52 protein-coding genes and 1 tRNA gene (1 of these 53 running past the window's edge) are annotated in these 57,671 nt (G+C 60.9%); 40 read left to right on the top strand and 13 right to left on the bottom strand.

Features of this window, described 5'->3' with window-relative positions:
- Positions 1 to 27: 27 nt before the first annotated feature.
- The 25 genes from MOV61_RS07050 to MOV61_RS07170 all read left to right on the top strand — a co-directional run bounded on the left by MOV61_RS07050 (position 28) and on the right by MOV61_RS07170 (position 24,187).
- Positions 28 to 585 carry a transglycosylase SLT domain-containing protein gene (locus tag MOV61_RS07050; protein WP_038548716.1) on the top strand — a complete coding sequence of 186 codons (558 nt, stop codon included), beginning with the start codon at positions 28 to 30 and terminating at the stop codon, positions 583 to 585.
- Positions 586 to 865: 280 nt separating this feature from the next.
- Positions 866 to 1,537 (top strand): transcriptional activator Rem, encoded by a 672-nt coding sequence (gene rem / locus MOV61_RS07055; RefSeq protein WP_037085198.1) that lies wholly within the window; start codon positions 866 to 868, stop codon positions 1,535 to 1,537.
- Between the two features lie 106 nt (positions 1,538 to 1,643).
- Positions 1,644 to 2,966, top strand: coding sequence for a flagellar hook protein FlgE (locus MOV61_RS07060; RefSeq protein ID WP_038539787.1), 1,323 nt, complete (start codon positions 1,644 to 1,646; stop codon positions 2,964 to 2,966).
- Between the two features lie 45 nt (positions 2,967 to 3,011).
- The gene (gene flgK, locus MOV61_RS07065; RefSeq protein WP_247136086.1) at positions 3,012 to 4,481 is read left to right on the top strand and encodes a flagellar hook-associated protein FlgK; all 1,470 of its coding nucleotides are present in this window, start codon (positions 3,012 to 3,014) and stop codon (positions 4,479 to 4,481) included.
- A gap of 2 nt (positions 4,482 to 4,483) precedes the next feature.
- Complete coding sequence (locus MOV61_RS07070; RefSeq protein WP_247136087.1) at positions 4,484 to 5,587, top strand: flagellar hook-associated family protein; 1,104 nt, start codon at positions 4,484 to 4,486, stop codon at positions 5,585 to 5,587.
- A gap of 35 nt (positions 5,588 to 5,622) precedes the next feature.
- Entirely contained in the window at positions 5,623 to 5,970 is a 348-nt protein-coding gene (gene flaF, locus MOV61_RS07075) for a flagellar biosynthesis regulator FlaF (RefSeq protein ID WP_038539795.1), read from the top strand.
- Positions 5,967 to 6,416: a flagellar biosynthesis repressor FlbT gene (gene flbT, locus MOV61_RS07080; RefSeq protein WP_038539798.1), complete on the top strand. Its 450-nt coding sequence runs from the start codon at positions 5,967 to 5,969 to the stop codon at positions 6,414 to 6,416. The genes flaF and flbT overlap by 4 nt, the downstream gene beginning before the upstream one ends.
- Complete coding sequence (flgD, locus tag MOV61_RS07085; protein WP_038539801.1) at positions 6,407 to 6,838, top strand: flagellar hook assembly protein FlgD; 432 nt, start codon at positions 6,407 to 6,409, stop codon at positions 6,836 to 6,838. Before flbT ends, flgD begins: the two co-directional genes overlap by 10 nt.
- Before the next feature lie 55 nt (positions 6,839 to 6,893).
- Positions 6,894 to 7,160, top strand: a complete 267-nt coding sequence (fliQ, locus tag MOV61_RS07090; protein WP_038539804.1) for a flagellar biosynthesis protein FliQ — start codon at positions 6,894 to 6,896, stop codon at positions 7,158 to 7,160.
- Between the two features lie 122 nt (positions 7,161 to 7,282).
- Entirely contained in the window at positions 7,283 to 9,370 is a 2,088-nt protein-coding gene (gene flhA / locus MOV61_RS07095; RefSeq protein WP_038539807.1) for a flagellar biosynthesis protein FlhA, read from the top strand.
- Between the two features lie 28 nt (positions 9,371 to 9,398).
- On the top strand, positions 9,399 to 10,151 hold the full coding sequence (fliR, locus tag MOV61_RS07100; protein WP_038539809.1) for a flagellar biosynthetic protein FliR: 753 nt from the start codon (positions 9,399 to 9,401) through the stop codon (positions 10,149 to 10,151).
- Positions 10,152 to 10,160: 9 nt separating this feature from the next.
- The gene (locus MOV61_RS07105) at positions 10,161 to 10,562 is read left to right on the top strand and encodes a hypothetical protein (RefSeq protein ID WP_247136088.1); all 402 of its coding nucleotides are present in this window, start codon (positions 10,161 to 10,163) and stop codon (positions 10,560 to 10,562) included.
- A gap of 158 nt (positions 10,563 to 10,720) precedes the next feature.
- Positions 10,721 to 11,272 carry a rod-binding protein gene (locus MOV61_RS07110; RefSeq protein WP_247136089.1) on the top strand — a complete coding sequence of 184 codons (552 nt, stop codon included), beginning with the start codon at positions 10,721 to 10,723 and terminating at the stop codon, positions 11,270 to 11,272.
- A gap of 25 nt (positions 11,273 to 11,297) precedes the next feature.
- On the top strand, positions 11,298 to 11,663 hold the full coding sequence (locus MOV61_RS07115) for a hypothetical protein (protein ID WP_038592804.1): 366 nt from the start codon (positions 11,298 to 11,300) through the stop codon (positions 11,661 to 11,663).
- The gene (locus MOV61_RS07120) at positions 11,663 to 12,208 is read left to right on the top strand and encodes a hypothetical protein (RefSeq protein WP_247136090.1); all 546 of its coding nucleotides are present in this window, start codon (positions 11,663 to 11,665) and stop codon (positions 12,206 to 12,208) included. Before MOV61_RS07115 ends, MOV61_RS07120 begins: the two co-directional genes overlap by 1 nt.
- Before the next feature lie 270 nt (positions 12,209 to 12,478).
- On the top strand, positions 12,479 to 13,432 hold the full coding sequence (locus MOV61_RS07125) for an IS110 family transposase (protein WP_247136091.1): 954 nt from the start codon (positions 12,479 to 12,481) through the stop codon (positions 13,430 to 13,432).
- A 134-nt stretch (positions 13,433 to 13,566) separates the two neighbouring features.
- Positions 13,567 to 14,211: a hypothetical protein gene (locus tag MOV61_RS07130; RefSeq protein ID WP_247136092.1), complete on the top strand. Its 645-nt coding sequence runs from the start codon at positions 13,567 to 13,569 to the stop codon at positions 14,209 to 14,211.
- A 62-nt stretch (positions 14,212 to 14,273) separates the two neighbouring features.
- Positions 14,274 to 16,073, top strand: a complete 1,800-nt coding sequence (locus MOV61_RS07135; RefSeq protein WP_247136093.1) for a hypothetical protein — start codon at positions 14,274 to 14,276, stop codon at positions 16,071 to 16,073.
- A gap of 118 nt (positions 16,074 to 16,191) precedes the next feature.
- Positions 16,192 to 17,091 (top strand): bifunctional methylenetetrahydrofolate dehydrogenase/methenyltetrahydrofolate cyclohydrolase FolD, encoded by a 900-nt coding sequence (gene folD, locus MOV61_RS07140; RefSeq protein ID WP_247136094.1) that lies wholly within the window; start codon positions 16,192 to 16,194, stop codon positions 17,089 to 17,091.
- 137 nt (positions 17,092 to 17,228) lie between these two features.
- Positions 17,229 to 18,590, top strand: a complete 1,362-nt coding sequence (locus MOV61_RS07145; protein ID WP_038539824.1) for an ABC transporter substrate-binding protein — start codon at positions 17,229 to 17,231, stop codon at positions 18,588 to 18,590.
- 91 nt (positions 18,591 to 18,681) lie between these two features.
- The gene (locus MOV61_RS07150; protein WP_247136095.1) at positions 18,682 to 19,695 is read left to right on the top strand and encodes a carbohydrate ABC transporter permease; all 1,014 of its coding nucleotides are present in this window, start codon (positions 18,682 to 18,684) and stop codon (positions 19,693 to 19,695) included.
- Position 19,696: 1 nt separating this feature from the next.
- Complete coding sequence (locus MOV61_RS07155) at positions 19,697 to 20,857, top strand: carbohydrate ABC transporter permease (protein WP_038539829.1); 1,161 nt, start codon at positions 19,697 to 19,699, stop codon at positions 20,855 to 20,857.
- A 29-nt stretch (positions 20,858 to 20,886) separates the two neighbouring features.
- Positions 20,887 to 22,542 (top strand): alpha-glucosidase family protein, encoded by a 1,656-nt coding sequence (locus MOV61_RS07160; RefSeq protein ID WP_247136096.1) that lies wholly within the window; start codon positions 20,887 to 20,889, stop codon positions 22,540 to 22,542.
- A gap of 22 nt (positions 22,543 to 22,564) precedes the next feature.
- Positions 22,565 to 23,653, top strand: coding sequence for an ABC transporter ATP-binding protein (locus MOV61_RS07165; protein ID WP_247136097.1), 1,089 nt, complete (start codon positions 22,565 to 22,567; stop codon positions 23,651 to 23,653).
- Between the two features lie 177 nt (positions 23,654 to 23,830).
- Positions 23,831 to 24,187, top strand: coding sequence for a hypothetical protein (locus MOV61_RS07170; RefSeq protein ID WP_038539838.1), 357 nt, complete (start codon positions 23,831 to 23,833; stop codon positions 24,185 to 24,187).
- A gap of 73 nt (positions 24,188 to 24,260) precedes the next feature.
- On the opposite strand, the gene edd is transcribed toward MOV61_RS07170, so the two are convergent.
- The 5 genes from edd to MOV61_RS07195 all read right to left on the bottom strand — a co-directional run bounded on the left by edd (position 24,261) and on the right by MOV61_RS07195 (position 31,205).
- The gene (gene edd, locus MOV61_RS07175) at positions 24,261 to 26,078 is read right to left on the bottom strand and encodes a phosphogluconate dehydratase (RefSeq protein WP_247136098.1); all 1,818 of its coding nucleotides are present in this window, start codon (positions 26,076 to 26,078) and stop codon (positions 24,261 to 24,263) included.
- A 97-nt stretch (positions 26,079 to 26,175) separates the two neighbouring features.
- The gene (gene pgl, locus MOV61_RS07180) at positions 26,176 to 26,874 is read right to left on the bottom strand and encodes a 6-phosphogluconolactonase (RefSeq protein WP_247136099.1); all 699 of its coding nucleotides are present in this window, start codon (positions 26,872 to 26,874) and stop codon (positions 26,176 to 26,178) included.
- A 5-nt stretch (positions 26,875 to 26,879) separates the two neighbouring features.
- A complete protein-coding gene (zwf, locus tag MOV61_RS07185) occupies positions 26,880 to 28,352 on the bottom strand; it encodes a glucose-6-phosphate dehydrogenase (RefSeq protein WP_038539846.1) in 1,473 nt (490 codons plus the stop codon).
- Between the two features lie 101 nt (positions 28,353 to 28,453).
- A complete protein-coding gene (locus MOV61_RS07190; RefSeq protein WP_247136100.1) occupies positions 28,454 to 29,755 on the bottom strand; it encodes an FAD-binding oxidoreductase in 1,302 nt (433 codons plus the stop codon).
- A gap of 10 nt (positions 29,756 to 29,765) precedes the next feature.
- On the bottom strand, positions 29,766 to 31,205 hold the full coding sequence (locus tag MOV61_RS07195) for a glutamine synthetase family protein (protein WP_038539852.1): 1,440 nt from the start codon (positions 31,203 to 31,205) through the stop codon (positions 29,766 to 29,768).
- 126 nt (positions 31,206 to 31,331) lie between these two features.
- Here MOV61_RS07195 and MOV61_RS07200 point away from each other — a divergent pair, with 126 nt between their 5' ends.
- From MOV61_RS07200 to MOV61_RS07215, 4 genes are all read left to right on the top strand, one after another.
- Entirely contained in the window at positions 31,332 to 32,513 is a 1,182-nt protein-coding gene (locus MOV61_RS07200; RefSeq protein ID WP_309493792.1) for an NAD(P)/FAD-dependent oxidoreductase, read from the top strand.
- Positions 32,514 to 32,654: 141 nt separating this feature from the next.
- Entirely contained in the window at positions 32,655 to 32,792 is a 138-nt protein-coding gene (locus MOV61_RS07205; RefSeq protein WP_247033482.1) for a hypothetical protein, read from the top strand.
- A 220-nt stretch (positions 32,793 to 33,012) separates the two neighbouring features.
- Positions 33,013 to 34,848, top strand: a complete 1,836-nt coding sequence (locus MOV61_RS07210) for a methyl-accepting chemotaxis protein (protein ID WP_247136101.1) — start codon at positions 33,013 to 33,015, stop codon at positions 34,846 to 34,848.
- A gap of 280 nt (positions 34,849 to 35,128) precedes the next feature.
- Entirely contained in the window at positions 35,129 to 35,992 is an 864-nt protein-coding gene (locus MOV61_RS07215; protein ID WP_247136102.1) for a LysR family transcriptional regulator, read from the top strand.
- A 13-nt stretch (positions 35,993 to 36,005) separates the two neighbouring features.
- Here the strand turns inward: MOV61_RS07215 and MOV61_RS07220 are convergent, their stop codons facing one another.
- Positions 36,006 to 36,245 carry a hypothetical protein gene (locus tag MOV61_RS07220; protein WP_038539861.1) on the bottom strand — a complete coding sequence of 80 codons (240 nt, stop codon included), beginning with the start codon at positions 36,243 to 36,245 and terminating at the stop codon, positions 36,006 to 36,008.
- 32 nt (positions 36,246 to 36,277) lie between these two features.
- Entirely contained in the window at positions 36,278 to 37,567 is a 1,290-nt protein-coding gene (aceA, locus tag MOV61_RS07225) for an isocitrate lyase (protein ID WP_247033487.1), read from the bottom strand.
- 208 nt (positions 37,568 to 37,775) lie between these two features.
- Here aceA and MOV61_RS07230 point away from each other — a divergent pair, with 208 nt between their 5' ends.
- From MOV61_RS07230 to MOV61_RS07250, 5 genes are all read left to right on the top strand, one after another.
- Positions 37,776 to 39,194: a short-chain fatty acyl-CoA regulator family protein gene (locus MOV61_RS07230; protein WP_247136103.1), complete on the top strand. Its 1,419-nt coding sequence runs from the start codon at positions 37,776 to 37,778 to the stop codon at positions 39,192 to 39,194.
- A 123-nt stretch (positions 39,195 to 39,317) separates the two neighbouring features.
- A complete protein-coding gene (locus tag MOV61_RS07235; RefSeq protein ID WP_038539870.1) occupies positions 39,318 to 40,415 on the top strand; it encodes a polyamine ABC transporter substrate-binding protein in 1,098 nt (365 codons plus the stop codon).
- Positions 40,416 to 40,488: 73 nt separating this feature from the next.
- A complete protein-coding gene (locus MOV61_RS07240) occupies positions 40,489 to 41,646 on the top strand; it encodes an ABC transporter ATP-binding protein (protein WP_247136104.1) in 1,158 nt (385 codons plus the stop codon).
- Between the two features lie 13 nt (positions 41,647 to 41,659).
- Positions 41,660 to 42,577: an ABC transporter permease subunit gene (locus MOV61_RS07245; RefSeq protein WP_247136105.1), complete on the top strand. Its 918-nt coding sequence runs from the start codon at positions 41,660 to 41,662 to the stop codon at positions 42,575 to 42,577.
- 1 nt (position 42,578) lies between these two features.
- Positions 42,579 to 43,397 (top strand): ABC transporter permease, encoded by an 819-nt coding sequence (locus tag MOV61_RS07250; protein WP_247136106.1) that lies wholly within the window; start codon positions 42,579 to 42,581, stop codon positions 43,395 to 43,397.
- A 3-nt stretch (positions 43,398 to 43,400) separates the two neighbouring features.
- Here MOV61_RS07250 and MOV61_RS07255 read toward each other — a convergent pair whose 3' ends face one another.
- Both MOV61_RS07255 and MOV61_RS07260 read right to left on the bottom strand, forming a co-directional pair.
- Positions 43,401 to 43,646, bottom strand: coding sequence for a hypothetical protein (locus tag MOV61_RS07255; RefSeq protein WP_038539882.1), 246 nt, complete (start codon positions 43,644 to 43,646; stop codon positions 43,401 to 43,403).
- A gap of 28 nt (positions 43,647 to 43,674) precedes the next feature.
- The gene (locus tag MOV61_RS07260) at positions 43,675 to 45,573 is read right to left on the bottom strand and encodes an AsmA-like C-terminal region-containing protein (RefSeq protein WP_247136107.1); all 1,899 of its coding nucleotides are present in this window, start codon (positions 45,571 to 45,573) and stop codon (positions 43,675 to 43,677) included.
- A gap of 157 nt (positions 45,574 to 45,730) precedes the next feature.
- Here MOV61_RS07260 and MOV61_RS07265 point away from each other — a divergent pair, with 157 nt between their 5' ends.
- On the top strand, positions 45,731 to 47,683 hold the full coding sequence (locus MOV61_RS07265; RefSeq protein WP_247136108.1) for an acetoacetate--CoA ligase: 1,953 nt from the start codon (positions 45,731 to 45,733) through the stop codon (positions 47,681 to 47,683).
- A 352-nt stretch (positions 47,684 to 48,035) separates the two neighbouring features.
- On the opposite strand, the gene MOV61_RS07270 is transcribed toward MOV61_RS07265, so the two are convergent.
- The gene (locus MOV61_RS07270) at positions 48,036 to 51,926 is read right to left on the bottom strand and encodes an ATP-binding protein (RefSeq protein ID WP_247136109.1); all 3,891 of its coding nucleotides are present in this window, start codon (positions 51,924 to 51,926) and stop codon (positions 48,036 to 48,038) included.
- 237 nt (positions 51,927 to 52,163) lie between these two features.
- Between MOV61_RS07270 and MOV61_RS07275 the strand changes: the two genes are divergently transcribed.
- Both MOV61_RS07275 and MOV61_RS07280 read left to right on the top strand, forming a co-directional pair.
- Positions 52,164 to 52,610, top strand: coding sequence for a phasin (locus tag MOV61_RS07275; protein WP_038539897.1), 447 nt, complete (start codon positions 52,164 to 52,166; stop codon positions 52,608 to 52,610).
- 147 nt (positions 52,611 to 52,757) lie between these two features.
- A tRNA-His gene (locus MOV61_RS07280) sits at positions 52,758 to 52,834 on the top strand.
- A gap of 127 nt (positions 52,835 to 52,961) precedes the next feature.
- Here MOV61_RS07280 and MOV61_RS07285 read toward each other — a convergent pair.
- Both MOV61_RS07285 and MOV61_RS07290 read right to left on the bottom strand, forming a co-directional pair.
- Positions 52,962 to 53,606, bottom strand: coding sequence for an NrsF family protein (locus MOV61_RS07285; protein WP_247033495.1), 645 nt, complete (start codon positions 53,604 to 53,606; stop codon positions 52,962 to 52,964).
- On the bottom strand, positions 53,603 to 54,151 hold the full coding sequence (locus MOV61_RS07290; protein ID WP_247136110.1) for a sigma-70 family RNA polymerase sigma factor: 549 nt from the start codon (positions 54,149 to 54,151) through the stop codon (positions 53,603 to 53,605). The genes MOV61_RS07285 and MOV61_RS07290 overlap by 4 nt, the downstream gene beginning before the upstream one ends.
- Before the next feature lie 185 nt (positions 54,152 to 54,336).
- Between MOV61_RS07290 and MOV61_RS07295 the strand changes: the two genes are divergently transcribed.
- The 3 genes from MOV61_RS07295 to MOV61_RS07305 all read left to right on the top strand — a co-directional run bounded on the left by MOV61_RS07295 (position 54,337) and on the right by MOV61_RS07305 (position 56,320).
- Entirely contained in the window at positions 54,337 to 54,597 is a 261-nt protein-coding gene (locus tag MOV61_RS07295) for a pentapeptide MXKDX repeat protein (protein ID WP_038539907.1), read from the top strand.
- A 95-nt stretch (positions 54,598 to 54,692) separates the two neighbouring features.
- Positions 54,693 to 55,547: a cytochrome b/b6 domain-containing protein gene (locus MOV61_RS07300; RefSeq protein ID WP_247136111.1), complete on the top strand. Its 855-nt coding sequence runs from the start codon at positions 54,693 to 54,695 to the stop codon at positions 55,545 to 55,547.
- The gene (locus MOV61_RS07305; protein ID WP_247136112.1) at positions 55,544 to 56,320 is read left to right on the top strand and encodes a molybdopterin-binding protein; all 777 of its coding nucleotides are present in this window, start codon (positions 55,544 to 55,546) and stop codon (positions 56,318 to 56,320) included. The genes MOV61_RS07300 and MOV61_RS07305 overlap by 4 nt, the downstream gene beginning before the upstream one ends.
- Positions 56,321 to 56,328: 8 nt before the next feature.
- Here MOV61_RS07305 and MOV61_RS30425 read toward each other — a convergent pair whose 3' ends face one another.
- A protein-coding gene (locus tag MOV61_RS30425) for a sensor histidine kinase (protein ID WP_247136113.1) crosses the window boundary here: on the bottom strand, positions 56,329 to 57,671 show its 3' portion. The gene runs 490 nt beyond the window's last position; only the last 1,343 of its 1,833 coding nucleotides appear in the window; its start codon lies off the right edge, out of view; its stop codon occupies positions 56,329 to 56,331.

A 57,671-nucleotide genomic window follows, 5' to 3' on the forward strand; every position in this document is an offset into this window, starting at 1 on the left:
CCCGCCGCACCTCCGAGCCGAGCTGCCATCACGCGCCGCGCGCCCGTCAGAACGCCGGCTAGCAGCGCGCCAGCCACAGGTTCATCTGTCAATTCCGGCGTCTGCGAACGGGAAATACAGGCAGCCGCGGCAAAATACGGCGTACCGGAAGGTATTCTCTATTCGGTCGGTCTAACCGAGACCGGCCGCAAGGGCAGCCTCAGCGCCTATGCCATGAATGTCGAGGGAAAGGCCTTTTTTCCACCCTCGCAGCAGGCGGCGATGACGACTTTTTACGACGCCAAGCGGCAGGGCATGAAGCTCATCGACATCGGCTGCATGCAGATCAACCACTACTTCCACGGCGAAAATTTTTCGTCCCCGGAAGAGATGTTCGACCCGAAACGCAATGTTGAATACGCGGCAAAGTTCCTCCGGAACCTGCACGACAAACACGAAACTTGGACGATGGCGGTGGCGCGATACCACGCCGGACCGAATAACAATCCCGCTCAGAAGCAATATGTCTGCCGGGTGATCAGCAATCTCGTCGCCACAGGCTACGGAGAGTGGACCTCCAACGCTTCCCGGTTCTGCGCCAGCTAAGCAATCTGTAGTTGAATCGTTAAAATAAAGAATCGCAAAATTGCAGCGGTTTGCATTTATGGCAAAAATGGCCATGCAAGCCTTCTTTTACGATGCGTTAATTTTTCCACCGGAAACTTGTGTTCAAAATCGGTACACCCACTACATCTAGTGCAAATCGCAGTGCAGTTATTAATCAACTATTAATTTGTTTGGTTAACTTCACACAGCTTGTCTCGGATTCCGCCGATTCGTACCCATAGACATATTGAAGCACCACAAGTGATTCGGAGGCGGACGAATGATCGTAGTGGTTGATGAGCGTGAGCTCGTGAAAGACGGATACACATCTCTTTTTGGACGCGAAGGAATTCCGTCCCAGGGGTTCGATCCAAAAGAATTCGGCGAATGGGTAAGCACGGCGGCTGATTCGGACATCGCCGCGGTCGAAGCCTTCCTGATCGGTCAGGGCGAGCGGACGCTCGAACTGCCGCGGGCTATCCGGGACCGGTCCATGGCACCGGTGATCGCAGTCAGCGATCAGCCCTCCCTGGAGGCGACCCTTGCCTTCTTCGACAGCGGCGTGGACGACGTGGTGCGCAAGCCCATCCATCCCCGCGAGATCCTGGCGCGTGCCGCGGCGATCCGTCGTCGGCTGAAGGCAATCTCGAATTTCACCGATATCGGTTCGATCCGGGTATTCTCCGACGGTCGTGATCCGGAAATCGACGGCGACGTCTTCGCGTTGCCGCGCCGCGAGCGCCGCATCCTCGAATACCTGGTCTCCAACCGCGGTCGTCGCGTTTCTAAGACCCAGATCTTCAACGCCATCTACGGCATCTTCGACGAGGAAGTCGAAGAGAACGTCGTCGAAAGCCACATCAGCAAGCTGCGCAAGAAGCTGCGCAAGAAGCTCGGCTTCGACCCGGTCGATTCCAAGCGTTTCCTTGGTTATTGCATCGACTGGAACTGATTTTCCAAAAGGGCCTTGCCGCATATTTTCGGCGGGAACCGTAAGCAGACAGCTTCACGCAAGGCCCGCCACTTACTCTCTCCATCAGACAAAAAGGAGATTTCCTATGAGTATTTTCGGCACGATGAAAACGGCCGTCTCGGGCATGAACGCTCAGGCAAACCGTCTCGGTACTGTTGGCGATAACATCGCGAATTCGAGCACCGTCGGTTACAAGCGTTCTTCCACGGCGTTCTCAACGCTGGTCCTGCCCTCGACTCAAGGTTCGTATTCTTCCGGCGGTGTCGAAACCAACGTTCGCTACAGCATCGCAGACCAGGGTGGCATCCAGTACACCACCTCCTCGACCGATCTTGCCATCCAGGGCGAAGGCTTCTTCATCGTCAGCGATCCGAACGGTACTCCTTACCTGACCCGCGCCGGTGCCTTCGTGAAGGATGCGACGGGCTTCCTCAAGAACACTGCCGGCTTCAACCTGATGGGTTATCCCTACGGCTCGAACCCGCCGGCAGCCGTCGTCAACGGCTTCAACGGTCTCGAAGAAATCAACATCAACGACTTCGGGATGGTCTCTTCGCCGTCCAGCACGGGCAGCTTCCCTGCCAACCTGGACAAGGGAGCGGCCGTTGTGCCTGCCGGCACTCGTCCGAGCGACAACGTCGCAGGCAGTGTCATCACCAACAAGAGCTCGCTGACGGCCTACGACCATGCCGGTAGCAAAGTGCTCTACGACTTCTACTACACCAAGACCGGTACCGGTCCCGATACATGGGAAGTGTCGGTCTATCGCCAGGATCAGTCGACCAACGGCGGTTTCCCCTACGTGGCGGTTCCGGCTGCAAACCTCGTCAAGCAGACGGCAAATCTCGTGTTCGACCCGAACACGAACAAGCTGCAGACGGCCGCTTATTCCGCTGGTCCTCCGCCGACAGGTTCCGACAAGTCCATCACCTTCGTCGACCCGACCGACGGCGCAACTCCCTCGCAGGCGATCAAGATCGACCTTTCGGAAATGACGCAGTTCGCAGCCGCCTTCACGCCGGGCAAGGGTATCATTGATGGCAACGCGCCGAGCCCGATCACCGATGTCGAAATCGGCGGCGACGGTCTGGTCACGGCGGTCTACCAGGATGGCGGCCGTCGCCCTATCTACCAGGTCGCGCTTGCAACGGTTCCGAGCATCGACAAGCTGCTTCCGCAGAACGGCAACGTCTTCCTGCCGACCAATGACTCGGGCGTCGTCACCATCGGCTTCCCGCAGTCCGGCGCCTTCGGCCAGGTCTATTCCGGCGCGCTTGAAAGCTCCAACGTCGATATCGCCAGCGAACTCACTGAAATGATCGAATCGCAGCGTGTCTACACCGCGAATTCAAAGGTCTTCCAGACCGGTTCGGACCTGATGGACGTCCTGATCAATCTGAAGAGATAATCGGACCGACGATCGAGAGAATAAGTCTCAAGAGGTTAGTAAAAAATGTCGCTCGCATCAGCATTGTCTACGGCACAATCGATCTTCACCAACTCCGGCACTCAGTCGGCAGTCTCGGCGAAGAACATCGCTAATGCACAGAACCCTGATTACAGCCGCCGATCCGCGATGGTCGTGACCGGCGGCAACGGGGCTATAATCGGCGACATTACACGGTCCCAGAACGAGCCGCTCCTGCGCCAGACGATCGCAAGCTCGTCGATCGCAAGCGGCCAGCGGACGGTGCTGGACGGCCTCCAGGAGATCAAGAACCTGATGGGGGGGAACGACAACGAGCTCTCCCCCGCCAAGCTGATCGCGGCCTTCCGCAACAACCTCGATGCCTTCGCCGGAAAGGCGAACGATACCGGCATCGGCATCTCCTTCATTTCGAGCGCTCGGGACGTAGCGGCCGGCCTCAATATCGCTTCCGACAAGCTTCAGCAGATCCGCAAGGACGCGGACGATCAGATCAAGCAGAACGTCATCGATCTGAACGCGCTGCTTGCGAAGTTCGAGACCGTCAACAACCAGGTCAAGAACGCGGTCTCCAGCGGCGCCGACCCGAACGACTCTCTCGACGAGCGCGATGGCCTCGTCAAGAAGATCTCGGAAATCGTCGGCGTCACGTCTTATACGCGCGGCGGCAACGATATGGTGCTCTACACCACGGACGGCACGACGCTGTTCGAGGCGGTGCCGCGCAAGGTGACATTCCAGCAGACCGCCGCTTTCGATGCATCGACCTCCGGTAACGGTGTTTATATCGACGGCGTCGCGCTCAAGCCCGGAGATTCGGGCAACACCACCGCCAAGGGCTCCATTCAGGCCCATATGCAGATCCGCGACAAGATCGCACCGACCTTCCAGAGCCAGCTCGACGAAATCGCCCGCGGTCTGATCACCTCGTTTGCGGAAACCGGGCCGACCGGCGCTTTGACGCCGATGACGGGTCTCTTCACATACAAGGATGGCGCCGGCGTCCAGCAGACGGCCATTCCCGCCGCCGGCACGATCGTTCCGGGCCTCGCCTCCAAGATCTTCGTCAATCCGGTGGTCGTCCCCCCGGCCGGCACCCCGGACAAGGTGCGCGACGGTGGGATCAACGGCGCGACCTATATCGTAAACACGGGTGGCAGCAGCTACGGGGACCTCCTCGACAAGTACAACCAAAACCTGACCAGCCCGATGGCCTTCGATACGGACACGGAAATCGCCGATGCACCGGACGTCCTCTCATTTGCCGCAGACTCCATGGGCTGGCTCGAGCAGCTTCGCAGCACGGCGACCGCCGCAGACGAGACGAAGACAGCCATGCTGTCGCGCAGTCTTGAAGCGTTTTCCAGCAATACGGGCGTCAGCCTCGACGAAGAACTGTCGCTGCTTCTCGATATCGAGCAGTCCTACAAGGCGGGAGCCAAGCTCATGTCGACGGTCGACGATATGATGAAAGCCCTCTTGGATATTGCGAGCTGATCATGAAGACCTCTTTCATTTCCACATTGTCGATCCAGACCACGATGCGAAACTCCATCTCGAACGTTCAGCGCGAGATGGTGAAGGCGAACCAGGAGGCGGTGAGCCAGAAACACGCTGATCTCGGCGTCGCCCTCGGAGCCAATACGTCGCGCGCTCTCGATCTTTCCCGCGACATCAGCCGCACCGACTCGCTTCTGACGACCGCAGCACTCGCGACGCAGCGTCTCCAAACCGCTGAACTTTCGCTCAAGAGCATGAACGAGCAGGGCTTGAAGATACAGAGCGCGATCCTGACGCTTGGAAGCTCGGCCGACGAAACGAGCCTTGCGACGGCGCGCATGGCGATGTCCGACGCGCTCGATGCATTCACGAACTTCGCCAATACCGCGGTCCAGGGCGAGTATATCTTCTCCGGCATCAATTCCGACGTGAAGCCTCTCGACGATTATTTTGCGCCGGGATCGCCGGCCAAGGCCGCCGTTGCCGCCGAGCTCACCCAATATCTCTCCGCCAATGCGATTCCGAGCAAGGAGCAGATGACGAAGGCCCAGATGGACGGCTTTCTGGATAATCTGCAAGCCAAGTTCGACGGCTCCGCGCCGTTGACAAGCCCGCCCCATCCGGCGGCCGTCGCCGGCCAGGACTTCTGGAAGACCTTCTTCTCCGATGCCAGCGACGAAAACATGAAGAGCCGTATCAGCCCGACCGAAGTGGTTGAAAGCTCGACCAATGCCAACAGTCAGGGCATGCGCAACTTTGCGTTCGCGTCGATCATCTCGATGGAATACCTGCAGACCGGGATGGACAAGGATGCCCGGGCCGCGGTCGCCACTCGCACCACAAGCCTCATCAACAAGGCGATGAACAGCGACGGCAGCATCAACCAGCAGCGGACGTCGATCGGTATCTATACCGAACGCGTCTCCAAGGCTGAGGAAAGGTTGCAGGCGCAGAAAGATATTCTGACGACCAGTCTCGGATCGATGGAGAACGTCGATCCGGAGGAGGCCGCGACCCGTCTCAATACGATGAAGACGCTTCTCGAAACCGCATATACAGTAACGGCAAAGATACAGCAGCTGAGCCTGGCCAACTTCCTTTGATGAATAAAGGAAGGCTCGTGACGAAGGATACATGAATGTACCAATTTTCATATGCCGAGATCATGGAGGACGGCGTTGCCAACGCCAAGGATCGCGAGCGGCAGGCCCTGGATCGCTCTATCGAGCTTCTGATCGCCGCGCGCGATGAGAAAGCCTATACGCGCACCACGGTTGAGGCGTTGTTCTATACCCGGCGTGTCTGGATCCGTTTCGTCGAGGATCTGAAACATCCGGACAACGAGTTAGCCAACGAACTTCGAGCGGATCTGATCTCGATCGCAATCTGGATACTGAAGGAATGCGAGAAGATCCGAAACCGTGAATCGACCAACTTCCAGGGCATTATTGAAGTGACCACCATCATCAGGGATGGACTTAAATGAAAAGTACGCTTCGCATCTCTTTGAAATCCGGCGAGCGGATATTCATCAACGGCGCGGTTCTGCGCGTTGATCGCAAGGTCGCGCTGGAATTTCTCAATGACGTCACGTTCCTGCTGGAGAACCACGTTCTTCAGCCGGAAGATGCGACAACGCCGCTTCGGCAGCTCTATTTCATCGCCCAGATGATGCTCATCAATCCGGATGGCAAGGAACAGTCGAACGCGCTGTTCCGCAAGTCGGTCGCCATGCTGCTGACCTGCTTTACCGATGATGAGATGCTGGCCGAACTGAAGCGCATCGACGGTATGGTTGCATCGGGTCGCGCCTTCGACGCTCTGAAGGCGATCCGCGCGCTCTACTCCATCGAAGACCGTATCCTCAACAATCGGGAAATCGCGCCGGCGACAGTCGAGCGGATTCGCAAGGAGATCGCACCGTGGCGGTAGACTCGATCAATACCAAGAACCCCTACGCCGCCGGCGACGGCAAGGCGGCATCGTCCGACAAGTCGGCCGCAGGCCTGAACTACGACAACTTCCTGAAGCTGCTTATCGCGCAGATGAAGTATCAGGATCCGACCGATCCGATGGATGCGAGCCAGCAGATTTCCCAGCTCGCAACCTTCTCGCAGGTCGAGCAGTCGGTGAAGATGAACTCGAACCTGCAGTCGCTGATCCAGGCGTCCTCGTTCTCGCAGGCTGCCGACATGATCGGCAAGACGATCACCAGCGCCGACGACAAGACCACCGGTGTCATCAAACAGGTGGAAATCTATTCCGACGGTCTGGTGGCGATCACCGAGAAGGGTGATAAGGTTCTCATCCAGCCGGGGATCGTTCTTTCGAATCAGCCTGCAGCGAGTAGCTAAGAGCGGGAATACCTCGGCATGACGCCGAAACTTTAAAGCAGACGGAGCCGGCGCAATGAATGAGGCCGATGCCCTTGATATCATGCAGGCGGCGATCTGGACGATCCTGATCGCCTCCGGTCCCGCGGTCCTTGTGGCGATGGTCGTGGGTGTCGTTATTGCATTTCTCCAGGCTCTGACTCAGATCCAGGAAATGACGCTGACGTTCGTGCCGAAAATCGTCGCCATCATGATCACGATCGGCATTACTGCGCCTTTTATCGGCGGCCAGATCAATCTTTTTGCTCATCTGGTATTTTCGCGGGTGCAATCGGGGTTCTGACCCGGTTGTGGCCCGCCTGATCTTTTTCGCTTACCCACCTTCGCGCAAGCTTCGCCCTTTAGGCAGGACATGAACTGGCAGGAGTACTTCCTGCCGCCATCTCATGAAGAGACGGGAAAGTCATGGCGCAACCACCTTCACTATCCATTCCGAAAGTAGCCCCGAGCGGTCGCGATCTCGGATTTGCGGGCGGCATCGTCGCCATCCTCTGTATCCTCTTCCTGCCGATCCCGCCGTTTCTGATCGACCTTGGCCTTGCCTTCTCGATCGCGTTCTCGGTGCTGATCCTGATGGTGGCGCTGTGGATCCAGAGGCCGCTGGACTTCTCGTCCTTCCCGACCATCCTGCTGATTGCCACCATGATACGGTTGTCGCTCAACATCGCGACGACGCGCGTGATCCTGTCGCACGGCAACGAGGGCCATGGCGCGGCCGGCAACGTGATCCAGGGCTTTGCGGGCCTCGTCATGTCCGGCGACTTCGTGATCGGTGTGATCGTCTTCATGATCCTCGTCACGGTGAACTTCATCGTCATCACCAAGGGTGCCACCCGTATCGCGGAAGTCGGCGCCCGCTTCACTCTCGATGCCATCCCCGGCAAGCAGATGTCGATCGATGCGGACCTCTCGGCCGGCATCATCGACGAGAAGGAAGCGCAACGCCGCCGCTCCGAGCTAGAAGAAGAAAGCTCCTTCTTTGGGGCCATGGACGGTGCGTCGAAATTCGTCCGCGGCGACGCGATCGCCGGTCTCATCATCACCGCCATCAACATCTTCGGCGGCATCATCATCGGTTACTTCCGCCACGGCATGCAGATCGGCGAAGCCGCCGATGTCTTCGTGAAGCTGTCCGTCGGTGACGGTATCGTCACGCAGATCCCGGCCCTTATCGTTTCGCTCGCCGCCGGCCTCCTGGTCACCCGCGGCGGCACCGCCGGCTCCACCGACAAGGCCGTCATCGACCAGCTGAGCGGCTATCCGCGCGCTCTTTCGATGTCGGCTGGTCTGATGGCTCTTCTGGCGATCATCCCTGGACTGCCGTTCCTGCCCTTTATGACACTCGGCGGCCTGATGGGTTTCGGCGCCTGGCTCGTTCCGCGCCGTATCGAGGCGGAGAACAAGGCGCGTCGCGAAGACGAAGAGCAGAAGGTCGTCCAGACCAAGGAAGCGGAAAAGGACTCGGTCAAATCGGTCCTCAAGACCTCCGAAATCGAGCTCGCTCTCGGCAAGCAGGTCTCCACCCGGTTGCTTGGTGCCCATCAGGAACTTGCCTTCCGTGTCGGCAAGATGCGCAAGAAGTTCGCGACGCAATACGGTTTCGTGGTCCCGGAAATCAAGGTTACCGACGACATCTCGATCCAGGAAAAGTCCTACCAGATCCGCATCCATGGCACGACGATCGCTTCGAACGCTCTGCGGGTCGGCGACGTCCTCGTGGTGACCGGATCCGGCCGCAAGCCGAGCATCCCGGGCGACGAGATCCGCGAACCCGCCTTCGGCATGCCGGCGGTGTCGATCCTCGAAACCTTCGCCGAAGACTTGAAGCGTGAAGGTTTCCATCCGATCGACAACGTCTCCGTCGTGCTGACCCACCTGTCGGAAGTCATCCGCAACAACCTTCCGCAGCTTCTGTCCTATAAGGACGTCAAGATCCTGATCGAGCGTCTCGATCCGGAGTACAAGAAGCTCGCCGACGAGATCTGCTCGTCGCATATGTCCTATTCCGGCCTGCAGGCGGTGCTGAAGCTCCTGCTTGCCGAGCGCGTGTCGATCCGCAACCTGCATCTCATCTTGGAAGCGGTGGCCGAGCTTGCTCCGCATGTCCGCAAGACGGAGCAGATCGTCGAACATGTGCGCGTGCGCATGTCGCAGCAGCTCTGCGGCGACCTGGCCGACAACGGCGTGCTGCGTGTGCTCCGTCTCGGCAACAAATGGGACATGCTGTTCCATCAGGCGCTGAAGCGGGACGGCAAGGGCGAAGTGGTCGAATTCGACATCGATCCGCGCACGCTCGAAGAATTCAGCGAACAGGCGACCAAGGTCATCCGTGAATTCATGGACCGCGGCCTGCCTTTCGTGCTCGTCACCTCGCCGGAAACGCGCTCCTACGTCCGCATGATCATCGAGCGGCTGTTCGCAACCCTGCCCGTCCTTTCCCATGTAGAACTCGCCAAGGGTCTCGAAATCAAAATACTCGGCGCCATTTCGTGATAGGCTGTCCGCAAAGGACGATTCTCGCATGATTACCGACCCGCAGGGGACCATTCTCGCACTTTTCCTTGCGTTCTGCCGCATGGGGACGTGCGTGATGGTTCTTCCGGGGCTGGGAAGCGGCCGCGTGCCGGTGCAGGTGCGGTTGTTTGTCGCCGTCGCCCTGTCGATGGCCGTGCTGCCGGTTCTCTGGGATCAGATCTACCCGAAAGCGTCGGAACCGACGGCCACCTATCTTGGCCTGATCTTCACCGAAGCCGCGATCGGCACGGTTTATGGATTGATCGCCCGGCTTTATACACTCGGCATGCAGTTTGCCGGCACGGTCCTGACCCTCTCGATCGGTTTCACGGCGCCTGGCGGCCACGACGTTTTCGAAGACTCGCAGGAAAACTCGCTGACTATCCTGCTGACGCTGAGCGGACTGCTGCTCCTGTTCATGATGGATTTCCATCACATCGTGTTCCGCGCGCTGGTCGATTCTTACACGGCAACGCCGGTCGGTGCGGTGATCGATCCGCAGAAGATACTGATCACCCTGACGGATACCCTGAGAGCGTCGACCGTCATCATGCTGCGGCTGGCAAGCCCATTCCTGATCTTTGGCCTGATGTTCAACGTGGCAATCGGCCTCATCAACAAGATGGCGCCGCAGATCCCGATCTTCTTCATCTCGACGCCCTTCATATTGATGGGCGGGCTTTTCCTTCTCTATCTGTCGATCGCCGCCTTCATTCGCCAATATGCGGATGGCTTCGCGCCGATCTTCAGGTCCTTCTAGGAGGCAGCAATGGCGGGCCCAGTCAAGCGGTCGGACAAGCTCAAGCGTCTCGTTGCGGTCCAGCGGCATCTCGAGACGATGGCCGAACACGAGCTTGCGGCCACCACCCGCTATCGCGCGGAGGTCAATCAGTCGATGGAGGAAGTCATAGATGCGATCGGCTCGATGAACCCGGTCCATCGACAGTTCTCGCAGCATTATTCCGAACGGTTCGGTCGCCTGACGACGAAGGAACGCCAGCTTGCCGGCGTTCAGCAGATCCAGGAAATGAAGGTTCTCAAGGAGCGCACCAAGGCAGACCGCCTTGAAGAGAACATGAAGGACGCTCGCGGTCATGAAGATCGCGAAGCCGCGGACGACTCGATCTATGAGCTCATCGATATCACGCTCGCCCTCGATCGGGTCAAATAGACTGGCCAGCCTCCAGCAAGCTTCGAACGTCATAGTCTCGTCATTGCACTGATTGCCGGCTCGAATCGAGATCGGCGGGATCACGTGCCATTTCAAACTGTTGCTGCGCTCGGGCACCTTTAGGGATGCGGTCCGCGGCAGTCATGAAGGGAGCTGACGTGGCGATTTCACCTCCGAGCGATCTGGTCATGGACGTCGTCCGCGCTGCGGACCCGACTGCCGTTCAGGAAGCGCAGGCCAAGCTGAAGGCGAATAAGGCGGCCTTTGCCGCGACCAGCCTTGCCGAAGTCGGCAAGGGTTTTGGTGCTGCCATGAAATTCATCGACACACCCGGCACGACGGCGGGTCTCGGCAATCCGGAGGCGCCGAACAAGGTTGCCGAAATGCCGGAGGAATATCGCAAGTTCGAAGCCTCGGTGCTTTCGACCTTCGTGAATTCCATGCTCCCCAAGGAGACCGAGGACGTTTACGGCAAGGGCTCTGCCGGGGAATTCTGGAAGAGCATCATGGCTGAGAAGATTGCCGACGAGATGTCGAAAAAGGGCGGCGTCGGTATTGCCGAGCAGATGTATTCGCAGGCGGTCGCCCGTGCGGAACGTCAGGCCACGGTCAATCCAACCACCAATGAAACTGATCGTAGCCGCGCAATAAGCATGATCACCGATTTCGAGCGGCAGGTTCTCGGCGTCGGCAAGAAGAGTGAGGCCTGATATGCATCAGACTGGGGCAGAAAATATGGAAGTCGTTTCGAATGATTATCGCATCAAGACCGTGCTTGGCCGGTTGGAGCTGATAATCGACAACGAAAATCAGCGGATCGGCCGCGATCCGGAATTCGACCTGAAAGTGTCGAACGCGCACAAAAGCCGCTGCCTCTACGAATTGACCATGCTGTTCCGCGGCACCGACCCGAAGCAGCTCGCCACCGGCCATATCGACCAGATGCACGGATTGAAGAGCAAGCTGGCCCTTAATGCCCGCCGGGTCGAGGCGCATCTCCACGCCGTCCGCGCCGTCGCGGATCTTCTGAAGAACGCTGCCCGTGACGCGGACGACGACGGTACCTACACCCAAGAACAGTTCACCTACAGCGAGGCTTGATGGTCAAGCTCCTTCTCACCGGTCTATGGGTCTGCATCGTCACGCTTGCGGCGGTGTACTTCTCCGTGCAGATGTCCGCAGCGCCGGCGCCGGTCGACGAAGCGGCCAGGCGCAAGGAGCTTCAGACGCTGGTGCGCGGGGAATCCATTACCATTCCGATGATCGCGGACGGCGCGATCACCGGTTATTTCCTGAGCCGCGTCTCGTTCATGATGGACAAGGAAAAGATCAAGAACACCAAGCTTCCGATCACCGAATTGACGACTGACGAGCTTTTCACGCTGCTGATCGGCAACCAGATGGTTGATCTCAGCAAGCCCGGCGCCTTCAACCTTGAGAAGTTTCGCACGAGCATCAAGGATGACTTCAACAAGAAGCTCGGCGACGGGCTGGTGGCAGAGGTCCTGGTCGAGCAGCTCGACTATCTCTCGAAGGAAGACATCCGCAACAATGCCTCGCGCGGCAACAAGAACCCGAACCCGGGCAAGAAGATTGTCGAGGGTGTGAAGATCGACGATCCGAAAGCCGCGCCCGCGGGTCACTGACGCGCACCGAGGCATCGCGGCGGCGGTCACGATAGAGCATAACGGCCGGCCGCGATGGTCGGCCTTATACATTGAGAGGCCGGAACATTGTTATGATGTTCCGGCCTCGTTTGTCATTGGGGTGATGCAACACCGCAATGGCGGCGCAAAGCGGTTGGGCTTGCGGCCCTGAACTTTCGTTCGCAAAAAAGCAGAACCCTTTGCGTCTATCGAGGCTTCGTCGAACCGTTGAGAGAGCTCCGCGCTCGCGTATAAGGGAGACATGGCCTCATGACTTATACTAGCCGTTTTGTCGGCATCGACATATCGAAATCGTCTTTCGACATCTGCATCCTGCCCGATGGCCAATCGGCGACCTTCGACAACACGGCTGTCGGAATTACCGAATTCATGACCTTTGTCGCGTCATTGGAGGAGGTCGAGCGATTTCTTGTCGAGCCGACCGGCGGCTATGAGCGCCGCGTCGTCGATGCGCTGCTGGTCGCGCGGATGCCGGTGGCACGGGTGAATGCCAGACAGGTCCGGCAGTTCGCCGGCGCCTGCGGCCAGCTCTCCAAGACCGACAGGATCGACGCCTTCATCCTGGCCGATTATGGCCGGCGCATGCAGACGAGGCTCCTGTCTCCCGCTTCCACCGCCCAGACGGTTCTGGCCGATCTGGTGGCGCGCTACAGGCAGTTGTCGCACATGATCGTGCAGGAGAAGAACCGCCGGGAAAAGCAGAGCCGCCAGGCCGACGGCCGAACGCGCGCATGGATCGAGGAGACGCTGGCGTTCCTGCTCGACCAGCGCCAGGCGGTCGTCGACGAGATGGTGGCCTGCCTCGGATCGGATGCCGAACTGGCAAACAAGGCTGATGTCCTGATGTCGCTCAAGGGCATCGGTCTGCGCACCGCCTGCTTTCTCTTGGCCGGACTTCCGGAACTGGGCCTCATGGGCAAGGGGCAGATCGCCAAACTGGTCGGCGTTGCGCCACTCAACCGCGACAGCGGCCTGATGCGCGGCAAGCGCATGATCGCCGGCGGACGAAAACCGGTACGGGATGCCCTCTACATCGCCGCCCTACCGGCCATCCGCTTCGATCCGCACATGAAGGCGTTCTATGCCAAGCTCAGAGCCAGCGGAAAACCCGGAAAAGTCGCACTCGTTGCCGTCATGCGCAAAATGATCATCATCCTAAACGCAAGAATGCGAGACTATCGAGCAACGGCGATTGAAACTTAACACCGTTGCTTTTTGTTGTGAAGCCCCGAAAATACGGGCATCGCTTGCATTTTACCGATCGATTTAAAGGCGATTTCAGAGCGCGCTGTTAGACCTTGGGGGAGAATTGGTCTTGCCCCATGGGGAGCGCATCGATGAACGCATCCGGAGACTTCCTGGCATCCGCGTCACCCCAGACCCTGTTCGGTTTGCGTGTCTGCGATCTCGGATGGAACGCCACGCTCGGCCTCGCGGAAAGCCTGATCGCCTTGCGCGGCAACCGCTCCACCCTCGGCTTCCTGGATGAACGGACTACTCTCCGCCAGATGGTCGATCCCGCCTACCGCAGTCAGCTGGGCCGCAGGGTGCTTCTGCCGGGTGGAGGCCGTGCTTTCAGCCTCCTCGCCAAAGCGCGGCACGGGAAGCCCGCACCGGTGCGCTTTTCGGCCACGACCTTCGTGCCGGCCCTGCTGAGCTTCATGGAAAAGAGCCGCCGCATCGGCATAGCCGGCGAGGATACGGGACGTATCGAAGCGCTCCGCGAGCATTTCGCCCGCCATGCGCCCTGGCATGACGTGGCGGTGGTCGCGCTAGACCAGGAGATCTCGCAGCGCTTCGATCTCGTCCTCGTCGATGCGGCGAGCCTTGCACAGGAACGGCGCATCGAGCGCCGGCTCGCTTTGGTCCGCACCGGATTGGTGATCATGACCGGGGCAGGACTGTCCACCTTCATCGAAGGCAGATTTGCGCGCGCGGTGCCAAAGGCGGATGTTCCTTCGCCGCAACCGTCTTTCGCCTGACAAGTTAACCCTTTCTTTGCCATGAAATTTTAGACTGCCTTAATCAGAGGGCTGCCTGCGGGATGTCGGCAGCACCAGATCAGCGCGGTCATCCCATGTATCAGTCGGCGAAAATCGAAGACGACCGAAACCCCAAACCGGCAGCATCGCTCGCCGGCGCCGGTTCTCTGTCGACCGGATTGCGATCCGCCGTCCTCAAGGTCGGCGCCCTCACGCTGGTTGGCGCCTTCTTGCCGCTGCTGTTCATTGATACGTTTCCGCATAAATTCAACGTTGAAACCAGGCTGAAGATCGAAACGGCGAGCGAGGCGGCGGTCAATACAGCTGCCGCCGCATTGCGCTCGAAGGCCAGCCTCGACAATGTCATCCGTGCCCTGAACCTTGGCCGCGACAGTGAATTCTCTGCCGACCGTCCGAGTGTCGTCAGGATCGTGTCCGATATCGTCTCCGGCGACACGATGACGGTATCGGAGGCTGAAAACAGGTTACGCGCGCGACTTTCCCAGGCGATTGCCACGAGCTACGACCGCCGCACCGGGCGGCTTGTGATTTCCGTTACGGCGGAAGAGCCGGGCGAGGCGGCGCGCATCGCGAACATGCTCGGCAACACTTTCCACGACGAGATCGCCTTCTCCGGCACAGCGTCGTCCGCGCCGGTGGCGGAGAAGCTGCGCCAGACGCTCGAGCATGCAGAAGCAGCCCTTGCCGGTTTCATCGCCGAAACGGATGCGCAGAAGCTTGCCGAACTGCGCCGGACCGAGGACAACGGGCAGCAGCTTGTCGCAGAGATAAACGAGGCGACGGCTCAGCTGGGCGACCTGAGACAAAAGGCGGCACAGGCCTCCGCCATGAAGCTCTCGGACGTGCTGAACAAGCCTCTGCCGGACAGTCTCGAATATACCGGCCTCGATTACCAGCGGCAGCGACATGTCGAGGCAAAGCTTGCCGTCGACCAGCTTTCGAGTGATCTCGGCCCGCGCCACCCGCGGCTTGCTGCGGCTCAGGCAGCTCTGGCGGATGTCAAAAACGACATTCAGGACGCGCTGAAACAGCTTGGCGCCTCGCTTCGCCAGCAGGAGGCGGCAGCCGCCAGACATTTGGCCGATCTAAAGGCGAAGCAGGTAAAGAAGCCTGACGACAAGGAAATTACCGAATCCGCGGCGCGGCTGACGGCGCTCGAGGCTGCGGTCGACGAGGCGCGGCGGAATTATCTCGACGCGCTTCACGGCACCGAGACGAAGGCATCAACGGCCAAGGTGACCGTGCTGGTTCCGGCTGAGGCAGCAGCGGCGGCAGCCCTTGGCCCCTCATTGGCCGAGGTTTCGGGCATCGGTGCGCTGATCGGTTTCTCCCTCGGCATCGGGCTCGCCTTCATGACCCGGGGCAGGAGCTTCTCCACGCCTTCGGCAATCTCGACGGAGGAACTGGATCTCACCGACGAGCCCGCGCTGATGATCGATCGGCACCTGCTGGCAGAGCATCTGGACGAGCAGGACTTTTTTTCCGAGGAACAGGATCCGGCTTACGATCTGCCGGGCTACGATCGACCAGTCTACGAGCAGCGGCCCTGGCGCCCGCGCCATCCGGCGCCGGCCAATGACAGCCCGCTTGCCGACCATATCCGCGGGATGCTGATGACCAATCGTCGCCCCGCAGCGGAGGCTGAGCTTCCGCCGCTGGTCGCGGCCGTCATGGCCGGCCGTCTTGCCGATGCCCCGTCCTATGGCGCAGCCCATCGTCCGGCTCCCTCGCCGGAAGAGGTCCGCAAGGCCGAAGAACTTCGCGAGCTTCGCCGCGACATGGCAGAATTGCGCGAACGAGTGCAGGTCTATTCTGCGCGCCGGAATACCTCCCGAGGATAAGACCTGCGACATCGAATCCGCTTGCATTTGCTGTCTGCGACCAGCATAGGGCGTTGGCGGGCAAATTCAGAACATGCTCCATGTATACATTGGTGGCGGTTTCAAGCGGGAGGTACGCATGGCTGTGGTGATCGATGGTAAAGAAGCGGCAGCATCCGTTATCGCTGCGGTGACCCAGGCGTCCGGCGCTCTCGAACACGAAACTGGCGTCAAGCCGGGCCTTGCAGTCGTCATCGTCGGTGACGATCCGGCGAGCCATGCCTATGTCAATTCCAAGAGCAGGATGGCCAAGCAGTGTGGGTTCAACTCGATCCAGCACAGCCTGCCTGAAGACACCACCCAGGAGACGCTGGAAAAGCTGGTGGCTGAGCTCAACGCCGATCCGGCCATCAACGGCATCCTCGTCCAGCTGCCGCTGCCGAAACACCTGAACGCAGAACCGGTCATCCTGTCGATCTCGCCGGAAAAGGACGTCGATGGCCTGCACGTCGTCAACGCGGGCAAGATCGCCACAGGCGACCTGGAGACCGGGTTGATCTCCTGCACCCCTGCCGGCGCCATGCTGCTGGTCAACCGTATACATGGCCGTGATCTGTCGGGCCTCAACGCCGTCGTCATCGGTCGTTCCAACCTGTTCGGCAAGCCGATGGGCCTGCTGCTCCTTGCAGCCAATGCGACCGTTACCATGGCGCATTCGAAAACGAAGGATCTCGCGGGCGTCTGCCGCAATGCCGATATCCTGGTCGCCGCTGTCGGCCGCCCGCAGATGGTCAAGGCCGACTGGGTGAAGCCCGGGGCAACCGTCATTGATGTCGGCATCAACCGCGTTGCCGCCCCCGACAAGGGCGAGGGCAAGTCCCGGCTGGTCGGCGACGTGGCCTATGCTGAAGCCGCTGAAGTCGCTGGCGCCATCACCCCGGTCCCCGGCGGCGTCGGCCCAATGACCATTGCCATGCTGATGGCCAACACGGTCATCGCCGCCTATCGTACGGCCGGCAAAACCGCACCCAGATTCTGATCCTGCGGGGACGGATTTTTTCATTTGTTCCACGCGGCCTGCGCAGGGGTTGACTCCTCCGCGAGAGCGTTAAATCTCTCCCATGTTGTAAACTCCCGGCAAGGTAGCAGAAGTCGGGACAACGGGAGGATTATTTCATGAAGGCATCATTTTGGATCGGCACGGCGCTGGCAGCGCTCGTGGCCGGCGGCGCAGTCGCTCAGGAGCTGAAATTCGCGCCTGGCCAGGATTCTAAATTTACCTGGAAGAGCTATGAGGATTTCAAGGCTGCCCACGCCAACCTCAAAGGGCAGAGCCTGACGCTTTTCGGCCCCTGGCGCGGCGAGGACGAAGTGCTGTTCAACAGCGTTCTGGCCTATTTCAACGCTGCGACCGGCATCAACGGACGCTATTCCTCCTCGGAAAACTACGAGCAGCAGATCGTTATCGACACGCAGGCCGGTTCTCCGCCGAACATCGCCATCATTCCGCAGCCCGGCCTTCTGGCCGATCTTGCCGCCAAGGGGTTCCTGACCTCGCTCGGCCAGGAGAACTCCGACTGGGTCAAGACCAACTACGGCTCTGGCGGGGACTGGATCCGTTATGGCACCTACAAGGGCAAGGACGGCAAGGAGGCCTATTTCGGCTTCCCCTTCAAGGCCGATTTCAAATCCATGGTCTGGTATGTGCCCGAAAACTTCGAGGAGGCCGGCTACGAAGTTCCGAAGACCATGGAAGACCTGATCAAGCTCAGCGACCAGATCGTCAAGGACGGCGGGGTTCCGTGGTGCATCGGTCTCGGCTCCGGCGGCGCGACGGGCTGGCCGGCGACCGACTGGGTCGAAGACATGATGTTGCGCACCCAGAAGCCGGAAGTCTACGACAAGTGGGTGAGCAATGAAGTCAAGTTCAATGATCCGGCTGTTATCGGTGCGATCGAGGAATTCGGCAAGTTCGCCAAGAATCCCAAATATGTCAGCGGCGGCGTCGCGGCCGTTGCCTCCACCGATTTCCGCGACAGCCCGAAGGGCCTCTTCGGCATTCCGCCGAAATGCTACCTGCATCACCAGGCATCCTTCGTGCCGTCCTTTTTCCCGCCGGATACCAAGCTCGGCACCGATGCCGACTTCTTCTACCTGCCGACCTATGCTTCGAAGCCGGAGCTCGGAACGCCGGTCCTCGGCGCCGGCACGATGTTTGCCATCACCAAGGATTCGCCTGCCGCCAAGGCGTTCATCGAATTCCTGAAAACGCCGATTGCCCACGAGGTCTGGATGGCGCAGTCATCGTTCCTGACGCCGTTCAAGGGCGCCAATCCGAATGCCTATGCCAATGATGTCCTGAAGAAGCAGGGCGAACTTCTGACCACCGCCACGACCTTCCGCTTCGACGCCTCCGACCAGATGCCCGGCAAGATCGGCGCCGGCGCGTTCTGGACCGGCATGGTCGACTATGTCGGCGGCAAGGACGCAAAGACCGTGGCGACCGACATCCAGAAGGCATGGGACGGTCTGAAATAAGCCTCCCCCAGTAGGCTCTCAATACGACCGCGCCGGACGCCGGCGCGGTACAGTCAAAAGCTACGCATAAAACGGTGAAAAGGGGAGAGCCATGATATCGCAGATCGTTTCAGCCGTCGGCGTCGTGATCGCCGGCGTTTTCGTCTGTGCCTTATATTACTGGCTCTCCGATAAGATCCTGCAGATCGTCTTTCCCGTGCCGGTGGACAATGTCCGCGCCGCTTCCGTCAACCTCAACCGCCGCGCCATGGTGCGTCCCTGGTTGTTTCTCGGCCCGGCGCTGCTCCTACTGGTCGTTTATCTCGTCTATCCGGTCGTCGCGACCTTCTTCCTTTCCTTCTACGATCGGTCGGGCGGCAATTTCGTCGGCCTTGCGAACTATCGCTGGGCCATCCAGGACGCGCAATTCCGCCAGTCGATCTTCAACAACATCCTCTGGCTCGCTGTCGTGCCGGCGGCGTGTACCTTCTTCGGCCTCGTCATCGCGGTGCTGACCGACCGCATCTGGTGGGGCAATCTCGCCAAAAGCCTGATCTTCATGCCGATGGCGATTTCCTTCGTCGGCGCTTCGGTCATCTGGAAGTTCATTTACGAATATCGTGGTGGTAGCGAAACGCAGATTGGCCTGCTTAACGCCATCGTGCAGGCCTTTGGCGGCTCTCCGCAGGTGTGGATCTCGCTTCCCTTCTGGAACAACTTTTTCCTAATGGCGATCCTCATCTGGATCCAGACGGGCTTTGCCATGGTCATCCTCTCGGCGGCACTTCGTGGCATCCCCGAGGAGACGATCGAGGCGGCAGTGATCGACGGCGCCAATGGCTGGCAGATCTTCTGGAAGATCATGGTGCCGCAGATCTGGGGCACGATCGCCGTTGTCTGGACGACGATCACCATTCTCGTGCTCAAGGTCTTCGATATCGTGCTGACCATGACCAACGGCCAGTGGAGCACCATGGTTCTGGCGAACCTGATGTTCGACTGGATGTTCCGCGGAGGGGGCGACAGTGGCCGAAGTGCGGTCATAGCGCTGGTCATCATGGCCGCTGTCACCCCGATCATGATCTGGAACATCCGCCAGGCGAACAAGGAAATGGGAGGCCATTGAGATGAGCGCAGTTGTAAGCCTTCGCCGTATCGGCCTTCCACGCCTCATCGTCCACGCCTCCGTCCTCGTCATCTGCTTCATCTGGCTGATCCCGACGCTCGGCATCCTCGTCACCTCCTTCCGCGAAGCGGGCCAGATCACCGCATCGGGCTGGTGGACGGCCTTCACGGGCGCTGCCGAGACGAGTGCTGCACGCCTCGGCGAACCTTCGACAGCCAAGCAGAATGGCGCGACTTATGTTATTTCGGGTTCGGTCTTCGAAGGCGGGAAGGGGGGCAGCGTGCGCGCCTTCGGCACCCGCGTCGCCGCTCCAACCGAGTTTGCAGCAGGAAAGCCGGCCGATATCGGCGACGGCGAGACGCTGACCATCAATGAAGACGGCAGTTATACCTATTCCAAGAATGCGCCGTTCGAGAGCGGGCGCGGTAAACGCGTCTACCTCTCCGTCGCGACGCCGCCATCCTTCACCACCGAAAATTACCGCACGGTGCTGACCTCTCAAGGGATAGGCCAGTCCTTCGTCAACTCCCTGACGGTCGCGGTTCCCGCAACCATTATTCCCATCCTGATCGCAGCCTTTGCCGCCTACGCTCTGTCCTGGATGGAATTTCCCGGGCGCGCCCTCATCATCGCCCTGGTGGTCGGGCTGATCGTCGTGCCTTTGCAGATGTCGCTCATTCCGCTTCTGAAGATGTACAACGAGATCGGCAATTTCTTCGGCGTGCCGTCTCGCAGTTATGCGGGCATCTGGCTTGCGCACTCCGCCTTCGGCATGCCGCTCGCGATCTATCTCCTGCGCAACTACATCTCCGGTCTGCCGCGGGAAATCATTGAATCCGCCCGCGTCGACGGCGCCAGCGATTTCGAAATCTTCGTCAAGATCATCCTGCCGCTGTCATTTCCGGCGCTCGCATCCTTCTCGATCTTCCAGTTCCTGTGGACGTGGAACGACCTCCTCGTCGCCATGGTCTTCCTCGGCACCGGCAAGGATCAACTGGTCCTCACCGGCGCTCTGAACGCGCTTCTGGGCTCAATGGGTGGAAAGTGGGAAATCCTGACGGCTTCGGCCTTCATAACAATCGTCGTGCCGATTATCGTCTTTTTCGCCCTTCAGAGATATCTCGTCCGCGGACTGCTTGCCGGCTCCGTCAAGGGCGGCTGATCAACATCGAACGACAACAGGATTTTTGAATGAGCGTTTCCGCAGAAGCCCCCGCAGTACCGGACAAGGACTGGTGGCGTGGGGCCGTTATTTATCAGATTTACCCGCGCTCCTATCAGGACTCGAACGGCGACGGCATCGGCGATCTGAAGGGCATCACCGCCCGTCTGCCGCATGTGGCGGCACTTGGCGCAGACGCCATCTGGATCTCGCCCTTCTTCCCGTCGCCGATGCGGGATTTCGGCTATGACGTCTCGAACTACACGGATGTCGATCCGATGTTCGGCTCGCTGTCGGATTTCGACGGTCTGATTTCCGAAGCGCACCGGCTCGGCATCAAGGTGATGATCGATCTCGTGATGTCGCACAGCTCGGACCAGCACCACTGGTTCATCGAGAGCCGGTCGAGCCGCGTCAATCCCAAGTCGGACTGGTATGTTTGGGCCGACGCCAAGCCGGACGGCACGCCACCCAACAACTGGCTATCGATCTTCGGCGGGTCGGCCTGGCATTGGGACCCGACGCGCATGCAATATTACATGCACAACTTCCTGACCTCGCAGCCGGACCTCAACCTCCACAATGCCGAAGTCCAGGATGCGCTGCTCGACATGACCCGCTTCTGGCTGAAGCGCGGCGTAGACGGGTTCCGGCTCGACACGATCAACTTCTATTTCCACGACAAGGACCTGCGCGATAACCCGGCGCTCGATCCCTCGCGCCGTAACGCCTCCACCGCGCCGGCCGTGAACCCCTATAATTTCCAGGAGCATCTCTACGACAAGAACCGCCCGGAGAACCTGGAATTCCTGCGGCGTTTCCGCGCCGTGCTCGACGAGTTTCCGGCGATCGCCGCCGTCGGCGAGGTCGGTGACAGCCAACGGGGCCTGGAGATCGTCGGCGAGTATACGTCCGGCAACGACAAGATGCAGATGTGCTACGCATTCGAATTCCTGGCGCCCGATCCGCTGACGCCGGCGCGGGTCTCCGAGGTGCAGAAAGCATTTTCGATCGCCGCACCGGACGGCTGGGCCTGCTGGGCGTTTTCCAACCACGATGTGGTCCGCCATGTCAGCCGCTGGGGCCATGACGTTCTCGATCGCGACAGTTACGCCAAGATGGCGTCCGCCATCCTGATGTCCCAGCGCGGCTCGGTCTGCATCTATCAGGGAGAGGAACTCGGATTGACCGAGGCCGACATTGCCTATGCCGATCTTCAGGACCCCTACGGCATCCAGTTCTGGCCGGAGTTCAAGGGCCGCGACGGTTGCCGTACGCCGATGGTGTGGGACAGCCAGGCACTGCAGGCTGGCTTCTCCACGGCGGAGAAAACCTGGCTGCCTATCCCGGTCGAGCATCAGCTTCGGGCCGTCGGCGCTCAGTACGGCGATCCAGCATCTGTTCTGGAACAGTACCGACGGTTCCTCGCCTTCCGCAAGCAGCACCCGGCTTTTGCCAAGGGCGAGATCGAATTCCTGGCCGAGGACGGCGCCGTTCTCGGCTACAAGCGCCAATACGGCAACGAGACGGTGCTCTGCCTGTTCAACATGAGCGCGGCGGAAACGGCAACCGAGCTGCCGGCCGGCGATTGGGAAGTGCTGACCGGCCACGGCTTCGAAAGCCGGCTTGAAGGCAGGCATGTCGAACTACCGGCTTGGGGGGCGTTCTTCGCCCATCACGCGTAACGAGAACAAAGGGGAGGAAAAAATGGCTGGTGTCATTCTGAAGGATATCCGCAAGGCCTATGGCCAGGTGAAGGTGCTGCATGGCATCGACCTGGAGATCACCCAGGGCGAGTTCGTGGTCTTCGTCGGCCCGTCCGGCTGTGGCAAGTCCACGCTGCTGCGGATGATCTCCGGCCTCGAAAGCATCACCAGCGGCGAGATGTTCATCGACGGCCAGGTCGTCAATGACGTGCCGCCGTCGAGGCGCGGCATCGCCATGGTCTTCCAATCCTACGCGCTTTATCCGCATATGACGGTCTATGACAACATGGCCTTCGGCATGCGGATCGCCAAGGAAAGCCGTGACGAGATCGACCGCCGGGTGCGCGCGGCGGCCGATATCCTCCAGCTCACGCCCTATCTCGACCGCCTTCCGAAGGCGCTGTCCGGCGGCCAGCGCCAGCGCGTCGCCATCGGTCGCGCCATCTGCCGCGATCCGAAGGTGTTTCTGTTCGACGAACCGCTTTCCAATCTCGACGCCGCACTGCGCGTCGCCACCCGCATCGAGATCGCCAAGCTGAAGGATTCAATGCCGGATACGACGATGGTTTACGTGACGCACGACCAGGTGGAGGCGATGACGCTCGCCGATCGCATCGTCGTGCTCTCGGCCGGCCGCATCGAACAGGTCGGCGCCCCGCTCGAACTCTACGAGCGGCCGCAGAACCTCTTCGTCGCCCGCTTCATCGGCTCGCCGGCGATGAATATCATCCCGGCCACCATTGCCGAAACCGGCGAGATGACCGCGGTTGCGCTGAAGGGTGGAAAATCAGTGCGCATGCCGGTGCCGACGGCGGCTTCGGAAAAGGGCAAGACGGCCAGTTTCGGGGTGCGGCCGGAAGATTTGTCGATTGCCTCGGGCGAGGACTACCTCTTCGAAGGTCAGATCGGGATCATCGAGGCGCTGGGCGAGGTGACGCTGCTTTACATCGAAGGATTGGCTGATCAAGAGCCGATCATCGCCAAGATTCCCGGCATTCTGCAGGTGAAGAAGGGCGAGACGATGCGCTTCTCAGCAGACCTCAAGAAACTGCACCTTTTCGATGCAGAAGGTAAGGCCTACCGCATCTAGGAGTAACCATCCGTTTACTGTGATCTTGCGATATGCAATTGGAGTTGTTCTGATTTGGGACTTCAAAACTCTCTGTTAAATTTCGCCGGCTAGGCTTCTCCTGTAAAGCAATGGAGGGATGTCGTGAGCGCGGCTCCAAGTAACAAAAATCACTTTTTGAACAAGGAAGAGTCTTTCATGTACGACCGGGAAGCCCGGTTCAAAATGGAAGACACGATGAATGCGGCGCGGATCGAATATACCGAAAATGGCGTGATGAACATGGCGCAGCGTCGCTGCGACGTCATCCGGATCTCGATGAGCGGCGCCGTTCTCGGCATCCTGACCCAATATAATCTGCCGAAGCAGTTTTATCTCGACATTCCCGACGCGCGCATTTCCAAGGTCGGTTGCCTGCTGATGCGCACCAATGCCAACAACACGATCGAGGTTCGTTTCCTGTCTCTTCTCACCAAGAAGGAGCTTGATCGCATCTTCATATTCTCGACGCATCCGAACCATCGCGACCGGACGATGGATATCCGCTCCTGGTAACGCGGCTCGTGGCTTGACATGGAAGCGGCGGCTCCAGGGCCGCCGTTTTCGTTTCTGCCGGCAATCGGCCTGTTTACGCAAACACGCTGGCGCCCATGTCCGCGGTGCCGACATGGCGGCGGAAGGGGGCGAAGAGTTCGCGGCCCATGCCGAACTCATTGTCGGAAAGGTCGACGACGACCGGTGTACGAGCCTCAAACTCCGCGGCGTCCACCAGCACTTCCAGTGTGCCTGCGACAGCGTCGAGGCGGATCATGTCGCCGTCCTTGATCTTGGCGATCGGGCCGCCATCGCAGGCTTCCGGGGTGATGTGGATCGCTGCCGGCACCTTGCCAGAAGCACCGGACATGCGGCCGTCGGTCACCAGCGCCACCTTGAAACCGCGGTCCTGCAGCACGCCGAGCGGCGGGGTGAGGCGGTGCAGTTCCGGCATGCCGTTCGCCTTCGGTCCCTGGAAGCGGACGACGGCGATGAAATCCTTGTTGAGCTCGCCGCGCTTGAACGCTTCCTGCAGCCCATGTTGGTCGTGGAAGACGATCGCCGGCGCTTGGATGATGTGGCGTTCCGGCTTGACGGCGGAAATCTTGATGACCGCCTTGCCGAGGTTGCCCTTCAGCATCTTGAGGCCACCATTTGACTGGAAGGGGGTCTCGATCGGCGCCAGGACTTTTAGATCGCCGCTCTGATCCGGGATCGCTTCGCGGGTGACCTGACCGTTGGCGTCCAATTTCGCCTCGACCGTATAGGCTTCCAGCCCATGGCCGAAGACCGTGCGCACGTCGTCATGCACCATGCCAGTCTTCAGGAGCTGTTTGATCAGGAAGCCCATTCCGCCGGCGGCATGAAAATGGTTCACGTCGGCAAGCCCGTTCGGATAGACGCGCGCAAGCAGCGGAACGACATCGGAGAGCTCGGAAATATCCTGCCAGGTGAGCAGGATGCCGGCCGCACGCGCCATGGCGACGAGGTGGAGGGTGTGGTTGGTCGAGCCGCCGGTCGCATGCAGGCCGACGACGCCGTTGACCACGGAGCGCTCGTCAATCATCTCGCCGGCAGGCGTGAATTCATTGCCGAGCGCCGTAATCGCCAGCGCCCGCTTGGCGGCCTCGCGGGTCAGCGCTTCGCGCAGCGGCGTGCCGGGATTGACGAAGGAGGCGCCGGGCATGTGGAAGCCCATGATCTCCATCAGCATCTGGTTGGAATTGGCGGTGCCGTAGAACGTACAGGTGCCGGGGCCGTGATAGGATTTCGATTCCGCCTCGAGCAGTTCGGCGCGGCCGACCTTGCCCTCCGCATAAAGCTGGCGGATGCGCGACTTCTCGTCGTTCGGTAGCCCTGTTGTCATCGGGCCGGCCGGAATGAACACGGAGGGAAGATGCCCGAAGCTCAGCGCCGCGATGACCAGGCCCGGCACGATCTTGTCGCAGATGCCGAGGAAGACGGCTGCATCGAACATGTTGTGCGACAGGCCGATGCCGGCCGCCATGGCGATCGCATCGCGCGAGAACAGCGATAGTTCCATGCCCGGCTGCCCTTGGGTGACGCCGTCGCACATGGCCGGCACGCCACCGGCGACCTGCGCTATGCCGCCGGCTTCCCGTGCCGCCTCGCGAATGATTGGCGGGAAGGTCTCGTAGGGCTGATGCGCCGAGAGCATGTCGTTATAGGCGGTTATGATGCCGAGGTTCGGGATGACGTCTCCTGCAAGCGCGTCCTTCTCGGCGGGGGAACAGACCGCAAAGCCATGGGCGAGATTGCCGCAGGAGAGCGTCGATCTGTGTGGGCCCTGCGTAGCCGCCCGCCGCACACGGTCGAGATAAGCCTCGCGATGGGGTTTCGAGCGTTCGACGATACGGGCGGTGATTGCCTCGATGCTGGAATGAGCGGCCATGGTCTTGTCCTCTTGTGCTCAACCCCGGCTCGGGAGGGGCAGGACCTTGGGGAGGGCCCTAAGCCACCGGGATTGCTCGCGTTGAAAAGTCGGCGCTTTAAGGCGCCCAGAAAATCTGCAGCGGCGAAGCGGCTCGATTGAGCACGGCGCGGATCGGCATGTCCGTTTCGTCGGAGCCGGCCTTTGCCGCTTCGAGCACGTCCTTCTTGCCCTGGCCTTCGATATGCAGCGCCAGGAAACGGGCATCCGAAAGGCTGGCGAACGAGAAGGTCAGTCGCTCTTCGCCGGCACCTTCCGCCTGCATCGTCAGAACGCCGCGGGGCCCGGAAAGATCGAGTGCCCGGGCAAGATTATTCCCATGCGGGAAAAAGGATGCCGTGTGGCCGTCGCCGCCCATACCGAGGATCGCCACGTCGAAGGGATGGCCGATGCCGGCCGCCTTTTCGGTCGCGATCACGGCCGCTTCATCGATCGATGGCGCCTCATAGTAGAGCGGGATGAAATGCGCCGCCGCCGCCTTGTCCTTCAGAAGATGCGTTGACACCAGGAGGTGGTTGGAACGCGGGCTGTCCGCTGGCACGAACCGTTCGTCGACCAGCGTCACCGAAACCTTGCCCCAGTCGATATCGCGGGTGGCCAGTGCCTCGAAGAACTTCTTCGGCGTCGAACCGCCCGAAACCGCGATCGAGGCCGTGCCCCGGTCGCGGATCGCTGTTTCAAGATGTGCCGCAACCTCGTCCGCCAGGCTGGCGGCGAGGGCGGCGGCATCCGCAAATTCAAGCATGTTCGTGGTCATGACCCTTAGCCCTCATGCCATGTCCGGCCATCGCGCTCGATGAGGGCGATCGCCTGGCTCGGACCCCAGGTGCCGGCGGTGTAACCCTGCACCTGCTGGCCGGCCGCTTCCCAGCCTTTGAGGATCGGATCGACCCAGCGCCACGCGGCTTCCACTTCGTCGCGACGCATGAACAGCGTCTGGTTGGAGCGGATCGTGTCGGTGAGCAGGCGCTCGTAGGCATCCGGATTGCGCACCGAGAAGGCTTCCGCAAAGCTCATGTCAAGCGACACGTTGCGCAGGCGCATGCCGCCCGGGCCCGGATCCTTAATCATCAGCGACTGCTTGACGCCTTCGTCCGGCTGCAGGCGGATGATCAGCTGGTTGGCCGAAATGCGCCCGGCAGCTGCGTCGAAGATGTTGTGCGGGATCGGCTTGAAGGTGATGACGATCTCGGACATGCGGGCTGCAAGCCGCTTGCCGGTGCGGATGTAGAAGGGAACGCCGGCCCAGCGCCAGTTGCCGATCTCGGCCTTGATGGCGACGAAGGTCTCGGTGTTGGAAACGCCGCCTTCGAGTTCATCGAGATAACCCTTGACCGGACCGCCCGCGGATGCGCCGGCGCGGTACTGGCCGCGCACCGTCATCTGCTCGACATTGGCCTCGGTGATCGGCTTCAGGGCGCGCAGCACCTTGAGCTTTTCGTCACGCACCGATTCCGAATTCATCGAGGAGGGCACTTCCATGGCGACAAGGCAGAGGAGCTGCAGGATATGGTTCTGCACCATGTCACGCAGCGCACCCGCCGTGTCGTAATAACCGGCGCGGCCTTCGAGGCCGACGGCTTCGGCGACCGTGATCTGCACGTGGTCGATATGGTCGGCGTTCCACAGCGGCTCATAAAGCGCGTTGGCGAAGCGCAGCGCCATCAGGTTCTGCACCGTCTCCTTGCCGAGATAGTGGTCGATGCGGAAAATCTGGTCTTCGTGGAAGGCCTTGCCGATCATGTCGTTGAGCTGCAGCGCCGATGCGAGGTCGCGGCCGATCGGCTTTTCGACGACGATGCGGGTCGACCTGGTGATCAGCTTGTGGTCACGGATCTTTTCGGAAATCGGGCCGAAAATACCCGGCGCCACGGCCAGATAGAAGACGCGGATACGCTCCTTGCCATCGTCGAGCAGTTTCTTCAGTTCCGCCCAGCCTCCTTCGGCCTTTGCATCGACCGAGATGTAATAGATCCGCTGGAGGAATTTCTGGACTTCCGCTTCGTCGTATTCGCCCTGCTTCAGATGCTCTTTCAGGGCATCCTGGGCGAACTTGCGGTAATCCTCGTGCGAAAGCGCGCTGCGCGAGGCTCCGATGATGCGGGTTGGCTCGGTGAACTGCCCCTCGATCTGCCGGTGGTAGAGGGCCGGAAGGAGCTTGCGTTCCGCAAGGTCGCCGGTACCGCCGAACACGATACAATCAAAGGGTTCAACTGGGATGATCTGGCTGCTCATCGCTGTTCTTTCGTCCTGCATGGTTGGGTGCATACTTATTCTAATCGATTTAAAAACGCTAGCCCGAATTGGCTTCCGAAGTGTGTTGCGGCCCCCGCTTGTCAGAGCCTGTCGCGCAGCGCAAACCACGTGAGGGCGAGGAAAAGCAGTGGGGTCCGCATGTGACGCCCGCCTGGGAAGGCGGGAATTTTGAGTGCGGCGAGGTGGTCGAGATCCGTCGCCTTGCCGCCGACCATATCAGCATAAAGTTTGCCACAATAGTTTGACAGCATCACACCATGGCCGGAATAACCGCCGATCGAGGTGACGCCGGGCATGACTTCGCGCACGAAAGGCTGGCGCGGCATGGTGATCCCGACATTTCCGCCCCAGGCATGGGTGATTTCAACGTCCTTCAGCGCCGGGTAGGTGTCGACGATCTGCCTGCGGATGGCCGTCGCGGTGTCCGCCGGATTGCTTGAGGTATAGACCTCCCGGCCGCCGAACAGCAGCCGATTGTCCCGGCTCTTGCGGAAATAGCGCACCACGAACCGCGAATCAGCAACGGCCTCGCCACCGGGAAGGACGCCCGGAAAATCGTCGAGCGGCGCGGTCGCGGCGATGAAGGAGCCGATCGGCATGATATGCGCGGATGTAACCGGTTCGAGATCGCCGATATAGGCATTGGTGGCGATCAACACCCGGTCGGCAGTCAGCGTGCCCTTGGGCGTCCGGACCAGGATCTTGCCGCCCGGTCCATTTCTGGTTTTTTCGATGCCCGTGGCGCGGGTCATCTCGAAAATCTGCGCGCCGGCCGCCTGCGCCACCCCGGCAAGTCCGACCAGCAGCTTCAGTGGATGGATATGGCCGGTGCCGGTATCGCGGACCCCGCAATAATAATCTTTCGTGCCGAGCCGCTCGGCGGTCTCCCGGCCATCCATGAAGGAGATGTGCGGATAACCGTAACGCTCCGCGGCGATCTCGGCGGTCGCCCGATAATCCTTCTCGTGGCCCCGTTTGTGGGAAACGTTCATCTGTCCCGGCATGTACTCCATGTCGATGCCGTGGATATCGGCAAAGTCGAGGAGATGCCGCTTGGCGTTTTCGGCCATGTCGAACAGCGCCCTGGAGCGCTCGTAGCCGATCTCCTTTTCAAGATCCTCCGGCCACCAGCGCTGTCCGGTTCCCATCTGCCCGCCATTGCGGCCGGAGGCGCCGTCGCCGAACCGGCTGGCCTCGATCAGTGCGACGGAGATGCCGGCCTTTGCCAGATTGTAGGCTGCCTGCAGGCCGGTATAGCCGCCGCCGATGACCGCCACATCGACCGTCTTCGATCCGTCGAGCGCCGGATAGGTCGGCCGCTCGCGGACTGTTGCCTGATACCAGGAAATCCCCGGTGCGATCGGGCTCTGCCATTCATCCAAGGAGCAGCCCTCACACGTTGAGAAGCAGGAATTCCCGCTCCCAGGGGCTGATAACCTGCATGAAGGTCTCGAATTCGCCGCGCTTGACGCCCGCATAGAGGCCGATGAATTCCGAGCTGAAGACGCTGGCAAGCGCCGGATCGGATTCGAGCAGCGACACGGCTTCGAGCAGGCCGCGCGGCAGTTCGATCGACCCCTCGTTGGCTGTATCCTCGGTCGGCGGTCCCGGCTCGATCGCGTTCATGATGCCGAGCAGGCCGCAGCCGAGTGAGGCCGCAAGCGCCAGATAGGGATTGGCGTCCGAGCTTGGCAGGCGGTTTTCCACGCGGCGGGCATTCGCATCCGAGACCGGCACGCGGAAGGCCGTGGTCCGGTTGTCGTAACCCCAGGCATTGTTGACCGGCGCCGACATGTCGGGCGTCAGGCGGCGGTAGGAGTTCACATAGGGCGCCATCATGGCGAGCGTCTTCGGCACATAGGTCTGCATGCCGCCGATGAAGTGGAAAAATTCCTTCGAAGCGGAGCCATCCGGGTTCGAGAAGACGTTCTTGCCGGTCTTGATGTCGACCACCGACTGGTGGATGTGCATTGCCGAACCCGCCTGGCCCTGCATCGGCTTGGCCATGAACGTGGCGTAGATGCCGTGTTTCATGGCCGCCTCGCGGATGGTGCGCTTGAACATGAACACCTGGTCGGCGAGTTCGATAGGATCGCCATGGCGCAGGTTGATTTCGAGCTGCGCCGGGCCTTCCTCGTGGATCAGCGTATCGATCTCGAGGCCCTGCTTTTCCGAGAAATGGTAGATGTCGTCGATCAGCTCGTCGAATTCGTTGATGCCGGCGATCGAATAACCCTGGCCGCCGAGGATGGAGCGGCCGGACCGGCCTTTCGGCGGATGCAGCGGATAGTCCGGGTCGTCGTTCTTGGCGACAAGATAAAATTCGATTTCCGGCGCCACGACCGGTTTCCAGCCCCGCTCCTCATAGAGTTTGAGGATGTTCTTCAGCACGTTGCGCGGCGTATAGGGAACCGCCTTGCCTTCGGTATCGACGATGTCGCAGATCACCTGTGCGGTCGGGTCGGTTTCCCAGGGTACAACCGAAAGCGTCGAAAGATCCGGCACCAGCTTCAAATCGCTGTCGCGCGGCTCGTAGCGGAAGGTGCCGGTCTCTTCCGGGTATTCGCCGGAAATGGTGTGCCGGTAGAGGGCCGACGGCAGCGCGAGCGAGGTATTCGAGGTGAACTTCGAAGACGGCATCATCTTGCCGCGCGGCACGCCGGCGAGATCGGGCGTGATGCACTCGATATCCTCTATCCCTCGAGCCCGAAGCCACGCGGCGGCCTCCCGCCAGTCCCCGACCCCTCTGAGCGAAGTGAGCGTCGGCTGGGCGGTCGCGGCTTTCGCCACGGTGCCGGTTGCGAGGGCGGGAGCGTTTTTTTTGCGCGGCATGACACATCGGGGTGAGGTTGATCGGATGTTCCATCATAACCACGGATTGACGAATGGCGAGGGGGAGACGCCATTGACTTTGAGTTGCCGATCGAAAACAGCAGATATCGAAACAGGGAGCATGCGGTGACGCGGAAATTCGATGTGGTGGTTTTGGGCGCCGGCGGGGCTGGCATGATGTGCGCCGTCCGCGCAGGCGGGCGCGGCCGTTCGGTGCTCGTGCTAGACCACGCCAAGGCGCCGGGCGAAAAGATCCGCATTTCCGGCGGCGGACGCTGCAACTTCACCAATATCCACGCGACCGCCAAGAACTACCTCTCCGCCAACCCGCATTTCGCCAAGTCGGCGCTCGCCCGGTACACGCCGCGCGATTTTCTGGACATGGTCGAACGCCACGGCATTCCTTGGCACGAAAAGACGCTCGGCCAGCTCTTCTGCGACGACAGCGCCAAGGACATTATCCGCATGCTGCTGTCCGAGATGAAGGCGGCGAATGTGGTGCTTGAACTGCAGAAGCAGGTCACGTCGATCGAGAAGACGCCAGAAGGTTTCCGCATCGGCACCTCCGATGGACCGGTGGAGGCGGCATCCCTGGTGGTTGCGACCGGCGGCAAGTCGATCCCCAAGATGGGCGCCACCGGTTTTGCCTACGATATCGCCCGGCAGTTTGGCCTGAAGATCGTCGAGACGCGGCCGGCGCTCGTGCCCCTGACGCTCGACCCGAACCTGCTCGAAAAGCTCTCGCCGCTTTCCGGCATCTCGGTGCCGGCCGAGGTCCGTCACGGCAGGACAGCGTTTCGCGAGGCACTGCTCTTCACCCACCGGGGTTTGAGCGGTCCGTCGATCCTGCAGATCTCGTCCTATTGGCGCGAAGGGGATGACGTGACGCTGATCATCGAACCCGACCTCGATATCGCAGCGATCCTCAAGACCGCCCGCAAGGTCAACGGTCGCCAGGCGGCGCAGACGGTGCTGGCGGAGGTGCTGCCGAAACGGCTGGCGCAATTCTTCGTCGAGGCGCGCGGCCTGACAGCCCACCTCGCCGATCTGCCCGACAAGGCGATCGAGGGCCTGGCCGCCTCGATCCAGATCTGGCCCATCCGACCCGCCGGCTCCGAAGGTTACCGGACGGCCGAGGTGACGCTCGGCGGCATCGATACGTCCGAACTGGACTCGAAGACGATGCAGGCAAAGGGAGTATCCGGCCTTTATTTCATCGGCGAATGCGTGGATGTGACCGGCTGGCTCGGCGGCTACAATTTCCAATGGGCCTGGGCTTCGGGCCATGTTTGTGGGGACGCATTGTAGTATAGGTTGATTCAGCAGTTGTTAATGTGAGCGCCCCATCCTGCCTTAATGCCAGCCAATTCCTGTGGTTTAAGGCAGGCATGCGCTTCCTGCCGGTGGCGGCTGGAGCGCCAGAGCAACTTGCCTTGGAGTGCCGTTTCCATGCAGAGACCCAGCCGTGCCCGCGCAATCGCAATCGCTAAGGTTCAGGATAACCAGAAGCTCATTCGCCTGCGTTTTCTCGCGATCGCCATCGGTGCAACGGCCGCGCTCCTCGCGCTTCCGACGCTTTTCTTCTAAGAGCTTCCGCTCTTCGATCTCATCGCGCGCCTGAATGGCGGCGGTCTCAAGCCACGCTCGCGGAGCGCTGGCGTCTTGTTTTGCGCATTTCCGACCTACGGTTTGCGTCAGCTCCGCACCTCGGCGGCCTCTTTAATTCAATACATTCAAATTTAGTAATTTTTCACTTCCGCCAGCGATATTCGGTCAGTTCATAGTTTTGTGGGGAAGCTGGCCTTTTATGATCAAAATCCTGCCGTCATCCGTGGTATCGCGGATCGTTCTTCTCTGCCTCTTGATGATCTTCCTCGCGGTGATGGCCGTTGGCGGTCTCACCTATGCCTACCTGCGCGGCGATATCATGGATACGGCGAGGGGAGATGCGCGCAAGGCGATACGCACCATGAGCCTGCTTTACGATCTTGAGCTGGATGGCGCCAAAAGCGAGATCCGCGACGGCGCGGTCATCCGTGTCAGCCAAGGCGAGGGGACGGTGAAAGATCATGACATGGTCGATCGCACGGCAACTGCCATCGGCGGCGTCGCAACCCTGTTCGAAAAGAAGGGCACTGACTATGTCCGGATATCGACTAATGTGAAGACGGAAAAGGGCGAGCGGGCGGTCGGTACCAAGCTTGCCGCGGAGCACCCGGCGCAGCCGTTTCTGGCGCGCGGAGAGGCTTATTTCGGTCCCGCAGTGTTGTTCGGCAAGGATTTCATGACGGGTTATTTCCCGATCACCAATGCTTCGAACGGCGTCACCGGTCTGCTTTTCATCGGCATTCCGATGGAAGTCTATTTCGCCCATATCGCTACCGCGGGCTATGTCGTCATCGGCACGTCGCTCGCCGCTCTCCTCGTCGTCGGCATTGCAAGCCTGTTCGCCCTTCGTATGCTGCTCCGGCCGCTCGGCGTGCTGACCGGCACTGTACATGCGCTTGCCCAAGGCAATGACGCCACCGAAATACCCTATGCTGAACGCCGCAACGAATTCGGCAATATCGCCCGCGCCTTGGAAGTCTTCCGGGAAGCGGCGCGTGAGAAGCAACAGATGGAAAGCCGCAGTGCCGAGGATCGCGCCGAAGCGGAGGCCGAACGCCTTCGCAACGATGCCGAAAAACAACGTGTCGACCGTCAGATCGACACGGCAGTCAGCGAATTGGGTGCGGCTTTGGCCCGCCTAGCTGATGGCGATCTGTCGAGCACGATCGAGACGCAGTTCTCCGGTCGGCTGGAACAACTTCGCACCGACTTCAACGGTTCTATCGTCCGGTTGCGCGATACGCTTTCTCACATCCGCCAAAGCACGCTCTCCATCCAGAAGAGCAGCGCCGATCTCAGCCATTCCTCAGAAGAGCTTTCGCGCCGTACCGAAACCCAGGCAGCTTCCCTCGAAGAGACAGCCGCCGCCGTTGATGAGATCACCGCAACGGTCCGTTCTTCGGCCGAACGCGCCCGCGAGGCCAACCGCGCCGTTTCGCTCACCAAGAAAAGTGCCGACAGTTCCGGCACGGTGGTGAGCAATGCGGTCGGCGCCATGGGACGCATCGAGGAGGCTTCGGGAAAGATCGAGTTGATCATCGAGGTGATCGACGACATCGCTTTCCAGACCAACCTGCTGGCGCTCAACGCCGGCATCGAGGCGGCCCGGGCCGGCGAGGCCGGCAAGGGTTTTGCGGTCGTGGCGCAGGAAGTTCGCGAACTGGCGCAACGTTCCGCCAGTGCCGCCAAGGAAATCAAGGACCTGATCACCCAGTCGAGCCGGGAGGTCGGCTCCGGTGCCGGCCTGGTGCAGGAGGCGGGCGAAGTGCTGGCGGCGATCAGCCAGCAGATCACCGGCGTCAGCCAGCACGTGGAAATGATCGCGACCGCCAGCCAGGATCAGTCGGCCGCATTGCAGGACATCAACAACTCCGTCAACCGCATGGACCAGATGACCCAGCAGAACGGCGCGATGGTCGGCGAAACCACGGAAGCGAGCCGACGCCTTGCAAGCGAAGCGGATGCCCTGCTTGAACTGGTAGAGCAGTTCCGCATCGATACGAACAGTCGTTCCCGTTATTCTCGCGCTGCGTAATATTTGCGGGTGTCAAAGTAGGGGTGACGCCGCCTTTACGTCTGCCCCTGAACCGCAGCAGTTCAGCGAACCAGCTCGGATAGGGCTGGGCGTAACGTTCATAAAAATCGTTTTCCGCGGCTATATCACGACGGATGGACTTTGTTCCGAAGGGATAGGAAAAGGCAGCTGCGACGATGTTCTCATGCATCGGAATTGCTCCGTTTGTGGAAATCGTCTCCTTTATTAAACCTCAAAAACTGCTTCTTGTACCGCCAGATTCCCGCTATGCTTTTCACTGATGAAAAACGTCAACTGGGATGCCTACGAGCTTTTCATGCGGGTTGCCCGGCTTGGCGGACTATCCGGGGCCTCGGGCGTCACCGGTCTCAGCCCTGCGACGGTTGGTCGGCGGATGCTCGATCTCGAAGAGGCGATCGGGCGCCCCCTGTTCCTGCGCAGCCGTACCGGCTATCAGCTGACCGCCGATGGATCTGCCTTGTTTGCCCAGATCCTGGAGATGGAAGGCGCTGCCCGGCGCATCGAAAGCTGGAAACGGGAAGGCGCCGGTTCCACGCTGGTAAGGGTTGCCTGCGGCACTTGGCTCGCCTGGATGTTCACGCGTAATCTATCGCTCATCCGCACCGAACGGGACGATTTCCGCCTCGATTTCTATATTGCCGAGCGACGAGCGAGCCTTGCGCATCGGGAAAGTGACATCGGCATCCGCGCGTTCGAACCGGACGAGCCGAACCTCGCGGCGACCAGGCTCGGCGAGGTCGCCTATGCGGCCTATCGTGCCCGCAACGCCCATCCCTCGGCTGCCGAACGCTGGCTTGCGGTCGCGGAGGAGGACGCGATTTCCGCCTATTTGCGCTGGCCGCATCAGGAACGGGGAGGTCAGGTGGTCGTCACCGTCAACCGCCCGCGTTCTCTGCGCGATCTGGCACTTGGCGGCGCCGGGACCGCGGTCCTGCCCTGTTTCGTCGGCGATCAGGACATGCGGCTGGAGCGTGTCGGAGGAGAGATCGAAAGCCTGCGCCACAATCAGTGGATCGTCATGAACAACGACGATCGCCACCGCCGGGATATCCGCGCGGTGGTCGATCGGATGGTGAAGTTCGTCCGCGGCCACGGCCCGCTTTTCGCAGGCCGCCAGCCTTAAACCTGTCTTTCGATCACTGCATCCGGTTGGTGACGACGACCGGGATCATCAGGTCGCCCCAATGACCGCCGCCGCCATGGTGCCGGGCGGAACGGACGAGCTCCACCGAAACCCCGGCCTCGACCGCCTTCATGATTGCATGGTTGAGGCGGTGCAGATCGTTGGCAAGCGTGCGGATCGCTGCCTGCTGGTCGGGCGTCATCGCCGTCGACTGCTCTTCTGCGCGTTCCTTGACGTGGGTCTGGATGTTCATGTCGGTTCTCCTCCTTGTGATGGGGTTCAGGCTTATTCCGCAGCCGGCCGGAATTGGTCGTGCTCCGTGGATTCCTTCATTGCGGTGGTGGACGAAAGTCCGCCGGTAATTGCCACGGAGACAGCGTCGAAATAGCCGGTGCCGACCTCGCGCTGATGTTTGGTGGCGGTATAACCGTTGATCTCGGCGGCGAATTCCGCCTCCTGCAGCTCCGAATAGGCCGCCATCTGGCGGTCCTTGTAGCCACGGGCGAGCTCGAACATGCCAAAATTCAGCTGGTGGAAACCGGCGAGCGTGATGAACTGGAACTTGTAGCCCATCGCACCCAGTTCCCGCTGGAACTTGGCGATCGTCGCGTCGTCGAGGTTCTTTTTCCAGTTGAACGACGGCGAGCAGTTATAGGCGAGCATCTTGCCGGGATGCGCCTTGTGGACCCCTTCCGCAAACCGACGGGCCTGTTCGAGATCCGGCTTCGAGGTTTCGCACCAGATGAGATCGCAATAGGGCGCATAGGCGACGGCGCGGGCGATGCAGGGTTCGAGCCCGTTCGTGACCTGGTAGAAGCCCTCCACTGTCCGGCCGGCATCGTAGTCGACGAAGGGCTGGTCGCGCTCGTCGATATCCGAGGTGAGCAGCTTGGCCGCTTCTGCATCGGTGCGGGCGATGACCAGCGTCGGCGTGCCCATGACGTCGGCGGCAAGCCGCGCGGCCGTCAGGTTGCGAATATGTGCGGCGGTCGGGATCAGCACCTTGCCGCCGAGATGGCCGCACTTCTTTTCCGATGCGAGCTGGTCTTCGTAATGGACGCCGGCGGCGCCCGCCTCGATGAATGCCTTCATGATCTCGAAGGCGTTGAGCGGCCCGCCGAACCCGGCTTCCGCATCCGCAACGATCGGCGCGAACCAGGTCTCGACCGAAAGACCCTTGCCTTCGGCGGTCTCAATCTGGTCGGCACGTTGCAGGGTGCGGTTGATGCGCCGCGCCAGTTCCGGTGCCGCATTGGCCGGATAGAGCGACTGGTCCGGATACATGGCGGATGCGGTATTGGCATCGGCCGCGACCTGCCACCCGGAGAGGTAGATTGCCTTCAGCCCGGCGCGGACCTGCTGCATTGCCTGGTTGCCGGTCATCGCGCCGAGCGCGTTGACGAAGTCTTCGCGGTGCAGCAGCGACCACAGCCGGTTGGCGCCCATCTCGGCAAGCGAATAACGGATCTCGGCCGAACCGCGCAGCCGCTTCACGTCCTCGGCGGAGTAAGGGCGTTCGACACCCTCGAAACGCCCTTTTTGAGCGCCTGGAACCAGCGTGTAAAAATCTGTCATTGCTTTCCTCCTATGTAAATCGGCGAGCCAAGATATGGCGCTTCTGATGTGACTGAATTTACAGAAAAGAATGCTGCACTGCCAGAAAAGATACAAAAATGCGGGTATGAAAGGGGTTAAGTTGTCTTGTCTTTCACAAAGGGTTCTGTGAAGATGTTACAATGGTAAATGCGGCGGGCTGGCCGATTTTGTAAAAGCGGTGACAAAAGTGGCGGAGCGAAAGATTTTTGCCGGCCCGCGGGTACGGCGGGTGCGATTGGGGCTTGGGCTCACCCAGACGGCCATGGCCGAAGCGCTCGGCATTTCGCCCTCCTATCTCAACCTCATCGAGCGCAACCAGCGGCCGCTCACGGTCCAGCTCCTCTTGAAGCTTGCCTCAGTCTACAAGGTCGATCTCGATACGCTGCAGGGGGAAGGTGGCGGCCTTGCGGGGCGGCTGCGCGAGGTGTTCGCCGATCCGCTGCTGGCGGGCGAGATCCCGGGGGATCAGGAAATCATCGAGGTGGCGGAAGCCGCCCCCAACGCGGCGCTGGGGCTGATGAAGCTCTATCGCGCTTATCGCGAGCAAGCGGCCCGGCTTTCGGATCTTTCCGATCTGCTGGCCCGCGAGGGTCACGAGACCTCGATCGCCGGCACGCGCCTGCCGATCGACGAGGTGCGCGAGACACTGCAGCGCCGCCCCAACTTTTTCGCGCGTATCGAGGATGCGGCCGAAACCTTCGTCGCTAGGCTAGGGACCGGCGACGAACTGCCTGGTGCCTTGAAGGCCTGGGCGAAGAACGAGCACGGCATCGTGGTGCGTACGCTGCCGGTTCATGCCATGCCGAACCTGCGCCGGCGCTACGACCGCCATTCCATGCGGCTGTTTCTGTCAGAACGGCTCTCGCCCTTCGACCGGACGCGCGAGCTTGCCATGGAAGTGGCGCTGCTTGCATTGGGCCAGGAGATCGCCGCCGAACTCGATGATCTAAACCTCTCCACCAACGAGGCGCGACGCATCGGCCGCTTCGAGCTCGCCCGTTATGCCGCTCATGCGCTGATGATGCCTTATGGGGCTTTTCTCACGGCGGCCCAGCGTGCCCGATACGACCTCGACGTATTGCGCTCCCGTTTCGACGTGTCGTTTGAGCAGGCCGCCAACCGGCTCACGTCGCTTGCCCGGACCGGCACGCCGGGCATTCCGTTTTTCCTGATGGAAGTCGATCACGCCGGTAACGCCATCCGCCGCGCCGGTGCGCAGGGGTTCCCGCAGGCCCGTTTCGGCGGGCTCTGTCCGAAGCTCGGCCTTCATGCCGCCTTCCTTCAGCCGGGACAGGTTCTCGTCGATCGGGTCGAGATGCCGGATGGCGCCGCATTCCTAACGGTGTCGCGCACGCTCGAAGGTCCGCAATCGGGATTCGGCGAGCGTATCCGCCGTACGGCAATTCTTCTCGGCTGCGATCTGTCGAGCGGCGGCGACACCGTCTATGGCGAGGCACTGCCGGGGGCCGTCGGAACGGTGCTTGCCGGCACCGCCTGCCGGCTCTGCGAAAGGCAGGGTTGCCTCTCGCGCGCCGAGCCTCCGGTCACGAGACCGCTCGGTCTGGACGAGATGGTGACCGGTCTCAGTGCCTTCGATTTTCAATGAGTTTTGCGGCGGCGCACATTCCCCCTTGTGGGGTGTAAAATTACTTTTTACTCTCGCGAAAAAATATAAGGGAATTAGGCGCGATTTGACGATTGCTCAGACAAAACTGGAACAGGAGAGATCATGAAAAGTCATTTGCTCAGCCTTGCCGCCGCAGTTGCCGCGGCGGCTTTCGCCGCGACGGCTGCTCTGGCCCAGGAGCGTGAAGTCCGCGTCTACAACTGGTCGGACTATATCGATGAATCGATCCTGGGGGATTTCACCAAGGAGACCGGCATCAAGGTCATCTACGACGTGTTCGACAACAACGAGATGCTGGAGACCAAGCTTCTGGCTGGCGGCTCCGGTTACGATGTCGTCGTGCCGACCGGCCCGTTCCTGGCCCGCCAGATCCAGGCCAAGGTGTTCCAGAAGCTCGACAAGTCGAAACTGCCCAACCTTTCCAACATGTGGCCGGTGGTTACCGAGCGGCTGGCGAAATACGATCCCGGCAATCTGTATGCCGTCAACTACATGTGGGGCACCACCGGCATCGGCTATAACGTCGACAAGGTGAAGGCCGCACTCGGCGACGTGCCGATCGACAGCTGGAATGTTCTCTTCAAGCCGGAAAACGCCGCAAAACTGAAGTCCTGCGGCATCAACATCCTCGACGCATCCGACGAGACTTTTGCGATCGCGCTGAACTATCTCGGCAAGAATCCCGACAGCAAGGACACCAAGGACCTCGAAGCCGGCGGCGCCGTCTACTCGAAAATTCGCAAGTCGGTGAAGACCTTCAATTCGTCGGCCTATATCGATGAACTCGCCAATGGCGACAGCTGCATCACGATCGGCTGGTCGGGCGACGTGTTGCAGGCCAAGACCCGCGCCGAGGAAGCCAAGAACGGCGTCAAGATCCGGTTCGTCATTCCCAAGGAAGGCACGTATATGTGGTTCGACAACCTCGCGATCCCCGCGGACGCGAAGCATGTCGACGAGGCGCATGCCTTCATCAACTACCTGATGAAGCCGGAAGTCATCGCCAAGGCTTCCAACTTCGTTCAATACGCCAACGGCAACCTGGCTTCGCAGAAGTTCATCGACAAGGAAGTCTTGGAAAATCCCTCCGCCTATCCACCGGAAGACGTCGTCAAGAAGCTCTTCACCATTTCGCCATACGGGCCGCGCGAGCAGCGGGTCCTGAACCGGGTCTGGACGCAGATCAAGACCGGTAGCTGATCAAGGGCGGGGCAGGCGGAAACGTCTGCCCCGATTACTTTCGGGCGGCCATCGGGGCGAAATGGGGTAAGGCATGGCGAAATCTCTTGGGCCGGTTAAACGCAAATTTTCTCCCTGGGCTGATCCTTCAGCAGTTCCGTTCATCCGTTTCGAAAACATCACCAAGCGGTTCGGCACCTTCACCGCCGTGGATAACCTGACGCTCGATATCTACGAGCGGGAGTTCTTCTCGCTGCTCGGGCCGTCCGGTTGCGGCAAGACGACGCTGATGCGCATGCTCGCCGGCTTCGAGGAGCCGACCGAAGGCCGAATCCTGCTGCAGGGCAAGGATATTTCCGGCGTGCCACCCTATCGCCGGCCCACCAACATGATGTTCCAGTCCTACGCGCTCTTCCCGCATATGACGGTCGAAAAGAATGTCGCCTTCGGCCTGGAGCAGGACAATCTTCCGAAGGGCGAGATCGCCGACCGCGTCGAGGAGATGTTGAAGCTCGTCAAGCTGGAACAGTTCGCCAAACGCAAGCCGAACCAGCTTTCCGGCGGTCAGCGCCAGCGCGTCGCGCTCGCCCGGTCTCTCGCCAAGCGCCCCAAGGTGCTGCTGCTCGACGAACCGCTCGGTGCGCTCGACAAGAAGCTGCGCGAAGAGACGCAATTCGAGCTGATGGACCTGCAGACCAAGCTCGGCCTCACCTTCCTGATCGTCACCCACGACCAGGAAGAGGCGATGACCGTGTCAGACCGTATCGCGGTCATGGACAAGGGCCTGATCATGCAGGTGGCAACGCCGGCCGAGATCTACGAAGCGCCGAACAGCCGCTACGTTGCGGATTTCATCGGCGACATCAATATCCTCGAAGGCACCGTCACCTCGACGGACAGCGCGCTCGGCGCACCGGGCTCGGTCAGGATCGACTGCGACGGCATCGCCGTCTCCGTCGAGCAGGAATGCCAGGCGGTGAAGGGCGACAAGGTCGCTTTCGCGGTGCGGCCGGAAAAGGTGCGTATCTCGCCCGACCAGCCGGCCGATATCTCGGCCAATGCGGTTTACGGCGAAGTCTGGGACATCGGTTATCTCGGCGACTTCTCGGTTTTTCTCGTCAGGCTCGCGGATGGCCGAGTGGTGCGTGCGGCGCAGGCCAACGTCTCCCGCCTCGTCGACCGGCCGATTACCTTCGGCGACATGGTGTGGCTCACCTGGCCGCTCGATGCCGGCCTCGTGTTGACGCGCTGAGGAGGACAAGGAGATGGCAAGCGTTTCCGAAACCCACCCCGCCAACAAACCCAATCCCGCCCGCTGGCTGGTGGTCGCGGTTCCCTATGTCTGGCTGCTGCTGTTCTTCGCAGCGCCCTTCCTGATCATCTTCAAGATATCGTTGTCGGAGACGACGATCGCCATGCCGCCCTATACGCCGCTCTTTGAAGGGTTCGACGCATTCGGCGACTTCGTCTCGCAACTCGACTTCGACAACTACCTGTTCCTGACCGGCGATCCGCTTTATATCGAGTCTTATCTGTCTTCGCTGCGCATCGCGGTGATCTCCACCTTCCTGCTGCTGCTGATCGGTTATCCGATGGCGCTCGCCATGGCTCGCGCGCCGACGATGCTGCGGCCAACGCTGGTCATGCTGGTCATCCTGCCGTTCTGGACGTCGTTCCTGATCCGCGTCTATGCCTGGATCGGCATCCTGAAGCCCGACGGACTGCTGACGCTGCTGTTCCGATCGGTCGGCCTTCTTGGCGTAGACGATCAGGTGCAGATCCTGCGCACCGATTATGCCGTCTTCATCGGAATCGTTTATTCCTACCTGCCCTTCATGGTCCTGCCGCTCTATTCGGCACTGGAGAAGATGGACAATACGCTCTTGGAGGCCGCAAGCGATCTCGGCTGCCCGCCCTGGAAGGCGTTCTGGAAGATCACCTTTCCGCTGTCGCTGCCGGGCGTCATCGCCGGTTCGATGATCTGCTTCATTCCGATCACCGGCGAGTTCGTCATTCCGGATCTGCTCGGCGGTGCCGATACGCTGATGATCGGCAAGACGCTGTGGACGGAGTTCTTCGGCAACCGCGACTGGCCTCTGGCATCGGCCGTAGCGGTCATCCTGCTGATCATGCTGGTCGTGCCGATCATGATTTTCCAGAACCAGCAGAAGAAGGTGGTTTGAGATGAAATCCTCCCGCTTCGATGCCACCGTCCTGACCCTCGGTTTTGCCTTCCTCTACATCCCGATCATCATCCTGGTGGTCTATTCCTTCAATGCTTCCAAGCTCGTCACTGTCTGGGGCGGGTTTTCGCTGCAATGGTATCGCACCATGTGGTCGAACCAGGGCCTCATGGACGCCGCTTGGGTGACCGCACGCGTTGGCGTCATCAGCGCCACGATCGGCACGGTGCTGGGCACGCTTGCGGCGCTTGCCCTGGTGCGGTTCACGCGCTTTCACGGCCGGATGCTATTTTCCGGGATGATCTATGCGCCGCTCGTCATGCCGGAAGTGATTACCGGCCTGTCGCTGCTGTTGCTGTTCGTCGCCGTCGGTATCGATCGCGGTTTCTGGACGGTCGTTATCGCGCATACGACATTCACCATGTGCTACGTGGCGATCGTCGTGCAGTCGCGGCTGCTGACCTTCGACCTCAGCCTCGAGGAGGCGGCGCTCGATCTCGGCTGTCCGCCAGTCAAGACTTTCTTCAAGATCACCCTGCCGCTGATCTTCCCCGCCGTCATCGCCGGCTGGATGCTGGCTTTCACCCTGTCGCTGGACGACCTCGTCATCGCGAGCTTCACGACGGGGCCGGGTGCCACGACGCTGCCGATCAAGATCTACAGCCAGGTGCGCCTGGGCGTCACACCGGAGATCAATGCGATCTGCACCATCCTGATCGGGCTGGTGACGATCGGCGTCATCATCGCCTCGATCAGCACCAAGCAGACGGAAATGCGCCGCATCCGCGATGAGCATGTCGCCGCTCGCGACGCGACCTGACGATCATTCGCCCCGCGGCGGCAGGAAGATATAGATGAGCAGCCACGCCGGCAGCACGATGACGGCGCCGAGCACGATGCGCGGCACCGACCAGATATAGGCGTTTTCGAGCCCGACCCTGATATCGTCCGGCGTCAGATGCAGGAGCGCCAGTAGCGTCGGCATGGTGATGCCGAAGAAGCTGAGCACTGCGCCCATGATGAGGCAGGCGAGCAGCGCCTTGCATAGACTGATCAGGAATCTCGACACCAGATAACCCCCATCCGGTTGATTCGGTTCATTGTAGGGGCTTCGCCGGAGTTTGCGAAACAGGCCAGATGACCGGGTTCGGCCAGGAGCCGCCGATGAAGACCATCAGCGGTGCCGCCTTGGTGCCCTGCGCAATCGGCTCAATGGTTGCGGAGAGCGCGAGGCTGCTGTTGATGTAGGGAACAACGCCGGAAAGCGTCAGGTTCTCGGAAGGGCCGGTGATCTTTCCTTCGCGGATATCCGCCGAACCATCCGCGAGGTTGGCAGAGATGTCGATATGGTCGAATTCCAGGCTGCCGCTGCCGGCATCGCTCAGCGGAAAATAGGTTTTTTGAGCTGCAAGCTGCCGGACACCGGCAAGGTTGACGCCGGAAAGCGAGCCGCGGTCCGTCCGAAAGCGTAGGGTGCCTTTCGCATTGCGCCAAGCTTCCGGTTCCAGCGGCCGATCGACGTCGAGCGCCAGATCCAGCGACCCGCGCGCCGCCGGAAGCGGGCCGGCGAGGCCAAGTTCCTTGACGATATTGCCGAAATCCGCGTCCTGGATGGCAAGGCGCAACGCCACGGCTCCGGCCGTACCGCCCTTCACCGTGGCGATCCGGCCGGTCAGTCGGCCGGTCTCGAAATCGCTGTCGGCGATGTCGATGCGCGATTGCTCGCCGACGTTCATGATGCTTACGGCGGCTTCCGAAAGCTGGAAAGGCCCGAGCGTCGCCTGCTGGGCAGAAAGCCTCAGGTCGAGTTCCAGGCCTGCGAGATGGCTATTGCCCCGACTGGTGTCACCCATGGCGCGCGGCGCGATGGCGGCAAGCGCTGCGGAAAGGTCCATCCGGTCGAAAGCGAGCGTACCGGTGAGCCTCGCCGGCCGGTCCGGCGGCAGCACGAGATCGAGTATGCCGGTCGCCTTGGCGTCGTTCAGCCCGAGGGACAGGTTGTCCAAGCGCAGGATGTCTTCGTTGGTGACGAGCCGGGTATTCAACGAGAAGCTCTTCAGGCGTTCGACACCGGCAAAGTTCAGCCCGGCCCAGCGCATTGCCGTCGAAAGGTCGGGAACCGTCAGTTCTGCATCGCCGGAAAGAAACGCATGCGCGGCCAGATTGGCGACGCCGCGGAATTGGCCATGAAAGAGAGCGGACGCCATCGTGCCGGAGATATTGCCGCTTTTGCCTGAGAGCAGCAGCAGCGGCTGCGTCGAGTTCATGTCCAGCGTCAGCGCCTGGCCGTTGAGATAGGCATCTGCCTTCAGTTCCAGGCCCCGTGAGAGCCAGGGCCAGTCGAGCGTGCCGTTGATCGACTGGAACCGCGTGACCCGGCCACTGGCGACGTCGGAGATTTCGAACATCCCGTCGCTGATGCGGACATCGCCCATCCGCGCATCGTCATCCGTCGCCAGTGCCTGACTGCTGCCGTCCGGCCGTGCATCGCGCACGGCGCGGCTGAGCAGCCCGTCATTCGCCCAGTCGAGCCTGCCGTCGGCCTCCCTGAGGACATAGATCTCCGGGTTTGTGAGGCGAAAATCCTTGAACTCCGGCCGTCCGAGCAGAGCCTGCAGAAGATCGAAAGAAGCCGACAGCCGCGAGACCCGGCCAAGTACCCGCTCGCCGTCTTCCGCCTGCTTGCGGATGGTGATCTCCCTGAGCGTGATCCTGGGCTCCGGCCAGAAGCGGATATCCGGCGTCCCCTCAATCGTCACATCGTGGCCGGTCCATTCGGCGACCGCCCGCTCCATGCTTTCGCGTACCACGGTCGATGAAACCAGGAACGGCGCGATGAGCTGGAAAAGCGAAAAGAGGCACACTGCGATGATGGCGCCGATCAGAACGCGGCGCGACCGCCGGCCCAGCGGGCGGCTCAGGTTCTTCCGCAGATGTCCGAACGGGTTGGTGAGCATGATCACACGCGCATTATAGGAAATGCTGGGTTCGCGCAAATCCGTGAAACTTCCCTGGCGGTCTCCTTTATAATGCGGTGCAACATGCTATAAAAACCGATACGCTGCGACCTCGCAGGATCTGGCGTGGATGGAGATGGGGCAGAACCCTGGTTCCGATGTCGGGGTGGGGTTCTCCGAGGGTGGAGGAATGGGAATGGGCAATGAACAGCCGCTCTGGAGCCCCTCGGCGGAAGTACAGCAGAAAACCCCGCTTTATCATTTCATCAGCTGGTGCGCCGAGCGCTTTGGCAAAGTCTTCCTCGACTATGATGCGTTCTACGCGTGGTCGATCGGCGAGCGCGCCGATTTCTGGTCCGCGGTCTGGGAATTCTGCGGCGTCAAGGGCGAGCGCGGCGACCGAGTGCTGATCAACGGCGAAGACATGCTTGCCGCCCGGTTTTTCCCTGATGCCACGCTGAATTTCGCAGAAAATCTACTTTCCGGAACAGGCGCCGGAGACGCGCTGATCTTCCGCGGCGAGGACAAGGTGCGCTATCGCTGGTCCTGGGATAGGCTTCGCGCCGAAGTCTCCCGCCTGCAGCAAGCCTTCAGGGGGCTTGGCATCGAGAAGGGCGACCGCATTGCCGCGATGATGCCCAATATGCCGGAAACGATTGCCTGCATGTTGGCCGCGGCCTCGATCGGAGCCATCTGGTCTTCCTGTTCACCTGATTTTGGCGAACAGGGCGTGCTCGACCGTTTCAGCCAGATCGACCCAAAACTGTTCATCACCTGCGACGGTTACTGGTACAACGGCAAGCTTCAGGACGTCGCCGCCAAGGTGAGGGCAGTTTCCGAGGTGCTGAAGACGCCGGTTCTGGTCGTGCCTTATGCGGGCGACGCGCCGACACTGGCCGCATCGCTTGACGATGGCCGCATGCTGGCGGATTTCACGGCGCCTTACGAGGCGCGGTCGATCGAGTTCGCGCCGTTGCCATTCTCCCATCCGCTCTACGTTCTCTTTTCGTCCGGCACGACCGGGGTGCCGAAATGCATCGTCCATTCGGCCGGCGGCACGCTACTACAGCATCTCAAGGAACATCGCTTCCATTGCGGCCTCGAGCCTGGCGAAAGGCTGTTTTATTTCACCACCTGCGGCTGGATGATGTGGAATTGGCTGGTGTCAGGCCTCGCAGTCGGCGCCACGCTCTGCCTGTTCGACGGTTCGCCGTTTGCGCCGGATGGCAATGCCCTGTTCGACTATGCCGAAGTTGAAAAGTTCGCGGTGTTCGGCACCTCGGCAAAATACATCGACGCGCTCCGCAAGGGCGGCATCGCACCGAAGCAGAGCCACGATCTGGCCGCGCTCAGGCTCGTCATCTCCACCGGTTCGCCGCTCTCGCCGGAAGGTTTTTCCTTCGTCTACGAAGGCATCAAATCCGACGTGCATCTGGCCTCGATTTCGGGCGGTACCGACATCGTTTCCACCTTCGTGCTCGGCAATCCGCTGAAGCCGGTCTGGCGCGGCGAGATCCAGGGGCCGGGCCTGGGGCTCGCCGTCGACGTCTGGAACGACGACGGCAAGCCGGTGCGCCGGGAAAAGGGCGAGCTCGTCTGCACCAAGGCCTTCCCGTGCATGCCGCTCATGTTCTGGAACGATCCCGGAGGCCAGAAATATCGCGCCGCCTATTTCGAGCGCTTCGAGAATGTCTGGTGCCACGGCGATTTCGCCGAATGGACCGAACATGACGGCATCGTCATCCACGGCCGTTCGGACGCGACGCTCAATCCGGGCGGCGTGCGGATCGGCACCGCCGAGATCTACAATCAGGTGGAGCAGATGGAGGAGGTCGTGGAAGCCATCTGCATCGGCCAGGACTGGGACGACGACGTCCGCGTCATCCTCTTCGTCCGCCTCGCGAACGGCCTGACGCTGAGTGACGATCTCGCCAAGGCGATCAAGGCCCGCATCCGCACCGGCGCATCGCCGCGCCACGTGCCGGCCAAGGTCATTCAGGTCGCCGATATCCCCCGCACCAAGTCCGGTAAGATTGTCGAACTCGCAGTCCGCGACGTCGTGCACGGCCGGGCGGTCAGGAATAAGGAGACGCTCGCCAACCCGGAAGCGCTTGATCTGTTCGACGGCCTTGCCGAGTTGAAAAGCTGAATGGCCGGGTATCCCCGACGAGGCGAGATGTATCGATACGGTACATCTCCAGCATAAATTCCAGAAATGGAGCGCCGTTAACGCGCTATTAAGCCGCTTTGATCAAAAGTGGAGCAACATGGTTTCGTCTCGTGTATGAAATACGCCTAGCCGCGAGCTTTCATAGACATGACGTCTCCACCGACCCTCGTTGGACAGCATTAAACTTCAAAGGCAGCTTCGGCTGCCTTTCTTTTCACGCTATTCTCAACTCTGAGATGCTGATAGGTTCGATCGCAACCGTGTCCCGTTGGCGAGAAACAGGGTATTACCTGCGGCAGTGACGATGCCAAACCCGGTTACAATCTCCTGATCAGTTCGCCAGCACCCGCGGCGAAGGGAAGGTGATCTCCACCAGCGTGCCCTCGTTCGGCGCGGAAGTGATCGCGAAGGCGGCGCGATTTGCGTCGACCATCGCCTTTGTCAGCGGCAGGCCAAGACCGGTACCGTCGCCGCGCTTGTGCGAGGCGCTCGACACCTGGCGGAACGGCTTCATGGCAAGCTCCAGCTCCGAGCGGGTCATGCCGATGCCGGTATCGCGGACACGAAGTACCACGTTTCCATTGGTCTCGTAGGCGGTGGAGACGACGATCTGGCCGCCCGAGGGCGTGAAGCGGATGGCGTTCGACAGGATGTTCAGCACGATCTGCTTGATCGAACGCGGATCGGCGACCACCTGAGGCACGGCATGCGAGAGCGCCGTGCGGATGATGACGCGCTGGCCGTTTGCCTGCGGCTGCACCAGCGAGACGGCTTCCGACACCGCCTCGTTGAGGCCGACGGCGACGAAATCGAGCTCCATCTCGCCCGCCTCGATCTTGGAAATGTCGAGGAGGTCGTTGACGATATCGAGCACATGCCGCCCGGAGCGGCTGATGTCGTTGGCATATTCGACATAACGCGCATGGCCGATCTGGCCGAAGCGCTCGCTCGCCATCATGTCGGCAAAGCCGATGATCGCGTTGAGCGGCGTGCGGATTTCATGGCTCACATGGGCGAGGAATTCGCTCTTATGGGCATTTGCGGTCTCGGCGGCGCGCTTGGCGGTACGCAGCTCGTCTTCGGTGCGCTTCCACTGGGTGATGTCGCGGATGACGGCGCAATAACCGTTCGAGGAGGTCAGCTTGCCGATCGTCATGAACAGCGGCAGGAAGCCGCCGGAAGCTTCGCGGCCGATCACTTCGCGGCCGTCGTTGAGGACGCTGGCGACGCCGTGGCCGGCAAGGCCTGCGAGATAATCGAGGATCGCCCGCTGGCTCTCATGCGCAAACAGCGTGACGAAGGGTTTGCCGCTGATCTCTTCATTATCGTAGTTGAAGAGCGCGCTCGCCGCCCGATTCAGCGAACGGATGTCGCCTTCCGCACCGATGATGACCACGCCGTCGGTGGCGGTTTCCAGGATCGCGCGCAGTTCCGTCACCTCGACCTGCAGCTTTGCCAGCTGGTCGGCGGCGCGCGGTGCGCGCAACGGAATGACTTCTGCCGCTTGGCCGTCCTCGGTGGAGGCCTGTACCTCGGCCACGACTGGCATCAGCGCCAGCATGAGGACAGTCGAATTGTCCCAGCGGACGGATTGAAGGCGTGCCGTCACCGGCACCAGTTCATCGTCGGCGCGCACCACGACCATGCCGCCGGCCTCAGCCGTCTTGCCTTCGAGATCCTGGCGCTGCAGCAGCGCATCGAGACCGCCGACTTCCGCCAGTTCGTCGATCGAAGCATAACCGGTCAGCCGCAGGAATTCCGGATTTCCGTGGATCAAAAGGTCGCCACTGTGCACGAGAAGCGCCACCGGCATCTGGTCGACGATTTCCGCGGAAAGACCGATCCGCTCGCGGACCGGGATCATCTGGCTCAACAGTTCACGATCGGACAGCTCCGGATGCGGGTCGGCGAGCGCCTCTGCGGCATCTTCCACCTCTTCAGTGGGCTCGATCGGCGCGTCGGCAAAAGCCTCGTTCGCTTCTTCGGCGAATGCGATCGCCTCTTCCTCGGAAATCTCTTCTGAAACGGGGGCGACAGGTTCCTCGCGCACAGTCTCATGTTCGAGCTGGGTGGGCTCTATCGCGGTCGGCTCGTTCGGTTCGACAGCGGGTACCTCCGCCTCGGTCGAGGTCTCCGGCTTCTTTTCCTCGTTGCGGCGGCCGACGAAATTGTCGAGCTGGCGGGCGATCTCGCGGAAAGCAGCCTGTTCGACGGGGGTCAGCCCGTCGCGGCGGTTGGAGCGACGCTCCTCGAGCTGGATGACCTTGTCGGAATGGCGGCGGCCGGCGTTTTCGACGATCCGGAGCGCCGGGCGTTCGCCGGCCGGCCAGTCGAGCAGCGAAGGGATCTGCCGGCCGGACATGGACGGCTGCGGCCTGTCCTCCGGGGCAGGCTCCAACGGCAGGTCTTTCGCAAGCAAGTCTTCGGATGGTGTCGCATCGGCGGATATGTCTTCGGCCGCCGCCGGCTGTTCGGCATCTTCCGCGACTTCTGGCTCCTCGGCCGCAGAAGCCTCTGCAGCCGGTTCTGCACTCGCGGAGCTTTCAGCGTTTGCGTCTTCGGCCGAGCCTATCCCAGCTGGCGCATCGATGGCTTCGTCCTGCCCGACGGCCAGATCGTCTACTGGCGCCAAGTCCGCTGCATCGGCGGGCATCTCATAGGCTTCGGAAACAGCCTCAGCTTCCGGTTCGGCCACATCCTCCGGCACGGCGCGGGTCAGCGTCAGGCCAACTGCGTTCGGATCCTCGGCTGCATCGCCGATGCGCACGATGCCGAAACCGCGAAAACCGTCGAACTCGCGGGTGCGGGTATAGGTCGGCAGCGCGGCGAGATCGACCGGCACCATCAAAGACGTGCCCTCGACCGGCCACCAGATCGTCTTGCCGGACCAGGTATCGCGCTTGTTGAGCAGTTCGGTGATCTTGCCCTCGGGGTCAAGATAGAAGAGGGCGGCCAGATCGGTAAAGGCCATGCCGTTGATATCGGCGGCATGCGGGCCGACAGCGTCGGCAAATTCGCTCGAAACTTCCCTGAACCGGCCCTCGGCATCGATCTTCCAGACGAAACGGGTCGCGCGCCCGTCACGGCGGAAAACGAAACCGTCCGGTTCCGGCGCGGCAATTTCGGCGGCTGCGGGTTCGGCTGCAGGCGCCGCCTCCACCATCTCAGGCTCGCCAGCCACGGTTTCTTCGGTGGCGGTTTCGGAAACGACCTCTTCCGCCGCCCCGATCGTTGCTGCCGAGGAAACAGCATCGATTTCCGCGGTCGGTGCTGCCGTTTCAGGCGCGACCTCTTCTACCGGTTCCTCGGAAGCAGCGGCGTGGACGGGAGCAAAATTTTCGCTGGGCTCCAGCAAAATTTCTTCTTCCGGCTCTTCCGTGTCGACGATCTCCGACACGGCGGCAATCACATCGGCAAAACCGTCGGCAGGCGCGGGCTCGGCCGCGAAGTCTGCGGTGTCATCGCTTGCGGTAAGTTCGGCCACGGCTTCTTCGACGGCTTCGGCATTCGCCGGCGCATCATCGCGCGGCTCGTAGCCGTTCGCGGCGGTGGCCCGGCCCTGTTCGGTCTCGACCGTGAATAGGAGGTGCAGGGCCGGTTCGTTGGAAAGCTTGCCGATCGCAGCCGGCAGGTAGCCCTTGGAGGTGGGGATGGGGCGCTTGACGAGGCGGCTCGGATCGGCGCCCGCCATGGTCGTCATCATCTTGGCGGTGTGGGTGGAAACGCCGAGCCCCGCGAACTCGGCCGAGGCGGCGAGCACCTCGCCGTTTTCGTCGATCACCGCCATATGCGTATCGGGATCGTCGAAGCCTTCGATCATCCGGGCCGCAGAGGCCGAGGGTGAGAGCCTGCCTCGTTCCACCGGCGCGCTGAACAGTACCGCCGCTTCGCCCTGAACCTGAACAAGTTCGCAGACCGCCTGCACGGGAATGCGCTGGAAACCGGAAGCGACGCGGATCGTCAGGTTGCGGATGTCGCCGACTTCGCCGAGCTGGCGCGCAGCCGCTTCGATCTGGCGGAAGGCTATATCGACGCGGTTCGGACCCTGGTCGAGAAAATCGTAGATGGAGCCGAAGCCGAAAAGATCGGCGCCGCGCCCGTTCGCCCAGAGAGGGCTTTGCATGTCCGGAGAAAACAGCACGATCGCTTCGCCCGCCGCAAAACGATCGCGGACGCGCTCGTGCACGGCAATATCGATGAACGGGTATTGGACTGCGGACATAGGCAAAACCTACAGGACGTTTGTGACCGGATTTCTACGTAGTTTAACGGATTGTTAATAACCTTCCCCTGCCTTCGGGTCGAGAGCGGCGCTATCCAAACCTCCGACAGGGTTAATTCCGGGATTCATTTTATTGTGCACCGCACAATGATATTGCAATGCACAACGAGATGGTCTATATAAGAGGCATGACATCTTCGGTTCTGCCGAAGAAATCGCCAACGAGGACCTGAAACGATGGCATACAAGACCGACGATATCTTTTCCTTCTCCGCTTTCGATCCGTCCAAGATGACCGAAGGCTTCCGCGACTTCGCTGAAAAGGGCGCCACCCAGTCTCGCGAAGCCTATGCTAAGATGAAATCCGCTGCCGAGGAAGCCACCAAGACGGTGGAATCCACAATGCAGTCGGCACAGGCTGGCTCTGTCGAACTCGGCCTCAAGGCGATCGACGCACTGCGTACCAATGCTGAAAACTCGCTAACCCATATGGAATCCTTGCTCGGCGTGAAGTCCTTTGCCGAACTGATCGAACTGCAGACTGGTTTCATCCGCAAGCAGGCCGAAATCACGGTTGAGCAGGCCAAGTCCATGCAGGACACCGCCCGCAAGATCGTCGAAGACGTGACGAAGCCCGGCAAGGAAGCCGCTGAAAAGGTCATGACGACCTTCAAGGCTGCCTAATTTTTAGAGCCTGATTTGAAGGAGAAGGCCGGAGCATGCTCCGGCCTCTTCTATTTGCGGGAAAGGACTTTCTATTTGCGGGATAGGACTTGCAAAAAAAGTCCGATCGCCGTATGTGACCCCCCAACGGCGCCCAAGGGCGCTTGTGCGGTTGTAGCTCAGTTGGTTAGAGCGCAGGTTTGTGGCACCTGAGGTCGGAGGTTCGAGACCCCCCAACCGTACCATTTTTCCAAAATCCTAATTTTTTGATATCCAGCCGAGCAGATTTGCGGCTGGATTCCCGTATTTGAATTGTGGCGGAACAAAACGGCGGGCCAATGAAAATATCGGATGTGAGGCGTTCCCGCCCGCTCACCAGCGCAGCAGCCGGGGTCCCAGAAGCGAACCGGCAATGCCGGTCAGCAGGATGCCGAGCGAATACCAGATGAGCACGAAGGGCATGCCGTTCTCGGTGCAGAACCAGGAATAGACCCAGGCGCCGGCAGCACCCGCCGCGATGCCGGCGATGAAGCCGGTCAGCTTCAGATCAGTCGGTGCGCCATGGCGCAGCACCCACACGTTTCCTGCAAATACCGGAAGCGCGAAGAGGAAGATCAGCAGCGGGCAATGCAGCGCCGACGATCCGATGATCATTTTGGAATAGTTTTCGGCCGGCGACATCATCAGTTGGATCACGGCGACCACAGCCATGATCGCAACGATCGCCGCCGCGGTCTGGAAGAACCGTCCCCTGGAACCGTCAGGCCGTGCCAGATGATAGGCGGCGAGGAAAGCGGCGATCGCCAGCAGCGCATTGTAGGCGGATTTGATCCAGAACACCGGCAGCATCAGCGCTTCCGCCATGTCGATGCGCAGGCCGAGGATCGCCAGCATCAGTACCAGCGACACGACGAGCGCCGGCAGGACGCCGAGCACGAAGCGGCGCGCCAGCGCATGCCGCGGCACCGGCTTCAGGTCGCCTACCAGGCTGTCGATGATGTCGTCCGTCTTTCTCACTTTCCGCCTCGCAGTTTCTCCGCCAGTGCCTTGAGCCCTCGGTGAATGCCGACCTTGACCGCCGATTCCGACTGACCGGTCCGGCTCGCCGTGTCGGCCACCGACTGGCCTTCGAGCTTCACCTGACGGATCAATTCCCGCTGTTTCGCCGGCAGGCTTTCCAGAAGCCGCTCGACATCCATCCGCGCGGAGATCGCTTCCTCATGGTTGTCGCTCTCGAAATCCTCGCCGAGCTCCGTTTCCGCCATCATCCGGCCGCCGCGGCCGCGATGGTGGTCGATCAGCTTGTAGCGGGCGATCGAGAAGAACCATGCCGTGAACGGTCGCTCGCGATCGTAGGTCTCCCGGCGCGAATGCAATGCCAGCAATGTCTCCTGGACAAGATCTTCCATGTCCGCTTTCGTTGCAGCAGCCATCCGGCGGCTGTAATATCCGACTAGCAGGACACGCACCGCGTTGAGCAAACGCCGATAGGCTGCCTCGTCCCCATCGAGGGACAGAAGCATCATAGCCTTCAGGGCTTCTTCCGAATGGGCGCTCGTCATGCTGTTTCAATGATCATTCGGAAAAGCACGTAAACGGTTACAGGTGGAATGGAAAATATTTCGAATGCTTTCGGCCTATCACATAACCGTGAAGCTGTAACGACTTTCTGCGTGGGTCGAATTGATGGTTGTGAGCCCTCGGCAGGCAGCCGGCGGACACATCGATTGATCCAGGAGGACATCCCATGACCAAGCTTCTTTCCAGCCTTGCAGCCTGCACCTTCGTCGTCGGCCTTTCGCTTGCCGGCGCGGCGAACGCCCAGAGCAGCACGAGCACCGACACGATGAAGAAGGACACCATGAAAACCGACACCATGAAGCAGAATTCGATGAAGAAGGATTCCATGGCGACCGGCACCAAGACCGACTGCATGCACAAGGCCGGCATGGAAAAGAACACGATGAAGAAGTCCGAGATGATGAAGGCCTGCGACGCAATGAAATAATGCCGTGAAATGATCTGACCGCGGCCGCTGAAACTTTTTGTCCGGCGGCCGCGTCTATCTGCTGGAGCCCACTTCCCGCATTCGGAGGAAATACCATGGCCACGATCGATGCCGACGTTGCGACCGGCCGGACGGTCATTTACCGCCACAGCCTGCTAGTGCGCCTCTCGCACTGGGTGAATGTGCTCTGCATGACCGTGCTGCTGTTCAGCGGCCTGCAGATATTCAATGCGCATCCGGCGCTCTATTGGGGCCAGTACGGTGCCGACAACGATCCGTCCTTCATTTCCATGGAGGCGGTCGAGGATGGCGACAAGGCCAAGGGCGTGACCCGCATCGGTTCGCTGTCCTTCAACACGACCGGGGTTCTCGGCCTCTCGCAGGTCGACGGCGAGGCGACCGCGCGCGGTTTCCCCGACTGGTTGACGATCCCGAGCTATCAGGACCTCGCGACAGGCCGGCGCTGGCATTTCTTCTTTGCGTGGCTGTTCGTGATCAACGGTTTCATCTATCTCGCCTACGGGCTGCTGAGCCGCCATTTCCGCCGCGATCTCTTACCCGCGGGAAATGAACTGACGCCCGCCCACATCGGCCATGAAATCGTCAATCACGCCCGGCTGCGGTTTCCGAAAGGGCCGGAAGCGCGGCATTACAACACGCTGCAGAAGCTAACCTATGTTGCGGTTATCTTCCTGCTCCTGCCGTTGATGATCCTCACGGGGCTCACCATGTCGCCCGGCTTCGACGCTGTGGCACCCTGGCTGCTCGATATATTCGGCGGCAGGCAGTCAGCCCGCACGATCCACTTCCTGACGGCCTTTTCCCTCACCGCCTTCGTGGTTGTCCACGTCGCGATGGTGATCCTGTCGGGCGTCTTCAACAATCTGCGTTCGATGATCACTGGTTACTACGCCATCGATCAAGGGGACATAAAGGGAGGCAAACTATGAGCCGCATCCTCACCCGCCGCCGCTTCCTGATCGGCGCGACCATGACGGCTTCGGCGCTCGGCTTGAGCGGCTGCGACGCGCTTGTCGAAAGCGACCGGACGAAATCCGTCCTCAAGATCGCCGAAGGGTTCTCGATGAAGAGCCAGCGTTTCCTGCTCGGCGACGATGCGCTGGCGCGCGAGTTCACTGAGGCGGATCTCTCGCCGGTGTTTCGCGCCAACGGCACCAGCATGCCGGACAATCCGCAATATCTCGACTGGATGAACCAGCAGTTCTCGACCTGGAAGCTGGATGTTGGCGGTCTGGTCGACAAGCCGATGCAGCTGTCGCTGGCTGAACTCAAGGCGCTGCCGGCCCGCACCCAGATCACCCGGCACGACTGCGTCGAAGGCTGGAGCGCCATCGGCAAATGGACCGGCGTGCCGCTGGGTGCGCTGCTCAAGACGGTCGGCCTGAAGCCGGAAGCTCGCTACATCGTCTTCCATTGTGCCGACGAATACGAAAAGACGCTCGATGGCACCGGCTGGTACTACGAGAGCATCGATCTGGTGGATGCCTTCCATCCGCAGACCATCCTTGCCCACACGATGAACGGCCGCGACCTTGAAGTTGCCCATGGCGCGCCGCTGCGGCTGCGTGTCGAGCGCCAGCTTGGCTATAAACAGGCGAAATATCTGACACGCATCGAAGCGGTTGCCGATCTCGGCCGTCTTTACGGAGGCAGCGGCGGTTTCTGGGAGGATCGCGGTTACGAATGGTATGCCGGGATCTGAGGAGGTGCTCAGGTTTCCGCCCGTGCCGGAGCAACTCTCGGAAGCCGGATGATGAACCGGGTGCCGCGGGCCCCGCCGGTCGGCGGGCTCTCGACGGTGATCGATCCGCCGAGTACTTCGGTGACGATCTGGTGGACGATATGCAGCCCGAGGCCCGTGCCGCCGCTGTGACGGGCCGTGGAAAAGAACGGTTCGAATATCTTCTGGATGTCCGTCTCGTTGATCCCGCGGCCGTTGTCAGTAAACTCGATGAGGACCTGCTCCCCCATTCTCCGAACATCGATGATGATCATGCCGGGTTTGCCCGCATCGAAGGCATGCAGCAGCGAGTTGTTGAGGAGGTTCGACAGGACCTGGGCAAACGGTCCCGGATAGGTGGTGATCGCCAGATCATCAGGCACGTTCACCGTCAGGCTGATGCCGGCGCTGGCGTCCCATTTGCGCAGGCGCGGATCGGCATCGGGAATGAATGCGGCAAGATCGATATCCCGTCTCTCCAGCGTCGCGCGGTCGACTGCAACCTGTTTGAACCGTTGAACCAGCGCGGTGCATCGATGAACGGCGTCGCGCACCAGATCGAGGCTGACGTCGCTGTCTGCGATATAGAGGTCGAGATCGGAGCGGCGCAGCCCCGCCACGATCCGTTCCTTGAACAGCCTGAGATCCTTGGCGGCCTTGCTGAGCACGAGTGCAGCACTTCCAAGCGGCGTGTTCATCTCATGGGCGACGCCGGCAACCATCAGGCCCAGCGACGATAGCCGTTCGGCCCTAGCAAGTTCCCGTTGGGTTACGCTCAGTTTTTCATTGGTCTCGCGCAGCGTTTTGTTCGTGTCCTCCATTTGCCGCGCCCATTCCGCTTCGGCCTCCATGCCGTTGGCCAGACGTCCCGTTACCGCCAGCGCCACGGCGGCAAGGATTGCCGCCACCACGCCGAGAATGAGTTTTCCCCTCGTTTCCTGGTCGTTGATCGCGGCCGCCGAGTCACGGGCGAGCAGATAGAGGTCGGCATCCGCGGCACGTCTTTCCGCGACTTCGCCTGTTGCCAGCAAGCCAGCACCGGGTTGGAAGCGACGGTAGTTCCAATCTCCGTCCCTACTGCCGAAAAGCCCCCTGTCCCCCTTGCCGATCGCCCGCAACATCTCTACCTCAGCCGGGCCGGGCGTTGAGGCCCCGAGCTGCCAGCCCCAGTTCGCATCCGCATTTGGGCCCTGGAGCCAGTATCCGGCCTGGTTCATCAGATAGAGCTCGACGCTCCTGTCGAGGCGCTTCAGGCGTTCGAGCAACCGCGTGGCGCGGTAGTTGATAACGATGATGCCCTGCTTGATCCCGTTGCGGAAGACAGGACTTGCAA

Origin of the sequence: Neorhizobium sp. BETTINA12A, from assembly GCF_023006485.1 — a bacterium.
Lineage (GTDB): Bacteria > Pseudomonadota > Alphaproteobacteria > Rhizobiales > Rhizobiaceae > Neorhizobium.

Bases quoted from the DNA above. Each gene is read 5' to 3' on its own strand.
- edd (WP_247136098.1), bottom strand. From the start codon at position 26,078: ATGGCCGCTCATTCCAGCATCGAGGCAATCACCGCCCGTATCGTCGAA.
- MOV61_RS07170 (WP_038539838.1), top strand. From the start codon at position 23,831: ATGTACGACCGGGAAGCCCGGTTCAAAATGGAAGACACGATGAATGCG.
- MOV61_RS07245 (WP_247136105.1), top strand. From the start codon at position 41,660: ATGGCAAGCGTTTCCGAAACCCACCCCGCCAACAAACCCAATCCCGCC.
- MOV61_RS07265 (WP_247136108.1), top strand. From the start codon at position 45,731: ATGGGCAATGAACAGCCGCTCTGGAGCCCCTCGGCGGAAGTACAGCAG.
- flhA (WP_038539807.1), top strand. From the start codon at position 7,283: ATGGCGCAACCACCTTCACTATCCATTCCGAAAGTAGCCCCGAGCGGT.
- zwf (WP_038539846.1), bottom strand. From the start codon at position 28,352: ATGAGCAGCCAGATCATCCCAGTTGAACCCTTTGATTGTATCGTGTTC.
- MOV61_RS07270 (WP_247136109.1), bottom strand. From the start codon at position 51,926: ATGTCCGCAGTCCAATACCCGTTCATCGATATTGCCGTGCACGAGCGC.
- MOV61_RS07205 (WP_247033482.1), top strand. From the start codon at position 32,655: ATGCAGAGACCCAGCCGTGCCCGCGCAATCGCAATCGCTAAGGTTCAG.
- MOV61_RS07235 (WP_038539870.1), top strand. From the start codon at position 39,318: ATGAAAAGTCATTTGCTCAGCCTTGCCGCCGCAGTTGCCGCGGCGGCT.
- flgK (WP_247136086.1), top strand. From the start codon at position 3,012: ATGTCGCTCGCATCAGCATTGTCTACGGCACAATCGATCTTCACCAAC.
- MOV61_RS07195 (WP_038539852.1), bottom strand. From the start codon at position 31,205: ATGCCGCGCAAAAAAAACGCTCCCGCCCTCGCAACCGGCACCGTGGCG.
- MOV61_RS07115 (WP_038592804.1), top strand. From the start codon at position 11,298: ATGGAAGTCGTTTCGAATGATTATCGCATCAAGACCGTGCTTGGCCGG.
- MOV61_RS07300 (WP_247136111.1), top strand. From the start codon at position 54,693: ATGGCCACGATCGATGCCGACGTTGCGACCGGCCGGACGGTCATTTAC.
- MOV61_RS07240 (WP_247136104.1), top strand. From the start codon at position 40,489: ATGGCGAAATCTCTTGGGCCGGTTAAACGCAAATTTTCTCCCTGGGCT.
- MOV61_RS07165 (WP_247136097.1), top strand. From the start codon at position 22,565: ATGGCTGGTGTCATTCTGAAGGATATCCGCAAGGCCTATGGCCAGGTG.
- flaF (WP_038539795.1), top strand. From the start codon at position 5,623: ATGTACCAATTTTCATATGCCGAGATCATGGAGGACGGCGTTGCCAAC.
- MOV61_RS07125 (WP_247136091.1), top strand. From the start codon at position 12,479: ATGACTTATACTAGCCGTTTTGTCGGCATCGACATATCGAAATCGTCT.
- MOV61_RS07305 (WP_247136112.1), top strand. From the start codon at position 55,544: ATGAGCCGCATCCTCACCCGCCGCCGCTTCCTGATCGGCGCGACCATG.
- folD (WP_247136094.1), top strand. From the start codon at position 16,192: ATGGCTGTGGTGATCGATGGTAAAGAAGCGGCAGCATCCGTTATCGCT.
- MOV61_RS07295 (WP_038539907.1), top strand. From the start codon at position 54,337: ATGACCAAGCTTCTTTCCAGCCTTGCAGCCTGCACCTTCGTCGTCGGC.
- MOV61_RS07130 (WP_247136092.1), top strand. From the start codon at position 13,567: ATGAACGCATCCGGAGACTTCCTGGCATCCGCGTCACCCCAGACCCTG.
- fliQ (WP_038539804.1), top strand. From the start codon at position 6,894: ATGAATGAGGCCGATGCCCTTGATATCATGCAGGCGGCGATCTGGACG.
- fliR (WP_038539809.1), top strand. From the start codon at position 9,399: ATGATTACCGACCCGCAGGGGACCATTCTCGCACTTTTCCTTGCGTTC.
- MOV61_RS07290 (WP_247136110.1), bottom strand. From the start codon at position 54,151: ATGACGAGCGCCCATTCGGAAGAAGCCCTGAAGGCTATGATGCTTCTG.
- aceA (WP_247033487.1), bottom strand. From the start codon at position 37,567: ATGACAGATTTTTACACGCTGGTTCCAGGCGCTCAAAAAGGGCGTTTC.
- pgl (WP_247136099.1), bottom strand. From the start codon at position 26,874: ATGACCACGAACATGCTTGAATTTGCGGATGCCGCCGCCCTCGCCGCC.
- MOV61_RS07145 (WP_038539824.1), top strand. From the start codon at position 17,229: ATGAAGGCATCATTTTGGATCGGCACGGCGCTGGCAGCGCTCGTGGCC.
- MOV61_RS07155 (WP_038539829.1), top strand. From the start codon at position 19,697: ATGAGCGCAGTTGTAAGCCTTCGCCGTATCGGCCTTCCACGCCTCATC.
- rem (WP_037085198.1), top strand. From the start codon at position 866: ATGATCGTAGTGGTTGATGAGCGTGAGCTCGTGAAAGACGGATACACA.
- MOV61_RS07275 (WP_038539897.1), top strand. From the start codon at position 52,164: ATGGCATACAAGACCGACGATATCTTTTCCTTCTCCGCTTTCGATCCG.
- MOV61_RS07220 (WP_038539861.1), bottom strand. From the start codon at position 36,245: ATGAACATCCAGACCCACGTCAAGGAACGCGCAGAAGAGCAGTCGACG.
- MOV61_RS07070 (WP_247136087.1), top strand. From the start codon at position 4,484: ATGAAGACCTCTTTCATTTCCACATTGTCGATCCAGACCACGATGCGA.
- MOV61_RS07150 (WP_247136095.1), top strand. From the start codon at position 18,682: ATGATATCGCAGATCGTTTCAGCCGTCGGCGTCGTGATCGCCGGCGTT.
- MOV61_RS07160 (WP_247136096.1), top strand. From the start codon at position 20,887: ATGAGCGTTTCCGCAGAAGCCCCCGCAGTACCGGACAAGGACTGGTGG.
- MOV61_RS07120 (WP_247136090.1), top strand. From the start codon at position 11,663: ATGGTCAAGCTCCTTCTCACCGGTCTATGGGTCTGCATCGTCACGCTT.
- MOV61_RS07215 (WP_247136102.1), top strand. From the start codon at position 35,129: ATGAAAAACGTCAACTGGGATGCCTACGAGCTTTTCATGCGGGTTGCC.
- MOV61_RS07210 (WP_247136101.1), top strand. From the start codon at position 33,013: ATGATCAAAATCCTGCCGTCATCCGTGGTATCGCGGATCGTTCTTCTC.
- MOV61_RS07060 (WP_038539787.1), top strand. From the start codon at position 1,644: ATGAGTATTTTCGGCACGATGAAAACGGCCGTCTCGGGCATGAACGCT.
- MOV61_RS07105 (WP_247136088.1), top strand. From the start codon at position 10,161: ATGGCGGGCCCAGTCAAGCGGTCGGACAAGCTCAAGCGTCTCGTTGCG.
- flbT (WP_038539798.1), top strand. From the start codon at position 5,967: ATGAAAAGTACGCTTCGCATCTCTTTGAAATCCGGCGAGCGGATATTC.
- MOV61_RS07250 (WP_247136106.1), top strand. From the start codon at position 42,579: ATGAAATCCTCCCGCTTCGATGCCACCGTCCTGACCCTCGGTTTTGCC.
- MOV61_RS07135 (WP_247136093.1), top strand. From the start codon at position 14,274: ATGTCGGCAGCACCAGATCAGCGCGGTCATCCCATGTATCAGTCGGCG.